This window comes from Nonomuraea sp. NPDC049378 (assembly GCF_055586745.1).
In genome coordinates, this window is record NZ_JBVJHP010000013.1 from 165,713 (window position 1) to 222,344 (window position 56,632).

General features: G+C 72.6%; 51 protein-coding genes (2 of these 51 cut by a window edge). 25 read left to right on the top strand and 26 right to left on the bottom strand.

Annotated features, from left to right (window positions below):
- Together ACZ6SA_RS27975 and ACZ6SA_RS27980 are read right to left on the bottom strand one after the other, a co-directional pair.
- A protein-coding gene (locus ACZ6SA_RS27975; protein ID WP_465831389.1) for a glycoside hydrolase family 15 protein crosses the window boundary here: on the bottom strand, nucleotides 1-1,659 show its 5' portion. The gene continues 171 nt to the left of window position 1, outside the view; 1,659 of the gene's 1,830 nt are visible here — the first part of the coding sequence; it begins with the start codon at nucleotides 1,657-1,659; its stop codon lies beyond the left edge, outside the window.
- A 102-nt stretch (nucleotides 1,660-1,761) separates the two neighbouring features.
- Nucleotides 1,762-2,799 (bottom strand): NAD(P)-dependent alcohol dehydrogenase, encoded by a 1,038-nt coding sequence (locus ACZ6SA_RS27980; RefSeq protein ID WP_347645173.1) that lies wholly within the window; start codon nucleotides 2,797-2,799, stop codon nucleotides 1,762-1,764.
- A gap of 203 nt (nucleotides 2,800-3,002) precedes the next feature.
- Between ACZ6SA_RS27980 and ACZ6SA_RS27985 the strand changes: the two genes are divergently transcribed.
- Nucleotides 3,003-3,842: a universal stress protein gene (locus ACZ6SA_RS27985; protein WP_465831391.1), complete on the top strand. Its 840-nt coding sequence runs from the start codon at nucleotides 3,003-3,005 to the stop codon at nucleotides 3,840-3,842.
- An 80-nt stretch (nucleotides 3,843-3,922) separates the two neighbouring features.
- Here the strand turns inward: ACZ6SA_RS27985 and ACZ6SA_RS27990 are convergent, their stop codons facing one another.
- Nucleotides 3,923-4,534 (bottom strand): TetR/AcrR family transcriptional regulator, encoded by a 612-nt coding sequence (locus ACZ6SA_RS27990; protein WP_347645030.1) that lies wholly within the window; start codon nucleotides 4,532-4,534, stop codon nucleotides 3,923-3,925.
- A 95-nt stretch (nucleotides 4,535-4,629) separates the two neighbouring features.
- Between ACZ6SA_RS27990 and ACZ6SA_RS27995 the strand changes: the two genes are divergently transcribed.
- Nucleotides 4,630-6,135, top strand: coding sequence for a carboxylesterase/lipase family protein (locus ACZ6SA_RS27995; protein ID WP_465831394.1), 1,506 nt, complete (start codon nucleotides 4,630-4,632; stop codon nucleotides 6,133-6,135).
- Between the two features lie 52 nt (nucleotides 6,136-6,187).
- Here ACZ6SA_RS27995 and ACZ6SA_RS28000 read toward each other — a convergent pair whose 3' ends face one another.
- Together ACZ6SA_RS28000 and ACZ6SA_RS28005 are read right to left on the bottom strand one after the other, a co-directional pair.
- Nucleotides 6,188-7,345 carry an amidohydrolase family protein gene (locus ACZ6SA_RS28000; protein ID WP_465831396.1) on the bottom strand — a complete coding sequence of 386 codons (1,158 nt, stop codon included), beginning with the start codon at nucleotides 7,343-7,345 and terminating at the stop codon, nucleotides 6,188-6,190.
- Nucleotides 7,346-7,386: 41 nt separating this feature from the next.
- Nucleotides 7,387-9,525 carry an anthranilate synthase component I gene (locus ACZ6SA_RS28005; protein ID WP_443152590.1) on the bottom strand — a complete coding sequence of 713 codons (2,139 nt, stop codon included), beginning with the start codon at nucleotides 9,523-9,525 and terminating at the stop codon, nucleotides 7,387-7,389.
- A gap of 267 nt (nucleotides 9,526-9,792) precedes the next feature.
- Between ACZ6SA_RS28005 and ACZ6SA_RS28010 the strand changes: the two genes are divergently transcribed.
- From ACZ6SA_RS28010 to ACZ6SA_RS28030, 5 genes are all read left to right on the top strand, one after another.
- On the top strand, nucleotides 9,793-10,986 hold the full coding sequence (locus ACZ6SA_RS28010) for a cytochrome P450 (protein ID WP_347645025.1): 1,194 nt from the start codon (nucleotides 9,793-9,795) through the stop codon (nucleotides 10,984-10,986).
- Between the two features lie 120 nt (nucleotides 10,987-11,106).
- Complete coding sequence (locus tag ACZ6SA_RS28015; RefSeq protein ID WP_465831398.1) at nucleotides 11,107-11,715, top strand: TetR/AcrR family transcriptional regulator; 609 nt, start codon at nucleotides 11,107-11,109, stop codon at nucleotides 11,713-11,715.
- Between the two features lie 209 nt (nucleotides 11,716-11,924).
- Nucleotides 11,925-15,410, top strand: a complete 3,486-nt coding sequence (locus tag ACZ6SA_RS28020; protein ID WP_347645023.1) for a S8 family serine peptidase — start codon at nucleotides 11,925-11,927, stop codon at nucleotides 15,408-15,410.
- 97 nt (nucleotides 15,411-15,507) lie between these two features.
- Entirely contained in the window at nucleotides 15,508-17,106 is a 1,599-nt protein-coding gene (locus ACZ6SA_RS28025; protein ID WP_465831400.1) for a CocE/NonD family hydrolase, read from the top strand.
- On the top strand, nucleotides 17,088-18,032 hold the full coding sequence (locus tag ACZ6SA_RS28030; protein WP_347645021.1) for a helix-turn-helix transcriptional regulator: 945 nt from the start codon (nucleotides 17,088-17,090) through the stop codon (nucleotides 18,030-18,032). The genes ACZ6SA_RS28025 and ACZ6SA_RS28030 overlap by 19 nt, the downstream gene beginning before the upstream one ends.
- 3 nt (nucleotides 18,033-18,035) lie before the next feature.
- Here the strand turns inward: ACZ6SA_RS28030 and ACZ6SA_RS28035 are convergent, their stop codons facing one another.
- The gene (locus ACZ6SA_RS28035) at nucleotides 18,036-18,938 is read right to left on the bottom strand and encodes an SDR family oxidoreductase (RefSeq protein ID WP_465831403.1); all 903 of its coding nucleotides are present in this window, start codon (nucleotides 18,936-18,938) and stop codon (nucleotides 18,036-18,038) included.
- A gap of 307 nt (nucleotides 18,939-19,245) precedes the next feature.
- Here ACZ6SA_RS28035 and ACZ6SA_RS28040 point away from each other — a divergent pair, with 307 nt between their 5' ends.
- Nucleotides 19,246-19,455, top strand: a complete 210-nt coding sequence (locus tag ACZ6SA_RS28040) for a DUF3311 domain-containing protein (RefSeq protein ID WP_347645019.1) — start codon at nucleotides 19,246-19,248, stop codon at nucleotides 19,453-19,455.
- Nucleotides 19,452-21,062, top strand: a complete 1,611-nt coding sequence (gene mctP / locus ACZ6SA_RS28045) for a monocarboxylate uptake permease MctP (protein ID WP_465831405.1) — start codon at nucleotides 19,452-19,454, stop codon at nucleotides 21,060-21,062. Before ACZ6SA_RS28040 ends, mctP begins: the two co-directional genes overlap by 4 nt.
- An 87-nt stretch (nucleotides 21,063-21,149) precedes the next feature.
- Here mctP and ACZ6SA_RS28050 read toward each other — a convergent pair whose 3' ends face one another.
- Nucleotides 21,150-21,500, bottom strand: a complete 351-nt coding sequence (locus tag ACZ6SA_RS28050) for a DUF6285 domain-containing protein (RefSeq protein ID WP_347645017.1) — start codon at nucleotides 21,498-21,500, stop codon at nucleotides 21,150-21,152.
- Nucleotides 21,501-21,616: 116 nt separating this feature from the next.
- Here ACZ6SA_RS28050 and ACZ6SA_RS28055 point away from each other — a divergent pair, with 116 nt between their 5' ends.
- From ACZ6SA_RS28055 to ACZ6SA_RS28065, 3 genes are read left to right on the top strand one after another with little or no spacing between them, the layout of a single operon-like run.
- Complete coding sequence (locus tag ACZ6SA_RS28055; RefSeq protein ID WP_347778150.1) at nucleotides 21,617-22,399, top strand: CPBP family intramembrane glutamic endopeptidase; 783 nt, start codon at nucleotides 21,617-21,619, stop codon at nucleotides 22,397-22,399.
- Between the two features lie 42 nt (nucleotides 22,400-22,441).
- The gene (locus ACZ6SA_RS28060) at nucleotides 22,442-23,632 is read left to right on the top strand and encodes an acyl-CoA dehydrogenase family protein (RefSeq protein WP_347645015.1); all 1,191 of its coding nucleotides are present in this window, start codon (nucleotides 22,442-22,444) and stop codon (nucleotides 23,630-23,632) included.
- Nucleotides 23,629-24,588, top strand: coding sequence for a phosphotransferase family protein (locus ACZ6SA_RS28065; protein WP_465831408.1), 960 nt, complete (start codon nucleotides 23,629-23,631; stop codon nucleotides 24,586-24,588). The genes ACZ6SA_RS28060 and ACZ6SA_RS28065 overlap by 4 nt, the downstream gene beginning before the upstream one ends.
- Nucleotides 24,589-24,598: 10 nt before the next feature.
- Here ACZ6SA_RS28065 and ACZ6SA_RS28070 read toward each other — a convergent pair whose 3' ends face one another.
- From ACZ6SA_RS28070 to ACZ6SA_RS28080, 3 genes are all read right to left on the bottom strand, one after another.
- Nucleotides 24,599-25,213 carry a TetR/AcrR family transcriptional regulator gene (locus ACZ6SA_RS28070; RefSeq protein WP_347645013.1) on the bottom strand — a complete coding sequence of 205 codons (615 nt, stop codon included), beginning with the start codon at nucleotides 25,211-25,213 and terminating at the stop codon, nucleotides 24,599-24,601.
- Nucleotides 25,210-25,668 carry a hypothetical protein gene (locus tag ACZ6SA_RS28075; protein ID WP_347645012.1) on the bottom strand — a complete coding sequence of 153 codons (459 nt, stop codon included), beginning with the start codon at nucleotides 25,666-25,668 and terminating at the stop codon, nucleotides 25,210-25,212. The genes ACZ6SA_RS28070 and ACZ6SA_RS28075 overlap by 4 nt, the downstream gene beginning before the upstream one ends.
- Before the next feature lie 126 nt (nucleotides 25,669-25,794).
- Entirely contained in the window at nucleotides 25,795-26,325 is a 531-nt protein-coding gene (locus ACZ6SA_RS28080; RefSeq protein ID WP_465831411.1) for a DUF6609 family protein, read from the bottom strand.
- Between the two features lie 155 nt (nucleotides 26,326-26,480).
- Here ACZ6SA_RS28080 and ACZ6SA_RS28085 point away from each other — a divergent pair, with 155 nt between their 5' ends.
- The 5 genes from ACZ6SA_RS28085 (at nucleotide 26,481) to ACZ6SA_RS28105 (ending at nucleotide 31,977) form a co-directional block, all read left to right on the top strand.
- Entirely contained in the window at nucleotides 26,481-27,161 is a 681-nt protein-coding gene (locus ACZ6SA_RS28085; protein WP_347645010.1) for a class I SAM-dependent methyltransferase, read from the top strand.
- A 102-nt stretch (nucleotides 27,162-27,263) separates the two neighbouring features.
- Complete coding sequence (locus ACZ6SA_RS28090; protein ID WP_347645009.1) at nucleotides 27,264-28,031, top strand: hypothetical protein; 768 nt, start codon at nucleotides 27,264-27,266, stop codon at nucleotides 28,029-28,031.
- A 115-nt stretch (nucleotides 28,032-28,146) separates the two neighbouring features.
- Complete coding sequence (locus tag ACZ6SA_RS28095; RefSeq protein WP_347645008.1) at nucleotides 28,147-29,256, top strand: hypothetical protein; 1,110 nt, start codon at nucleotides 28,147-28,149, stop codon at nucleotides 29,254-29,256.
- Nucleotides 29,257-29,275: 19 nt separating this feature from the next.
- Nucleotides 29,276-30,703, top strand: a complete 1,428-nt coding sequence (locus tag ACZ6SA_RS28100) for a hypothetical protein (protein ID WP_465831414.1) — start codon at nucleotides 29,276-29,278, stop codon at nucleotides 30,701-30,703.
- The gene (locus ACZ6SA_RS28105) at nucleotides 30,700-31,977 is read left to right on the top strand and encodes an AAA family ATPase (RefSeq protein WP_347645006.1); all 1,278 of its coding nucleotides are present in this window, start codon (nucleotides 30,700-30,702) and stop codon (nucleotides 31,975-31,977) included. The genes ACZ6SA_RS28100 and ACZ6SA_RS28105 overlap by 4 nt, the downstream gene beginning before the upstream one ends.
- On the opposite strand, the gene ACZ6SA_RS28110 is transcribed toward ACZ6SA_RS28105, so the two are convergent.
- On the bottom strand, nucleotides 31,942-32,922 hold the full coding sequence (locus ACZ6SA_RS28110; RefSeq protein WP_347645005.1) for a GNAT family N-acetyltransferase: 981 nt from the start codon (nucleotides 32,920-32,922) through the stop codon (nucleotides 31,942-31,944). The two genes, ACZ6SA_RS28105 and ACZ6SA_RS28110, sit on opposite strands and share 36 nt — an antisense overlap.
- 64 nt (nucleotides 32,923-32,986) lie before the next feature.
- Nucleotides 32,987-34,567, bottom strand: coding sequence for an MDR family MFS transporter (locus ACZ6SA_RS28115; RefSeq protein WP_465831417.1), 1,581 nt, complete (start codon nucleotides 34,565-34,567; stop codon nucleotides 32,987-32,989).
- A gap of 99 nt (nucleotides 34,568-34,666) precedes the next feature.
- On the opposite strand from ACZ6SA_RS28115, the gene ACZ6SA_RS28120 reads away from it, so the two are divergent.
- Complete coding sequence (locus tag ACZ6SA_RS28120) at nucleotides 34,667-35,212, top strand: TetR/AcrR family transcriptional regulator (protein WP_465831419.1); 546 nt, start codon at nucleotides 34,667-34,669, stop codon at nucleotides 35,210-35,212.
- A gap of 88 nt (nucleotides 35,213-35,300) precedes the next feature.
- Nucleotides 35,301-35,732, top strand: coding sequence for an ATP-binding protein (locus ACZ6SA_RS28125; protein ID WP_347645002.1), 432 nt, complete (start codon nucleotides 35,301-35,303; stop codon nucleotides 35,730-35,732).
- On the opposite strand, the gene ACZ6SA_RS28130 is transcribed toward ACZ6SA_RS28125, so the two are convergent.
- Together ACZ6SA_RS28130 and ACZ6SA_RS28135 are read right to left on the bottom strand one after the other, a co-directional pair.
- Complete coding sequence (locus tag ACZ6SA_RS28130) at nucleotides 35,729-36,085, bottom strand: hypothetical protein (RefSeq protein ID WP_347645001.1); 357 nt, start codon at nucleotides 36,083-36,085, stop codon at nucleotides 35,729-35,731. The genes ACZ6SA_RS28125 and ACZ6SA_RS28130 overlap by 4 nt on opposite strands.
- Nucleotides 36,086-36,143: 58 nt before the next feature.
- Entirely contained in the window at nucleotides 36,144-37,103 is a 960-nt protein-coding gene (locus ACZ6SA_RS28135) for a Ppx/GppA family phosphatase (RefSeq protein WP_347645000.1), read from the bottom strand.
- 254 nt (nucleotides 37,104-37,357) lie between these two features.
- Between ACZ6SA_RS28135 and ACZ6SA_RS28140 the strand changes: the two genes are divergently transcribed.
- Nucleotides 37,358-38,173: a formylglycine-generating enzyme family protein gene (locus tag ACZ6SA_RS28140; RefSeq protein ID WP_465831575.1), complete on the top strand. Its 816-nt coding sequence runs from the start codon at nucleotides 37,358-37,360 to the stop codon at nucleotides 38,171-38,173.
- A 4-nt stretch (nucleotides 38,174-38,177) separates the two neighbouring features.
- The gene (locus ACZ6SA_RS28145) at nucleotides 38,178-39,314 is read left to right on the top strand and encodes a UDP-N-acetylglucosamine--N-acetylmuramyl-(pentapeptide) pyrophosphoryl-undecaprenol N-acetylglucosamine transferase (RefSeq protein ID WP_347644998.1); all 1,137 of its coding nucleotides are present in this window, start codon (nucleotides 38,178-38,180) and stop codon (nucleotides 39,312-39,314) included.
- Here ACZ6SA_RS28145 and ACZ6SA_RS28150 read toward each other — a convergent pair.
- From ACZ6SA_RS28150 to ACZ6SA_RS28185, 8 genes are all read right to left on the bottom strand, one after another.
- Nucleotides 39,299-40,183 (bottom strand): hypothetical protein, encoded by an 885-nt coding sequence (locus ACZ6SA_RS28150; protein WP_347644997.1) that lies wholly within the window; start codon nucleotides 40,181-40,183, stop codon nucleotides 39,299-39,301. The two genes, ACZ6SA_RS28145 and ACZ6SA_RS28150, sit on opposite strands and share 16 nt — an antisense overlap.
- 21 nt (nucleotides 40,184-40,204) lie before the next feature.
- On the bottom strand, nucleotides 40,205-41,113 hold the full coding sequence (locus tag ACZ6SA_RS28155) for a hypothetical protein (protein WP_465831423.1): 909 nt from the start codon (nucleotides 41,111-41,113) through the stop codon (nucleotides 40,205-40,207).
- 33 nt (nucleotides 41,114-41,146) lie between these two features.
- Nucleotides 41,147-42,034, bottom strand: a complete 888-nt coding sequence (locus ACZ6SA_RS28160; protein WP_347644995.1) for a hypothetical protein — start codon at nucleotides 42,032-42,034, stop codon at nucleotides 41,147-41,149.
- Nucleotides 42,035-42,082: 48 nt separating this feature from the next.
- Nucleotides 42,083-44,071: an MMPL family transporter gene (locus tag ACZ6SA_RS28165; protein WP_465831425.1), complete on the bottom strand. Its 1,989-nt coding sequence runs from the start codon at nucleotides 44,069-44,071 to the stop codon at nucleotides 42,083-42,085.
- Nucleotides 44,072-44,304: 233 nt separating this feature from the next.
- Nucleotides 44,305-44,958: a response regulator gene (locus tag ACZ6SA_RS28170; RefSeq protein ID WP_465831427.1), complete on the bottom strand. Its 654-nt coding sequence runs from the start codon at nucleotides 44,956-44,958 to the stop codon at nucleotides 44,305-44,307.
- Nucleotides 44,955-46,145 (bottom strand): sensor histidine kinase, encoded by a 1,191-nt coding sequence (locus ACZ6SA_RS28175; RefSeq protein ID WP_465831429.1) that lies wholly within the window; start codon nucleotides 46,143-46,145, stop codon nucleotides 44,955-44,957. The genes ACZ6SA_RS28170 and ACZ6SA_RS28175 overlap by 4 nt, the downstream gene beginning before the upstream one ends.
- Nucleotides 46,146-46,270: 125 nt before the next feature.
- The gene (locus tag ACZ6SA_RS28180) at nucleotides 46,271-49,201 is read right to left on the bottom strand and encodes an NACHT domain-containing protein (protein WP_465831431.1); all 2,931 of its coding nucleotides are present in this window, start codon (nucleotides 49,199-49,201) and stop codon (nucleotides 46,271-46,273) included.
- A gap of 108 nt (nucleotides 49,202-49,309) precedes the next feature.
- Nucleotides 49,310-51,178, bottom strand: a complete 1,869-nt coding sequence (locus tag ACZ6SA_RS28185) for a propionyl-CoA synthetase (RefSeq protein ID WP_465831434.1) — start codon at nucleotides 51,176-51,178, stop codon at nucleotides 49,310-49,312.
- Between the two features lie 45 nt (nucleotides 51,179-51,223).
- On the opposite strand from ACZ6SA_RS28185, the gene ACZ6SA_RS28190 reads away from it, so the two are divergent.
- Both ACZ6SA_RS28190 and ACZ6SA_RS28195 read left to right on the top strand, forming a co-directional pair.
- On the top strand, nucleotides 51,224-51,862 hold the full coding sequence (locus ACZ6SA_RS28190) for a nucleotidyltransferase domain-containing protein (protein WP_465831436.1): 639 nt from the start codon (nucleotides 51,224-51,226) through the stop codon (nucleotides 51,860-51,862).
- Nucleotides 51,859-52,641, top strand: a complete 783-nt coding sequence (locus ACZ6SA_RS28195) for a nucleotidyltransferase domain-containing protein (protein WP_465831438.1) — start codon at nucleotides 51,859-51,861, stop codon at nucleotides 52,639-52,641. The genes ACZ6SA_RS28190 and ACZ6SA_RS28195 overlap by 4 nt, the downstream gene beginning before the upstream one ends.
- Nucleotides 52,642-52,655: 14 nt before the next feature.
- Here the strand turns inward: ACZ6SA_RS28195 and ACZ6SA_RS28200 are convergent, their stop codons facing one another.
- Nucleotides 52,656-53,600, bottom strand: a complete 945-nt coding sequence (locus ACZ6SA_RS28200) for a GNAT family N-acetyltransferase (RefSeq protein WP_465831439.1) — start codon at nucleotides 53,598-53,600, stop codon at nucleotides 52,656-52,658.
- A gap of 130 nt (nucleotides 53,601-53,730) precedes the next feature.
- Here ACZ6SA_RS28200 and ACZ6SA_RS28205 point away from each other — a divergent pair, with 130 nt between their 5' ends.
- Nucleotides 53,731-54,660, top strand: coding sequence for a hypothetical protein (locus ACZ6SA_RS28205; RefSeq protein ID WP_443152565.1), 930 nt, complete (start codon nucleotides 53,731-53,733; stop codon nucleotides 54,658-54,660).
- A 34-nt stretch (nucleotides 54,661-54,694) separates the two neighbouring features.
- On the opposite strand, the gene ACZ6SA_RS28210 is transcribed toward ACZ6SA_RS28205, so the two are convergent.
- Nucleotides 54,695-55,048, bottom strand: coding sequence for an MmcQ/YjbR family DNA-binding protein (locus ACZ6SA_RS28210; RefSeq protein WP_465831442.1), 354 nt, complete (start codon nucleotides 55,046-55,048; stop codon nucleotides 54,695-54,697).
- Nucleotides 55,049-55,058: 10 nt separating this feature from the next.
- The gene (locus ACZ6SA_RS28215; RefSeq protein ID WP_347644984.1) at nucleotides 55,059-55,475 is read right to left on the bottom strand and encodes a CBS domain-containing protein; all 417 of its coding nucleotides are present in this window, start codon (nucleotides 55,473-55,475) and stop codon (nucleotides 55,059-55,061) included.
- Nucleotides 55,476-55,642: 167 nt separating this feature from the next.
- On the opposite strand from ACZ6SA_RS28215, the gene ACZ6SA_RS28220 reads away from it, so the two are divergent.
- Nucleotides 55,643-56,437, top strand: a complete 795-nt coding sequence (locus ACZ6SA_RS28220) for a class I SAM-dependent methyltransferase (RefSeq protein ID WP_465831444.1) — start codon at nucleotides 55,643-55,645, stop codon at nucleotides 56,435-56,437.
- Nucleotides 56,438-56,465: 28 nt separating this feature from the next.
- Here ACZ6SA_RS28220 and ACZ6SA_RS28225 read toward each other — a convergent pair whose 3' ends face one another.
- A protein-coding gene (locus ACZ6SA_RS28225) for a hypothetical protein (protein WP_347644982.1) crosses the window boundary here: on the bottom strand, nucleotides 56,466-56,632 show its end. 349 nt of this gene lie beyond the right edge of the window; only the last 167 of its 516 coding nucleotides appear in the window; the start codon falls outside the window, past its right edge — the gene reads right to left on this strand; its stop codon occupies nucleotides 56,466-56,468.

Below are 56,632 nucleotides of genomic sequence, written 5' to 3' on the forward strand. Positions count from 1 at the left end.
CGCGGCCCGGTCCCGGTGGCCCTGCAGGATCAGGTTGTCGACCAGCCAGAAACTGCACAACACGAAGGCGCCCTCGTCGCCGGCCAATCCGTCGGGCGAGTCCCCGTGCAGGTAGCGGTAGAGCAGGCCGTCACCGGCCGACAGGCGTTCGGCGACGGCCGCGGTCGTGGCCGCCATGCGCGGGTGGTCGGCGGGGACGACCTTGCGCAGCGGCAGCGCGAGCAGGCTGGCGTCCAGGCCGCCGCTGCCGTCGAGGTGCTCGCTCAGGCACTGCTTGTCCTCGTTCCAGGCCTGGTCCAGGATGAGCCGGCGGAGTTTCTCCGCGGTGGCGCGCCAGGTGTCGATCGGCCCGGACAGGCCGAGCCGCTCGCCGATGGCCGCGGCCCGGGTCAGTGCCACCTGGCACATGCCGACCGAGTAGGTGAAGATCCGGCCTTCGCTGCGTACCTCCCAGATGCCCTGATCCGGCTGCTGCCACGTGTGCGCGGCGGCCTCGGCCAGCTCCGCCAGACCGGACCACAGCGCCGGCTGGAGCTCGCGGCCCGGAAGCAGCCACTGGTCGGCGCAGTCGAGCACCTCGCCGTAGACGTCGTGCTGGCGCTGGTCGGCGGCGCCGTTGCCCCAGCGCACCGGAGCCGAGCGCCGGTAACCCTCCAGGCCGGCGTCGTGGACCTCTTCCGGTACGGGGCGGCCGTCAAGGGTGTACATGATGCGCGGACGTCGGCTCTGCTCGAAGGCGTCGAGGACCCAGCCGAGGAAGGCGTCGGCCTCCTCCTCGAAGCCGACGCGGCGCAGCGCGAACACGGAGTAGGCGGCGTCACGGATCCAGGTGTAGCGGTAGTCCCAGTTGCGCACCCCGCCGATCGGTGCGGGCAAGGAGGACGTGGGCGCCGCGACGAGTGAACCGTTGCCCCAGTCGTCGCACAGCTTCAGCGTGATCACCGAACGCCGGACCAGCGCTTCCTGCGGGCCTCGGTAGCTGCACTTGCGCATCCAGCGTCGCCAGGCCTCGATGGTCTGCCGCACCATCGCCTCGGGGTCGAAACGGTGATGGCGGTGGATGCGTCCCCACGACAACACCAGATCGAGGCGGTCGCCCTCCTGAAGGTCGTGCTCGGTGCGCAGGCCGGTCAACGGACGGTTGGAACGCAGATGCAGCCGCAGGTCAGGCCGCCGGGAGGCGCTCACCTCCAAGCCGCCGTAAAGGGCCCGCGCCCGCCCGCCGCCGCGCGGCTCCAGCTCCGCCCGCAGCCGCACGGTCCCGGCCCGCACGACCGCGGACCGGACCAGCTCGCCCCGGCCGCCTCCCGCGTCGTCGCTGAGGTCGGCGCCGGCGCGCAGGGCCAGCGCGTCGGTGATCCGGACCAGGCCGGTCGGGCCGCGCAACTCGGTCACCAGCACCGCGGTGTCCGGCTCGTAGAACTGCCGGGCCTCGCGCAGGTCGTCCACGGTCAACGTGAAGTGGCCGCCGTGCTCACGATCAAGCAGCCCGCACAGCAGCGGCTCGCTGTCGAAGCGGGGCAGGCACAGCCACGGGATCGAACCGTCGACGCCGGCCAGCGCCGCCGTCGTGCCGTCGCCGATGAGGCCCAGGTCCTCCAGCGCCGGATAGCCCTCCTGGCGGCGCACCGGGCGGAAAGGTGGATCGAGATCGAGCATGTCTGCGTTTCTCCTCCGTACCGACGTGCCACCGCCGGAGAGGGGGATGCTCCTGGTGAGCGGACGTTGCCGCTGTCCGTTACCGACAATGACCAGCTTCCGTCACGAGAACGTGATCAGCACTTTCACCATGTCGTCGAGCTTCTTGTCCGAGACCTCGAAGGCGCGCTCCATCTCGTCGAAGCGGAACGTGTGGGTGGTCATGCGCGTGGGATCGAGCCGCTTGCTCTCCAGTACGCGCAGCAGCCGTTCCATGCGCAGCCTGCCGCCGGGGCACAGGCCGCTCGTGATCGTCTTGTCGGCCATCCCGACGCCCCACTCGACGCGGGGGATGCGTACGAACTCGCCTTCTCCGTAATAGCCGGTGTTGGACACCGTCCCACCTGGTTTGGTGATCTTTATGGCGGTCTGGAAGGTGGCGTCCGCGCCGAGGGCTTCGATGGCGGTGTCCACGCCCTGCCCCCGGGTCAGGTCGAGGATGCGCTCGACGACGTCCTCGGTGGTGAAGTCGACGATCTCGTCGGCGCCGTAGTCGCGGGCGAGCCGCTGCCGGCCGGCCACCGATTCGACCCCGATGACCAGGCCGGCGCCGCGCAGCTTGGCGCCCGCGGTGGCCATGAGGCCCACCGGGCCCTGGGCGAGCACGGCCACCGTCCCGCCGATGGGGATGTTGCCGTTCTCCGCGCCCATGAACCCGGTCGAGAGCATGTCGGCGCAGTAGACCGCCATCTCGTCGGGGACGCCGTCGGGGATCTTCGCCAGGTTGGCGTCGGCATCGTTGACGTGGAAATACTCGGCGAAGACCCCGTCCTTGGAATTGGCGAACTTGAACCCTCCGAGTGGTCCGCCGGACTGCGACGGATGACCGTTCTGGGAGGCGAGATCGCCCCAGTCGGGGGTGATGGCGCCCACCAGGACGCGGTCGCCCGGCCGGAAAGCCGTCACCTCGCCACCCACCTCGTGCACCACGCCGACGCCCTCGTGGCCGAGCGTCAGGTTCTCCCGCGGCCCGATGCCGCCCTTGACGGTGTGGGAGTCCGACGTGCAGATCAGGGCGGTGGTGGTTCGCACGACGGCGTCCAGGGGCCCGGGCCGCGGGACGGGCTTGTCCATCAAGCCGACCTGTCCGATCTGCTTCATCACGAACGCTTGCATCGTGCCCCCGAATGTTCCCCGTGTCCGGCGTCGCCGAGAACGCCGCAAACACGCCCAGCTCTACCCTGTCGATCTCGGCGTCTAACGTGAGCCCTTTCGTCGCGGACTGTCCGCGGATGGCCGTCGACGTGCACGGATGCCCGATCCGGGAAGCATGGCGTGAGGGGAGAACTCATGGGGAGGCCGATATGGCTCGACCGATCGTGGCCGCCGCGGACGGCTCCAAGGCAGCGAACGCGGCGGTGCAGTGGGCGGCGGGCGACGCCCGGCGGCGGCGACTGCCGCTGAGGGTCGTGCACGTGTGCGAAGGGGCGCTTGCCGGCGTCGACACCAGGACGTACTGCGAGGGGATGGTGGCCGCCGCCGCCGACCGCGCCCGCGCCGCGGGGGCGGTCGGCGAGGTGAGCACCGAGTTGCTCAGCGGGAATGTCGTCGACGCGCTGATCGGCCAGTCGGTGTCCGCCGACTCCCTGGTGCTGGGCAACAGGGGCAGGGGAGGATTCGCCGGATTGCTTCTCGGCTCGGTCAGCATGGCGGTCGCAGGACATGCCGCCGGGCGCGTCGTCATCGTGCGTGAATCCGTCGCCGGGGAACATGGCCGGATCGTGGTGGGCGACGACGGCTCGGACTGCGCGGCGCAGGCGGTGGCCTACGCCGTCGAGCAGGCTCGCGCCCGGCGTGCGTCGCTGGCCGTCATCTACGCGTGGAACATGCCGATGGTCTCCGCCTACGCATCCGGGTACAGCGACCTTCTCGAGAACGCGAGCCGGGAGGACTCGCGTGCGGCTCGGGAGCGGGTGGTCCGCTGGCGGAAGGACCATCCCGACATCGAGATCGACGACCGGCAGGTGTGCGAGCACCCGGTCCTCGCCCTCGTCGACGCCTCCGCCGCGGCGGACCTGGTCGTGGTCGGCTCCCGCGGGCTGGGTGGTTTCACCTCCGCCATGCTCGGGTCGGTCGGGCACGGCGTGCTGCACCGTGCCGCGTGCCCGGTCGCGATAGTGCGGCCACGCGGAGAGACGTCATGAGCGTTCGCGCGTGCCGCGCAGGCGTACGGCGCTGACCTCGCGCTCGGGGCCTGAAGTCGCGGTGCCGGCTTGGCTGGAGGTCACGCGCTCCGGCCGTTCCCGCTGAACAGCCTGTCCAGATGCAGATCGATCGCGGCAAGGGCGTCCCCGGGCCCGATCACGCCCAGTTCGATCAGCGGGGTGAAGCCGGTGAGGGCGAGAAGCAGGTTGGTCTCGGTCGCCGGGTCGCGGCCGGGGTCGATGTGCCCGTCGGCGACCGCCTGGCGGACCAGCTGCTCGACCTGGGCCCGTCCGTGGGCGAGACCCCGGCGCGCCTGCTCGTGGACGGCCTCGTCGTGCAGCGCCTCCAGGACGTAGGCGGCGCTCATCCGGCTGGTCGCGCGGGCGTCGGCATGCAGGGGGAGCATTTCCGCGAGCGTCAGTCGCAGCACGTCACGGGGGTGCGGACGGTCACCGAGCTTCTCGAGTCCGTGGCCGACGCGTAGCGAGGTCTGCTCGGACGCGAAATCCATGGCGAAGGAGAGCATGGCGGCCCGGGAGGCGAAATAGTGCTGCAGCTGCCCGAGGGAGATGCCCGCCTCCCGCGCCACCACGCGCATCGTCAGATGCGCGACGCCGCGCTGCTCCACCACCCGCCACAGCGCGCGGGCGATCGTTTCGCGGCGTCCTCGGTGATCCACCTGTTTGGGCATTGCCGGCCTCTCTCTCGCACCCCGAACCTTTCTCATACAGTTGACATAATACAGTTGACTTATAACCTTGGACTCCACTCGAGGAAGGAAGCGCCATGCCTGAACGACTGCCGGAACAGCCAAGGGTGCGGACCACGGAAGGCGTGGTGCAGGGGCGCCGACGGCAGGGGCACGCGGTGTTCCGCGCCATCCCGTACGCCCAGCCCCCGGTGGGAGCGCTCCGCTTCGCCGCGCCCGCGCCGCCGCACCGCTGGGAGGGGACCAGGCAGGCGACGGAGTTCGGCCCCGTCGTGCCGCTGTCCCTGCCGATCGACACGGGTCCGCCGCAGGGCACGGACTGGCTGACGCTCAACGTCGGCACTCCGGATCCGGGCGCGGCAGGACTGCCGGTGCTGGTGTGGATCCCCGTGGGCGGTTACCTCTCGGCGGCGTCGAGCGACCCGATGTTCGACCCGGCGGCGCTGGCCGAGGCGGGACTCGTCGTGGTGAGCATCAACTGCCGCGTGGGCGCGGAAGGTTTCGCGTTCCTCGACGACGCGCCGCCCAACCGCGGATTCCTCGACCAGATCGCGGCGCTGGAGTGGGTGCAGCGCAACATCGCCGCCTTCGGAGGCGACCCCGGCCGGGTCACCGTGGCCGGGGTGTCCGCCGGAGCGGGGTCGGTCGCCGCCCTGCTGACGATGAAGCCGGCGCGCGGCCTCTTCCGGCGGGCCATGGCCCACTCGGTGCCGGGCCTGCACAGCACCCCCGCGCTGGCACGGCAGGTCACCGCCGCGCTCGCGGACCGGCTCGGCGCGGCGGCCCCCACCGCTGCGGCCCTGCGCGACATCGACCCCTGGCACCTGGCCGCGGAGCTCACCTCCTTCAACGCCGGCCTCCACGCACACCGGGAGAGCTGGGGACGGCTCACGGAGACCGGCACCGCCCTGTGCCCCGTCGTCGACGGTGAGGTCCTCCCCGAAACGCCCTGGCCCGCGCTGACCGGCGGGCGCGCGAGCGGGACCGAGCTGCTCGTCGGCCACACCCGGGACGAGTTCCGCTTCTTCAGCGTCATGAGCGGACGACAGGGCACCTACACCGAGCAGGACGCCCAGGCCGCCCTGGAACTGCTCGCCCCGCAGCCGCACGGCCCCGAGGCGTACCGCGCCGCGTTCCCGCAGGCCGGCCCGGAGGAGCTGGTGGAGACGGTGTACTCCGACGCCCTCTTCCGCATGCCGTCACAGAAGCTGGCCGAGGCCAACGCCGCAGCCGGCGGCACGTCGTACCTGTTCGAACTGCGCTGGACCGCCCCGGTCCTCGGCGGCGCCCTGGGCGCCTGCCACAGCCTCGACATCCCCCTGGCGTTCGGCACGCTGGGCAGCCCCGTCGGCACGCAGCTCATCGGCGACGAGCCCACCCCCGAGGCCGTCGCGCTCTCCCGCGAGCTCAAGGAGGCATGGGTCCGCTTCGTCACCACCGGGGACGCGGGATGGGCCGCCCACCGGCCCGATCAGCGGCTCACCCGCGTCCTGGACGCCGAGTCGCAGACCCGGCCCTACCCAGAACAGGCCTCCCGCCGGATCTGGGAAGGCCACTTCCCCGCCCCCTTCGACCTCTCGTAAGTGCGGGGACACCGCAGGTCAGGACGTCTCGACGCGCCCCTCGAAGCCCGCGTCACAGCCGGTAGATCCGGCGGGCGTTCCCCGAGCCGATCATGTGGGCGACCCTGGCCGCGTCCGCGGCGCTCCACTCCCCCGAGCCGAGCCTGGCGCGCAGCGCCGCGCCCATCGCCCGCCGGTAGGAGAGCGCGCCCAGGTAGCCGGTCTCGGCCACGGAGTGGCAGCCGGAGCCGAACAGCTGCTTGTGGAAGGGCGCCAGCTCCAGCAGCTCCTCCACGACCCTCGCCGAGGCGGCGGCGGTGTGCGGGAGCGCGAGCCCGACGTCCACGTAGACGTGCGGGTAGAGGCCGGCCAGGTAGGCGGCCTGACGGTGGAACGGGTAGCAGTGCAGCAGGATGACCGGCACGGCGGCCGGCTGCAGCGCCCTGACCAGGGCGCCCAGCCTGGCCGGATCGCTGCGGTGCAGGTCGGGCCCGGAACCGCTGAAGCCCGTGTGGAACTGCACGGGCAGCCCCCGCTCCCTGGCCACGTCGATCGCGATCCACAGCAGGTGGCGCAGCAGGAAGGGGTCCGTCAGCGGCTCCTTGGGGTCGGACAGCCGCCGGTTGACCGCCGCGATCACCGAGCCCCTGCTGGGCCGGGACGGGTCGAAGTCGAGGCCGTAGAGCGACCCGATGACCGTCGTGAGCCCGACCGCCCTGGCGGCCCTCGCGGTCAGCTTCTCGCCGAGGTCGTCGAGGTAGTCGACGGAGATCTGCGCCGTCTCGGCCACGTCGCGCTCGACGGCCTCGATCCGTACGAGCTCGTCGGCGGCGGCGCCGCCGTGCCGGCCCATCTCGGTGGCCGACAGCAGCTCGCCGTCCTCCCAGGCGCCGGCCGGTTCGGTGTCCACCAGGAAGGCCACCACGCCGGCCGCCGCCAGGAGCCGCCGGTTGACCTCGCCCGCGCCCAGCTCGGCGCGGCGGGCGAGGTAGACGGCGGGCGGCGCGTGCGGTTCGAGGTCGAGCAGCGGCGCGCACCAGCGGCGCACCGCCGCGCCGAACGGCGTGTCGAAGTGGGTGGTGCCGGGCGGCGCCGGGCTGCCGCCCTCGTTGATGAGCAGCTCGAACTCGGCTCTGGTCAGGTCGTCCCGCCGCACCCCGTGACAGTGGTGGTCGACGAGCGGGGCGAGCAGCGCGTCGCGTACCGTGCCGGGCAGGTCTGCGGGGAGCATGCGGGAACTCTAGGCGAGCCCCGCACGCGCCCGCGGGCGTTTTACCTACGGCAGAGACGCAGCACGTTGGCGATGACCTTCGCGCCCGCGCCGCCCTCCTGCGTCAGGATCGACTCGGGGTGGAACTGCACGGCGAAGCGCCGCCGCTCGGCGTCCTCGATGGCCATGACGTTGCCGTCGGGCGTGAGCGCGGTCGGCGTGAAGCCGACGACGCCGGGCCGCTTGGCGTGCAGCGAGTGGTAGCGGGCCGCGGTGAACTCCGCGGGCAGCCCCTCCAGCAGCGCGCCGTCGCCTAGCCGCGCGACCTGGCCGCGCTTGCCGTGCTCGGGGTAGTCGAGCAGTTCCAGGGTGCCGCCGGCGTGCTCGACCATGGCCTGCAGGCCGAGGCAGACGCCGAAGACCGGCAGGTCGCGGGCGTAGATCTGGTCGAGCAGCGCCGACATGCCGAAGTCGGTCGGCCAGCCGGGGCCGGGCGAGAGCACCACCAGGTCGGGGGCGATCTCGTCGAGCATGCGGGGCGGGAAGCCGTGGCGCAGCGTCGTCACCGCGGCGCCCTCCTGGCGGAAATAGTCGGCCAGGGTGTTGACGAAGGAGTCCTCGTGGTCGACGAGCAGCACCTTCATGCCGTGGCCCGGCTGCTCCCTGGTCTCGGCGACGGCCTCCGCGCCGGTCCGCCCGACCGCCGCCAGGGCGCCGAGCAGGGCGCTGGCCTTCAGCTCGGTCTCGCGCTCCTCGGCCTCGGGGTCGGAGTCGAACAGCAGCGTGGCGCCGGCCCGCACGGTGGCCACGCCGTTCTTGATCTGGGCGGTACGCAGGGTCAGGCCGGTGTTCATGGAGCCGTCGAAGCCGATGACGCCGATGGCGCCGCCGTACCACCGGCGGGTGGTGGCCTCGTGGTCCTCGATGAACTGCATGGCCCACGTCTTGGGGGCGCCGGTGACCGTGACGGCCCACATGTGGGTCAGGAAGGCGTCTAGCGCGTCGAACTCGGGGCGCAGGCGGCCTTCGATGTGGTCGACGGTGTGGATCAGGCGGGAGTAGAGCTCGATCTGGCGGCGGCCGATGACCTTGACCGTGCCGGGCACGCAGATGCGCGACTTGTCGTTGCGGTCGACGTCGGTGCACATGGTCAGCTCCGACTCCTCCTTGACGCTGGACAGGAGGGTGCGGATGGCCTCGGCGTCCTCGACCGGGTTGCTGCCGCGGGCGATGGTGCCGGAGATGGGGCAGGTCTCGACGCGGTCGCCGCTCACCCTGACGTACATCTCGGGCGAGGCGCCGACGAGGTGCTCGCCCTCGCCGAGGCTGATGATGAACTCGTACGGGGCCGGGTTGCTCTGGCGCAGGCCGCGGTAGAAGGCGGACGGGTCGGCGCAGGTGGCGTGGAAGACCTGGCCGGGCACGACCTCGAACAGGTCACCGCGCTTGAACTTCTCCTTGGCGGCGGCGACGACCTTGGCGTATTCGCCCTTCTCCGGGTCGGGCGGCACCTGGGCGGGGGCGACCGGGGCCTCGGTGGCGCCCGCCCTGTCGAGGCCGCGGGTGGTGGCGCCGTCGACGGTGAACTCGTAGCGGAACTCGAGGCTGGTCTCGCGCTGCCGGTCGATCACGACGAGCCGGTCGGGCAGGTGCAGCACGAGGTCGCGCTGGTCGTCGGGGCGGACGAGCTCCTGCCGGATCGGCTCGAACTGGAAGGCCAGGTCGTAGCCGAAGGCGCCGTAGAGGCCGAGGTGGGGGTCGTCGCCCTTGAAGGCGGCGATGACCTCGCGGATCGCGGTGAACACGGTGGGCCGGCGGCTGCGCATCTCCTCCGGCAGGAGGTCTCCGGGATCGCTGCCGGGCTCGGCCACGTGCACCTCGACGCGGTCGGCCGTGGGCTCGCTGACGGGCTTGCCCGCCGCCAGCAGGCAGGAGGCGACGGCGGGCAGCACGACCCTGCCGCGCTCGTTGAGCGCGACGGCCGCGATGGTGCGGCCCTTGGCGACCAGTTCCAGGCAGGGATCGACGTAGCCGAACGCCCAGCGGCTGTAGCGGCCCGGATAGTCCATGCCCGAGGAGAAGGCTCCCCCGCGTCTCTCTCCGAGGGCCGTCACGATCTCTTCGAGCGCCGCCTCGTCCACCTCGCGCGTCTCGCGCTCGACGACGATGCCCCCCGCGGTGGTATATCCGCTCGTCTCCACTTGCTGCCCCTTATCACGTCAACATGATGAGCCCCGGGGGCGGACACGAGAAAGGCCGCCATCCGGGGCGGCCGTCCTTTGAGGAATGCGAAACACGCGCCGCCTAGAAGCGGCGCCACCACTGGAGCTGAGCGTGATTTCGCATGGGGACAGGTTAGCTCCCGCACCATGATCGCGCAACGCGACCCGCTCGCCGCCCCCGGAGTCGCCCCTTTGAATACAGAGCAGTACTGTATTCAAATCTGACCGGTCGAGAGGAGACCCAGGATGACCGAGACCGGAGCGATCACGCTCCCCACCGCGCGGCCCACGCCCTTCGACCCGCCCGGCGACCTGGCCGAGCTGCGCCGGGCCCGGCCCATCACCCCGCTCGCCTACCCCGACGGCCACCGCGGCTGGCTGGTGACCTCCCACGCGCTGGCGCGGGACGTGCTGGCCGACAAGCGCTTCAGCGCCAGGTCCGAGCTACGGCACCACCCCGTCGAGGAGCCCGGTCAGGGGCCCGCCCAGGCCGCGCCTCCCGGGATGTTCGTCTCGACCGATCCGCCCGTCCACACGCGTTACCGCCACCTGCTGGCCGGCGAGTTCACCGTGCGCAGGATGCGCCGGCTCACCGAGCGCATCGAGGAACTCACCACGGCGCGGCTGGACACCATGGAGCGGCAGGGGCCGCCCGCCGACCTGGTGGAGACGTTCGCGATGCCGATCCCCGCGCTCGTGATCGGCGAGCTGCTCGGCGTGCCGGAGGAGGAGAGCGAGCGCTTCCAGGCCCAGGGCGGCAGGATGACGCGGATGGACCTCCCGCGCGAGGAACGGATCGCCACCTTCCTCGCCTTGCGGGCGCACATGGAGGAGCTTGTCCTGGCCAGGCGGGCCACGCCCACCGACGACCTGCTCAGCGGCCTGACCAGGAGCGACCTCACCGACGAAGAGCTGACCAACATCGGCTTCATGCTGCTGGGCGCCGGGCTCGACACCACCGCCAACATGATCGCCCTGGGCGCCTTCGCGCTGATGCGCCACCCCGGGCAGCTCGCCGTGCTGCGCGGGGAGCCGGACCGGATCGACCAGGTCGTGGAGGAGCTGCTGCGCTACCTCAGCATCATCCCCTTCCTCGTACGCACCGCGCTGGAGGACGTCGAGCTCGGCGGCGAGCTGGTACGGGCCGGGCAGTCGGTCACCATCTCGATCCCGGCCGCCAACCGCGACCCCGAGCGCTTCCCCGACCCCGACACCCTCGACCTGCACCGGCCGGGCGGCGGGCACGTCGCCTTCGGTCACGGCGTGCACCAGTGCCTCGGCCAGCAGCTGGCGCGGGTGGAGATGAGGGCGGCCTACCCGGCGTTGTTCGCGCGGTTCCCGTCGCTGCGGCTCGCCGTCGGGCCGGACGAGGTGCCGCTCCGCACCGACATGCTCATCTACGGCGTCCACCACCTCCCGGTCACCTGGGACGCGAGCTGAACGACCGGCGCGGCACGGCTCACTAGACTCCTGCGGGCCGCCCTTCCCGCGGGTTTCCTTGACCAGGGCCGCCGTCCCCGCGGGCCGGCGACCCGCAACGAATGACGAGGAGCGACCGACATGACCGACCGCACGACGTCCCCGCGGCCGGCCGGCCGGCCGCGCAGCCAGGAGGCGGACCTGGCCATCCTCACCGCCGCGCTCGACGTGCTCATCGAGCAGGGCGCCAGGCACACCAGCATCGAGCAGGTCGCCCGGCGGGCGGGGGTCACCAGGGCGACGGTCTACCGCCGCTTCGCCGACAAGACCGCGCTGCTGGTGCGGGCCCTGGAGTGGGCCAACCACGACCACGACCCGGCGTTCACCGGCTGGCGGGACATCGACCACATGCTCGACGAGTGGGCCGCCCATCTGGCGGTGCCGCGCAACCGCCGCCTGCTGCGCCGGGTCTACGGCGCCCGTGACGACTACCCGGAGCTGACCACGACGTACCGCCAGGTCAACAGCGGGCGGCGGGCCGCGGTGGTGCGCGAGCTGCTGCTCCGCACGCGCGAGAGCGGGTGCTTCCCGGCCGGCGTCGACCTGGACACCGTGCAGGAGGCGCTCAGCGGCGCCGTGCTCCACCACCTGGGCACCCACCCCGACGACGAGAGCGCCGCGGAGATCAAGGCCTACTTCCTGCGCGTCGCGTGGCAGCTCGGCTGGCGCCCGGTGGGAGCGGAGGGCTAGGCCGGCCGTCCCGGGGAGCTGCTCCACCTGGGCGAAGGGCGGAACGAACCCGGTCGGCGACGTGGCCTCTATGACGACATTTCAGCTGACCAGATTACATTTTTCCCCGCAAAGTAACATTTCATGACAAGTCTTGCTTTCCGGACAGGAGCTCTTCACCCTTCTCCACAGAGGCGTAAAGATCACCTCTTCTGTCCTAAGGAGAGCGCGTGCCCCACACCCCCCGCTGGCGTGCGATCCTCACCGGGATCGTCACCGCCGCCGGCCTCCTCGTCCCGCAGGCGGCCCAGGCGGCGCCCGACCCGGGCAAGATCGACAGTGTCGTCCAGGCGCAGCTGGCGCAGGACGACAAGGCCACCTTCTGGGTCCGGATGAAGGGATCCGCCGACCTGAGCGGCGCCCGCCGGGCCGAAACCAAGGACGCGAAGGCCGAGCAGGTCTTCAAGGCCAAGACCGAACGGGCCACGAGCTCCCAGGCGGGCCTACGCGAACTGCTGGACTCCCAGCACGCCGCGTACACCCCGTACTGGATCGTCAACGCGGTGCAGGTCACCGCGGACGAGAAGCTGGCGGCCGAGATCGCCAAATTACCTGACGTCGACCGCATCGACCCGATCCGCACCGTCGCGATCCCCAAGCCCGCGCCCGGCAAGGCCGAGGCCAGGGTGAACGCGGTCGAGTGGAACATCGACCGGGTCAACGCCCCGCGCGTCTGGAACGAGCTGGGCAACCGGGGCGAGGGCATCGTCATCGCCCACATCGACTCCGGCGCCCAGTTCGACCACCCCGAGCTGGTCGCCGGCTACCGGGGCAGGAACGCGGACGGCACGTTCAGTCACGACTACAACTGGTTCGACCCGGCCGGCGTCTGCCCGTCGCCCGCGCCGTGCGACAACAACGGCCACGGCACGCACACCATGGGCACCATGGTCGGCGCGAACGGCATCGGCGTCGCGCCGGGCGCCCGGTGGATCGCGGCCAAGGGCTGCGAGTCCAACTTCTGCAGCGACGCGTCGCTGATCGCCGCCGGCCAGTGGATGCTCGCCCCGACCGACGTGAACGGCGAGAACCCGCGCCCAGACCTGGCGCCCGACATCGTCAACAACTCGTGGGGCGGCGACGGGTTCGACCCGTGGTACAAGCCGGTCGTCGAGGCGTGGATCGCCGCGGGCATCTTCCCGGCCTTCGCCAACGGCAACGAAGGGCCCGCCTGCCAGACCTCCGGCTCCCCCGGCCAGTACGTCATGAGCTACAGCGCGGGCGGCTTCGACATCGACAACGCGCTCTACCGCAATTCGAGCAAGGGCGCGGGCGAGGACGGGGAGATCAAGCCGAACATCGCCGCGCCCGCCGTCAACGTGCGCTCCTCGACGCCCGGCGGCACCTACGACACCTACACCGGCACGTCGATGGCCTCCCCGCACGTGGCGGCCACGGTGGCGCTGATCTGGTCGGCCTCGCCCGCCCTCGCGGGTGACGTGGAGGGCACCCGGCCGCTGCTGGACACCACCGCCGTGGACGTCGAGGACACCAGCTGCGGCGGCACGGCCGCCGACAACAACGTGTGGGGCGAGGGCAGGCTCGACACCTTCGCCGCCGTACAGGCCGCTCCGGCCGGGGAGACCGGCGCTCTCGAGGGCGCCGTCACCGCGGGCGGCGAGCCCGTGGCCGGCGCGACGATCACGGTGACCGGGCCGCTCACCCGGAGCGTGACCACCGGCGAGGACGGCGCGTACGCCATCCCCCGCCTGCTGCCGGGCGAGTACGAGCTCAGCGCCGGGAAGTTCGGCTACGACACCGCCACCACCTCCGTGACGGTCGCCGCCGGGGAGACGGCGACCGCGGACGTGACCATGACCAGGAAGGCGTCGGGCGTGGTGTCCGGGACGGTCACCACGGCGGGCACGCCGGAGGCCGGCGCGACGGTGGCGGCCACCGGCACGCCGGTGAGCGCGGTGACCGACGCGTCGGGCCGCTACAGCCTGACGCTGCCGCACGGCGAGCACGAGCTGGTCGTCACCCCCGTCTCCCGCTGCTCCAGCGGCGCGACGGCCGAGGTGACGGTGGCCGGCGACGTGGTCAAGGACGTGGAGCTGCCGCTGCGCGGCGACAACTTCGGCTACACGTGCGCGATCGGCGACCAGGCGTACGTGGCGGGCACCGAGAAGCTGGCGCTGACCGGCGACGACGAGGCCCAGCAGGTGACGCTGCCGTTCGCGGTCCCGTTCTACGGCACCGGCCACACGAAGGCCTGGATCGCCACGAACGGGTTCGCCACCTTCGCCGCCGACCGGGTGACCGCCGCCGGCAACGGCACGCTCCCGTCCTCGGGCACCCCGAACAACGCGGTCTACCCGTACTGGGACGACCTCAGGGTGGACGACCAGGGCGGGGTCTACACGGCGGTGACGGGCACGGCGCCGAACCGCACGTTCGTCATCGAGTGGCGCAACGTCACCTTCTACAACGACACGGCCCAGCGGCTGTCGTTCGCGGCGCTGCTGGGCGAGAACGGCTCGATCGGCTTCCGGTACAAGGACGTGGACAGCGAGCGCGAGCAGGGCACCAGCGCCACCATCGGCGTGGAGAACGCCGCGGGCGACGACGGGCTCCTCTACGCCTACCAGGAGGCGGTGCTGTCCACCGGGCAGGCCCTGACGTTCACGGCCGGCAGGCACGGCCTGGTCACCGGGGCGGTCACCGACGCCAACGACGGCGAGCCGCTGGCCGGGGCGACGGTGAAGGTGGGCGACGTGGCCACGTTCACCACCGGCGAGGACGGCCGCTTCTACGGCCAGGTGCTGGCGGGCGACTACGAGGTCGAGGTGTCCAAGGAGCACTACGGCACGTTCACGCAGCCGGTGACGGTCGCGCCCACGGTCGTGACGTCGATCGACACGGCGCTGGTCACGGGACGGGTGAGCGCGTCGGCCGCCGAGCTGACCGTGGTGCTGCCGTCCGATGCCACGCGCACCCGGACGCTGGAGCTGACGAACCTGGGCTCGACCACGCCGTACACGGTGACGGGCGGCGAGTGGTTCACCGTGACGCCGGCGGAGGGCGAGCTGGCCAAGGGCGGGTCGGTGGAGCTGGAGGTGACGGTCTCCAGCGACGGCGTCGCCCCCGGCGCCGTACGCGAGGGGACGCTGCTGGTGAAGTCGGCCAGCGGCCGGCAGCCGACGATCGAGATCGCGGTGACGGTCGTGGTGCCCGAGCACCAGGTGGCCGTCGACGTGGGCGGCTCCAGGAGCGTGACCGACGGCGCCGGTGACGTCTGGACGCGGGACAGGAAGTACACCCCGGGCGGCCACGGCTACGTCGCCGACCGCAGCCGGACGCGCAGCACGTCCAGGACCATCCGCGGCACCGGCGACCAGTCGTTGTTCAGGACGGCCAGGGAGGACATGCTGGAGTACCGCTTCGACGGCGTCCCCGCGGGGACGTACACCGTCGAGCTGGACTTCGCCGAGATCCGCAACATGCAGATGGGCCGGCGGGTCTTCGACGTGCTGGTCGAGGGCCAGCTCGCGATCCCGGCGCTCGACCTGGCCCTGGAGGCGGGCACGTACACGGCCGTGTCCAGGCAGTACACGGTGAAGGTCACCGACGGCCAGCTCAACGTGCGCTTCGCGACGCGGGAGGGGTCGACGCTCGTCAACGCCGTGCGCATCTCGGAGCGCCCGGACAAGGAGTAGCGCTCCGGTGACGATCGCGCCCGCCCCGCGCCGCGCGGGGCGGGCGCTGCCACCCCCGGGTGCCACCTGCGCGGGCGCGTCTGTTACTGGTAAGTACATGAGACGTGTGCGGGTCCGGCGTGATCTTCCCGTCCCGATGCCGGACGGCGTGACGCTGCTGGCCGACCACTACGCTCCCGCCTCGGGCGAGCCGGCCCCCGTCATCCTGATGCGCTCGCCGTACGGCCGGCGCGGCTGGCTCGGCCTGGTCTACGGCCGTGGTTTCGCCCGGCAGGGCTTCCACGTCGTCATCCAGAGCTGCCGCGGCGGCTTCGGCTCCGGCGGCCTGCTCGATCCGCTCGGCGACGAGCACGAGGACGGCCTGGCCACCGTGGCGTGGCTGCGCGAGCAGCCGTGGTACGGCGGCTCGTTCGCCATGTTCGGCCCCTCCTACCTGGGATACACCCAGTGGGCGATCGCCCCCTACGCCGGGCCCGAGCTGAAGGCCATGGCCCTGCAGATCACCGCCTCCCAGTTCCGGGACGCCGCCTACGTGGGCGGCGCGTTCGCGCTGGAGTCGGCGCTGAGCTGGACGACGCTCACCGACGGCCTGTCGCGGCGGTTCGGCGGCGCCTCGGTGCTGGCCGCGCCCCGGCTCACCCGCAGGGCGGTCCTGTCGGGCCGCCCGGTGGCCGAGCTGGACGTGGTCTCGGCCGGCCGGCCGCTCCGCTTCTACCAGGACCTGATCGCGCACCACGAGGACCCGCACGTCCCCTACTGGGACAAGCGTGACTTCTCCCCTAAGGTGGGCGAGGTGGACGCGGCGGTCACGATGCTGGGCGGCTGGTACGACGTCTTCCTCCCCTGGCAGCTCAAGGACTACGCGGCCCTGCGGGCGGCGGGACGGCGGCCCTACCTGACGATCGGGCCGTGGTACCACATCGACGCCCGGCACGGGCGTCCCACGCTGGCCGAGGCGACGGCCTGGTTCCGCGCGCACCTCCTCGGCGACCACTCACGGCTGCGGCCCGACCCGGTGCGGATCTACGTGACGGGCGCCGGGCAGTGGCGCGACCACTCCGACTGGCCCGTGCCCGGGACGCGGGAGCAGCGCTGGCACCTGCAGCACGGGTTCGGCCTCGGGGTGGAGGGCCCGCGCGAGGCCGAGCCCGACCGTTTCCGCTACCACCCCGCCCACCCGACGCCGGTGATCGGCGGGCCCGTGCTGCTCGGCGACTCCAGGCCGCGCGACCAGCGGCGGCTGGAACAGCGCCGCGACGTGCTGGTCTACAGCTCCCCGGCGTTGAGGGAGGCGGTCGAGATGATCGGCCCGGTCCGCGCGGAGCTGTTCGTGCGGTCGAGCACCCCGTACGTGGACGTCGTCGTGCGGGTGTGCGACGTGCGCCCGGACGGGCGCTCGATCAACGTGTGCGAGGGCGTGCGCCGCCTGGGGCCGGGCGACGGGCACGGCGTGCGCAGGGTGGAGGTGGACCTGTGGCCGATGGCGCATCGGTTCGGGCGCGAGCACCGGATCAGGCTGCACGTGGCGGCCGGGGCGTACCCGACGATCGCCCGCAACACCGGCACGGGCCACCCGCTCGCGGCGGACGGCTCGGGCGGCTGGGACGGCGAGCTGGTGCCCGCCGACGTCGAGGTGTTCCACTCCCCCGAGCGTCCCTCCGCCGTGGTGTTGCCGCTGTGCGCGCCTCGCGGTTGATGTCGCTGGTCCTGCTGCTGCAGGGCCGGGGCGGGATGACGGCGGCCGAGCTGGCCGCCGAACTGGAGGTCTCGGAGCGGACCGTGCACCGCGACGTGCTCGCGCTGTCGGAGGCGGGCGTGCCCGTCTACGCCGACCGGGGGCGGGGCGGCGGCTACCGGCTGCTCGACGGTTACCGTACGCGGCTGACCGGGCTGGACAGGGCGGAGGCGGAGGCGCTGTTCCTGTCGGGGGTGCCGGGGGCGCTGCGGGAGATGGGGCTGGCGGAGGTCGCGGCCACGGCCCGGCTGAAGGCCGCCGCCGCCCTCTCCCCCGCCCTGCGCGACGCTCCGGTGGTCGCCGCGCAACGTTTCCACCTGGACGCGCCCGGCTGGTTCGCCGGCGACGACCCGCCCCCGGCGGCGCTGGGGCCGCTGGCCAGGGCCGTGTGGAGCGACCGCCGCGTCCGCGCCGTCTACAAGGGCGCCGCCCGCACGCTGGAGCCGTACGGGCTGGTGCTCAAGGCGGGGACCTGGTACCTGGCCGCCCGGCGCGCGGCCCGGTTCCTCATCTTCCGGGTGCACCGGTTCGGCGAGGTCACCGAGCTGGCCGAACCCTTCGACCGCGACCCCGGCTTCGATCTGGCCGCCTTCTGGGCCGGGCGGTCGGCGGAGTTCAGCCGCTCGCTGCTCAGGGACACGATCACGCTGCGGCTCACCGAGCGCGGGGTGCGGATGTTGCGGCACGTCGCCGACCCGGCCGCGGTCGACGACGCGCTCGCCTCGCTCCAGCCCGACGGCACCGTGCGGCTGGCGGTGGAGTCGGCGCAGGTGGCGTACTCGCAGGTGCTGCGGTTCGGGCCGGAGGCGGAGGTGCTCGAACCGCAGGAGCTGCGCGCGATGCTCGCCGACGCCGCCGCCCGCATGGCCGCGCTCTATGGCCGCTGAGCGTCAGCGGTAGGCCTCCCAGCCGGCGTCGCCGCCCTTGTCGAGGACCTCGGTGATGTAGCGCCACACCTGGGGGCGGCTGCCGTCGACGTCGGTGACGCCGTACGCGTCGGCCAGTTCGCCGCTGTCCACCGATCGGCCCGACCAGCGCGCCTTGTCCGGGTCCTGGGCGAGCGCGGCCACGCCTCTGCCGATGTAGGCGGGCGTCTCGGAGACCATCCAGGCGCGGAGGTGGTCGCTCTCCATCGTCGCCTCCCGCCAGGTGTCCTCGGTGACGCCGTAGTGCTCGAGCATCGCCTCCGAGCGCAGGAATCCCGGCGTGACCACCACGGCCGTGCCGCCGTGCGGGCGCAGTTCGGTGGACCAGGCGAACGCCAGCCGGTTCACCGACCACTTGGCCAGGTCGTAGTAGACGTTCTCCCGGTAGTGGGTCTCGTTGTAGGCCCTGGTGCCGTCGGTGACCTCCACCACGAGCCCGCCCTCGTTCCTGACGAGCAGCGGGAACAGGTGCCTGGCGCTGATGATGTGGGTGTCGATGGCCAGCCTCAGCAGGCGCAGCCCGTTGTCCAGGTCGTGCTTCCAGACGGGGGTGTCCCACTCCCACAGGTGGTCGCCGCCCCACGCGTCGTTGACCAGCACGTCGAGCCGGCCGTGGTCGCTTTCGACCCGCGCGGCCAGCGCCGCCACCTGCTCCGGCACCAGGAAGTCGGTCCGGACCGGGATGCCCGTGCCGCCGGCCGCGGTCACCAGCTCGGCCGTCTCCTCGATGGTCTCCGGGCGGTCCATCTCCGAGCGCCCCGCGCGGGTGCTCCTGCCCGTGCAGTACACCGTCGCCCCGGCCGCGCCCAGCTCGACCGCCATGCCTCGTCCTGTTCCGCGGGTCGCGCCCGCCACTACGACAATCATGTGGCCGATCGTCGCGCCAAAAGAGGACACCTCATGTCATGTTTTCCGGCGGACCGTTCGGCGCACCCGACCGACCGCTCAGCGATCGGGTCTCACGCTCGTGGCCCGCCTGTCACTAGCGTCTGTACGGGCGACGTGACCTTGCCGGGGCCGAGGCGTCTCGGATGCCGGAATCCCCACCGACATTTAGGCCAAACCGTAATATGCCGGACATTGGGTTACATATCCCCGCGAAGTTACTCTCCCTCTGCTGACTAATCGTCAGGAGCCGGTGACAAGCGGCTCTGATCCATTCATCGGAGGGTCGATGACTACCGGCGAACCCGGGCAGCCACGCACCGACCGCAGCCCATGGAACTGGCTGCTCGTCGTGCCGATCGTGCTGCCGCTGCTGACGTTCCTGTTCAACGCCGACGAGCCGCGCCTGCTGGGCTTCCCGCTCTTCTACTGGCTCCAGCTGGCCTTCATCGTGGTGGGCGTCTCGTGCACCACCATCGTCTACAGGATGACCAAATGAGCGGGCACGTGACCGAGCTGGTCGTCTTCACCCTGCTGTTCGTCCTCGTCAGCGGGATGGGCTTCGTCGCCTCGCGCTGGCGGCGGCCCGACGACCTGGCCAGCCTCAAGGAATGGGGCCTCGGCGGGCGCAACTTCGGCTCGTGGATCACCTGGTTCCTGGTCGGCGGCGACCTCTACACCGCCTACACCTTCGTGGCGGTGCCCGCGCTGGTGTTCAGCGCCGGCGCCCTGGGCTTCTACGCGCTGCCGTACACCGTGGTCGTCTATCCGCTGGTGTTCCTGGTGCTGGCGCGGATGTGGTCGGTCTCGCACGTGCACGGGTTCGTCACGCCCGCCGACTTCGTGCGCGCCAGGTTCGGCTCCCCGACGCTGGCGCTGGCCATCGCGATCACCGGTCTCGTGGCCACGATGCCCTACATCGCGCTGCAGCTCGTGGGCATCGAGGCGGTGCTCAAGGCCATGGGCATCACGGGCCACCTGCCGATCATCATCGCGTTCGCGATCCTGGCGGCGTACACGTACCAGTCAGGGCTGCGCGCGCCCGCGCTCATCGCGTTCGTGAAGGACGCGCTCATCTACATCGTGATCCTGGCGGCGGTCATCTACATCCCGTCGCGCCTGGGCGGCTGGGACTCCATCTTCGACGCGGCCAAGGCCAAGTTCGAGGCCACGCCCGCGCAGGGTGACGGCTACATCCTCAACGCCGGCAACCAGCTCCAGTACGTGACGCTGGCCTTCGGCTCGGCGCTGGCGCTGTTCCTCTACCCGCACAGCCTCACGGGCGTCCTGGCCTCGAAGAACCGCAACGTCATCAAGCGGAACATGTCGGCGCTGCCCGCCTACAGCTTCGTGCTGGGCCTGATCGCGCTGCTCGGCTTCATGGCGATCGCGGCGGGCACCAAGCCGATCGTGGGCGAGAACGGCAAGGCCGACGCGAACACCATCGTGCCGGTGCTGTTCGACCAGATGTTCCCCGACTGGTTCGCGGGCGTCGCGTACGCCGCCATCGGCATCGGCGCGCTCGTCCCCGCGGCGATCATGTCGATCGCGGCGGCGAACCTGTTCACCCGCAACATCTACCGCGAATACGTGAACAAGAACGCCACCGACTCCCAGGAGGCCAAGGTCTCCAAGATCGTGTCGCTGGTGGTCAAGGTGGGCGCGGTGCTGTGCATCCTGCTGCTCGACCCGCAGTTCTCGATCGACCTGCAGCTCATCGGCGGCGTGATCATCCTCCAGACGCTGCCGTCGGTGGCGCTGGGGCTCTACACGCGCTGGTTCCACAAGGGCGGCCTGATCGCGGGCTGGGCGGCCGGCCTGGCGGCGGGCATGTGGATGCTCTACCTGATCCCCAACCCGGCCAGCGGCAAGGCGCACTTCGGCGGCTCGGCGTTCGGGCTGTCCAACCTGGGCTTCGACACCAAGATGACGGTCTACGCCGGGTTCCTGGCGCTGATCGTCAACCTCGTGGTGGCGGTGCTCGGCACGCTGCTGTTCCGTGCCACGAAGGTGGCCGACGGCGACGACGCGACCGCGCGCGACGACTACTTCGCCGACGAGGGCGAGCCGAAGGTCAAGGACCTGGACCTGACCGGTTCCCACTGACGCGACGGCGTCCCGGCCCGCACCCCACCGCCCGGGGGGCGGGCCGGCCCGCCTCCGGGCCGGTGGCCGGGGGCGGGCGGGGAGCCGTCAGCCGGTCGCCGGGTAGTCCGGGTCGGCCACCGCCAGCTTCGCCAGCACGGCCTGCTCCAGCGCGGACATGAGCGCCTCACCGTCCTCGACGCGGCCCTCGCGGATGGCGGCGGCCAGCTCGGCGTCGTCGTCCACGCCGAGGGCGGCCAGCCGGGCGGCGTGCTCGCCGGCCTGGCCGGGGCCGAGCTCTATTTCCCTCTCCACCATGCCGAGCACGTTGATCGCCACGCGGGTGTGGTAGCGCGTCCTGCCGTCCACGGCGGGGAGCACGTCGGTCCGCAGGAAGTCGCGGACCGCGGCGACGAGCTGCGCCGCCGTGGGCACGTCGTGCGGGCTGGAAGGGCTCACCCGTCCAGGGTAGGTCCGGCGGGACGCCGAACGAAGGTGCCGGGACACTTCCGATGGCATGGCGAAGGTGTGGGGCCTTTATTCGCATCCGATCATGGAGAGGCTAATCTGCGGCCATGACCACACAGTCTCCGCTCGCGCCCGCCCCGGTGCTCGGGCCCCGCCTCATCCGGGCCGAGGTCATCGTCGTGCTGTCGGTCTCGCTCGGCGCCAGCGCCCTGGTGGCGATCGTGCGGCTGATCGGGGCGCTCACCGCGCCGAAGGAGCTGAAGGGCCAGCAGGCCGTGCTCGTCGGGTCGATGGCGCCGGACCGGCCCTGGCTGGACCTGGCCCTGCAGCTCGTCCAGATCGCGATCGCGGTGGCGCCGGTCGGGCTGGTGGCGTACCTGCTGGTGCGGTCGGGCGAGTCGCTGCGCACGATCGGCGCCGACTTCCGCCGGCCCGGGGGCGACCTGCTGCGCGGGGCGGCGCTGGCGGCCGCGATCGGCGGCTCGGGGCTGGCGTTCTACCTCGCGGTGTGGGCGGCCGGGGTGAACCTGACCGTCGTGCCCGGCGCGCTGCCCGAGGTGTGGTGGCAGGTGCCGGTGCTGCTGCTCGCCGCCGCGCAGAACGGCGTGCTGGAGGAGGTGCTGGTCGCCGGATATCTGCTGCACCGGCTGGGGCAGGCCGGCTGGTCCCCGTGGAAGGCCGTCGCGGTGTCGTCGGTGTTGCGGGGGTCGTACCACCTGTATCAGGGGTTCGGGGGCTTCGTCGGCAACGTGGTGATGGGCGTGGTGTTCGGGCGGCTGTACCAGCGCTGGGGCCGGGCGATGCCGCTGATCGTGGCGCACACGCTGATCGACGCCGTGGCCTTCGTCGGGTACGCCTTCCTGCGCGGCAAGGTGAGCTGGCTGCCCTGAGGGGTGGTTGACTGGGCAACGATTTGGCGTTGAGATCCTTGCATGAGCTTCGCCGTACCTGACCACATCCGCCCTGTTCGCGACGCCGTGCACGCGTTCATGACCGAACGGGTGGAGCCGGCGGAGCCGGTGCTGCACGCGGGCGGGCCGCCGGCCGCGCAGACCCTGGACGAGCTGCGGGCCGAGGCGAAGAAGGAGGGCCTGTGGGCGCTCGGCCATCCGCGCGAGCTGGGCGGCGGCGGGCTGCCGTTCCTCGACTACGTCTACGTCAACGAGGTGCAGGGGCGCAGCGAGTACGGCCAGCTCGCGCTCGGCACGTTCACCCTCCAGGACTCGCTGATGTTGCACGAGCACGCCTCGCCCCAGCAGCGGGAACGCTATCTCGAGCCGCTGGTGCGCGGCGACATCTGGCCCAGCTTCGCGATGACCGAACCGGCGGTGTCGAGCAGCGACCCCACGCAGATCGCGACCTCCGCCGTGCTGGACGGCGACGAATGGGTGATCAACGGGCACAAGTGGTTCACCACGGGAGCGTCGCGGGCGGCGTACACGACCGTGATGTGCAGGACCGAGCAGGACGCCCCGCCGCACCTGGCGTTCTCCATGATCCTGGTGCCGACCGGCACGCCCGGTTACACGATCGTGCGCGAGACGCCCGTGCTCGGGCTCGACGGGGCGCACTGCGAAGTGCGCTACGACGACGTCCGCGTGCCCTCAGGCAACCTGCTCGGGCCGCGCGGGCGGGGGTTCGTCATCGCGCAGAAGCGGCTCGGGCCGGGCCGGATCTTCCACTGCATGCGCTGGCTGGGGCAGGCCCAGCGGGCGTTCGACCTGATGTGCCGCAGGATGCACGAGCGCACCGCGTTCGGCGAGCCGCTGGCCGCCAAGCAGCTCATGCGGCAGCACGTGTTCGACTCCTACGCCGAGATCCAGGCCGCCAGGCTGCTCACGCTCGACGCCGCCGAGGCCATCGACGCGGGGTCGCAGGCGCGGGTGGAGATCGGGGCGATCAAGGTGGTGGGGGCACGCATGCTGCACAACGTGATCGACCGGGCCATCCAGGTGTACGGCGCCGCCGGGCTGACCCCCGACACGCCGCTGGATCGGATGTACCGGCACGCGCGGGCCGGGCGGATCTACGACGGGCCCGACGAGGTGCACATCGACGCGGTGGGGCGGCGCGTCCTGGGCACCTACGCGGCGGGCGGCACCTGGGCGTTCGGCCTGCGGTGAACGATCCGCACGCCATCGCCGCCGAGGCGTTCGGACCGGGCACGCGCGTCACGTCGAGCGTCAGGCTTCCGGGCGGAGCGTCACGGGAGACCTGGGCCCTCGACGTCGCCGGCCCGGACGGGAACCGGCACGAGCTGGTCCTGCGGCTCGACTCGCCCGGAGCGGCCCCGCAGGCCGAGGCCGGCGGAGGCCTGGCCGCCGAGGCGAGGCTGATGCGGGCCGCGGCGGACGCGGGTGTGCCGGTGCCCGGGATCGTCGCCTCCGGCGCTTCGTACCTCCTCATGACCCGGGTCCCCGGGGAGACGATCCCGCGCAGGATCCTGCGCGACGACGCCTACGCCGCGGCCAGGCCCCTGCTGGCCGCCCAGTGCGGGCGGGCGCTCGCGGCCGTCCACCGGATGCCGCTGTCCTGCGCGCCGCGGGACGAGCAGGAGGATCCCCTGCTGCGCTGGCGCGACCTGCTCGACCAGCTCGGCGAGCCGCATCCGGTGTTCGAGCTGGCCCTGCGCCGGCTCGCCGCCGACCGGCCGCCCGGCTCGCGGACGACCGTCGTGCACGGCGACTTCCGCAACGGCAACCTGATCGTCGGCCCCGAGGGGATCAGGGCGGTGCTCGACTGGGAGCTCGCCCACGCCGGCGACCCGCTGGAGGACCTCGGGTGGTTGTGCGTGAAGGCGTGGCGGTTCGGCTCGCCGCTGCCGGTCGGCGGCTTCGGGCACTACGACGACCTGATCGACGCGTACGAGCGGGCGGGCGGCGCTCCGGTGGACCGGGAGGCGCTGCGCTGGTGGGAGACGTTCGGCGTGCTCAAGTGGGGCGTCATCTGCGTCATGCAGACCATGCGGCACCTGCGCGGCGGCGCGCGGTCGGTCGAGCTGGCCGCGATCGGGCGGCGGGTGTGCCAGAACGAGTGGGACCTGCTCCAGATGGTGCGCGATCGCGCGGCCCGCGGGTGAAGGGCGTCCCTCAGCCCTTCCCCGCGGCGTGCGGGGCCCCGGCGCCGGAGATCGCGCCGGAGACAGCGGCGGCGATCACGTCCACCAGCCCCTCCACCACCTGCGTGCGGTCCACCTCCGGATGCTCCAGCCACCAGTCGCCGGTCGTCTGCACCATGCCGACGAAGGCGTGCCCGAGCACCTGCGCCCGCACCGGATCGGCCACCGCGCCCTCGGCGGCCAGCACCGCGCCCAGCTCCTCCCCCAGGCCGCGCACCAGGGAGGTCATGCGGGAGCGGATCGCGGTGTCCTCGGCCCCGGCCCGGAGGAACAGGAACCGGTAGAGGTTGAGATTGGCGGAGATCAGGTCGAGGTAGACGCTGATGGCGGCTCGCGCCCGGCCGCGCGGGTCCATGCCCGGCGCGGCGAGCCAGGGCCGCAGCCGGCCGATGACCGTGCGCACGTGCCGGTCGGCCAGCGCCTGGTAGAGGCCGCTCTTGTCGCCGAAGTGGCGGTAGAGGACAGGTTTGGTGACGCCCGCCGCGGCGGCGATGGCCGCCATCGACGCCTCGGGGCCGTCGTCGGTGATGACCCGGTCTGCCGCGTCGAGCAGCGACCTGCGCCGATCCGGATCCCGCCCGCTCACCTTCCCAGGATAGATCGCAACCGGACGGGCAGCAGCGCCGAGAGCACCAGCAGCGCTCCGATGAGCAGGTAGAGGCCCGTCATCCCGGCCAGCGTGCCGGGCGGCTCGCCCGGCTGCGCCCACGGCACGCCGTCCGGTCCCGGCCACGGCAGCCCGCCCGCCGCGGCCCAGGGCAGGCGGCCGGCGGCGCCGAGCGCGGCGTCCACGTCGAGGGCGAACAGGAGACCGGCCGACGCCAGCGGCACGCCGCAGCACAGCGCCGCCGCTGGCCAGGCGGTGAGGACGGTGACGATGACGGCCACCGCCCCCAGGCAGGCCAGGCCGGCCGGCGCCGGGCCGAACGTGGCGACGCCCGTGCGCAGGGCCCTGGCGGCTGCCTCGGTCAGGTAGTAGACGGGGATGAGCGCGGCCAGTCCGGCGACGGCGCCCATCACCTGCCGGGTCCCGTGGTTCACGTGCCGCCCCGCCCTCCCGCCGTCCGCCGCCCTGTGTCCGCCGGAAACCTTATCGGGCCAGCTCAGCGGCGTGCGGGGATTCGCGGATGTACGCGGGCGGCCGGGCGCGTCGAGCTCCGTACGGGCTCAGGTGAAGGTCAGCGCCGGGTACCCGAGGAGCATCACCGCGCCGAAGCCGAGCTTGAGCAGCGCGTCGGTCACGCCGAACACCGGCAGCGGGGCCTTGATCCGGAGTCCGGCGGCCGCGTTGGCCATGGTGAGCACGCCGAGGAGGGTGATCAGCGGGCCGTGGGCCATGCCCATCGGGAGGAAGTGCACGCCCACCACGAACAGGATCCACAACAGGACCGTGCGGTCGTCGGCGCCCTTGGTCCCGGAGAGCACGAGGTAGATCAGCCCGGCTTCGAGCACGAACGACCCGACGAGCCCCGCGATGTGGGCGAACGACGGCGAGCCGAGGCTGGGCAGCAGCGCGCTCAGGCCGCTGCCGACGAACCCGGCGGCGAAGCCGCCGATCAGGAACTGCAGCCAGTACGTACGGAAGATCCAGCTCAGGAGGAAGCCGGCGCCCACGCCGATCAGGAACAGCCCGCCCCCTCGGATCAGCGGATAGGGGTGATCCCCCGCGGCGGACAAGACCATATGAACGTGCGACATTCCGACTACTTTCGCAAAGGGGGAAGCCACCCTAGCGGATCGACGGCACGCCGCGGATCACCACCCGGCGAAGGCGGGCGAGCGCAGGGGATCCGCAGAGGGACGGGACGACTTCCGATCACGCGCCCGTCTTCCCGGAGGGATAGTTTCGAGGCATGCGCAACTCTGGCACGGGCCCCGGCCCCATCACCCCGGACGGATCCCCTGTCGACTTCTACAGCCTGCTCGAGCCGGGCGTCGAGCCGGAGATCGTCGCCCAGGTCACCCCGCCCGGCGGCAGCGTCCTGGAGCTGGGGGCGGGTGTCGGCCGCGTCACGCACCCGCTCATCGAGCGCGGCTTCGAGGTGGTGGCCGTCGACGAGTCAGCCGAGATGCTGGCCCGCGTGCGCGGCACGCACACGGTGCTGGGCCGGGTGGAGGACCTCCGGCTCGACCGGCGCTTCGACACGGTCATGCTGGCCTCCCAGCTGGTGAACACCGTGGACCCCGCGGTGAGGCGCGCTTTCCTGGCCACCTGCGCGCGGCACGTCAAGCCCGGGGGCGCGGTGCTCATCCAGTGGAAGCCGGCCCACGTGCACGACCGGTGGCACGCCGGCCAGAGCCGCCGGGACGGCGACGTCACGATCACCCTGGCGGCCGTCGAGGAGGTCTCCCCCGGGATCTTCCAGGCGACCATGCGCTACACCCACGGCGAGGACAAGGTGTGGACGCAGTCGTTCTCGTCCAGGCGGCTCACCGACGAGGAGCTGTCGGCCGACCTGGCCGCCGAGGGCCTGCGGCTCGATCGTTTCCTCACCGACGACCGCACCTGGGTCGTGGCGTCCCCGGCCTCCTGATCGGATTCGTTCGCGGCAGGCGCCTTTACGATGTAGATCATTAGACTGCCTCGAAATCATGAAATTACTGGAAAATACTGGGATGGTTGATACAGTCGCGCCATGAGTGACCGGCTGGACGACCTCGAGCGGCGCATCGACGAGCTGCGAGCGGGCGTCCGCAAGGCGATGCGGGCCAGGGACGGCGCCAAGGCCCGCGTCCTGCGGGCCGAGCTGCGCAGCGCCGAGCACGCCTGGGACGCCCTGGTGAGCGGCGAGCGGCCCGCCAAGGAGGAGCCGCCGCGCCTGGTCACCGTGCGCGAGCAGGTGCACCAGGGGCTGCGGCTGCTGGGGGCGGCCGCCCAGCCGAGACTGATCGTGGCCGTCAGCGCCGCGTTCTTCGGCGGCACGATCAGCAGCAGCCGGCTCACCAGCCTGCGCAGGGACGAGGAGCGCTCGTTCAGGTCGTCGCCGTTCGGGCGGCCGTACTATCTGTGCGCCGCGCTCACCGACCGCCTCTCCCCCGCCCGCGGCCTCCTGACGCTCAGCGCCTGGCCGCTGGAACGGCGCGTGGTCGGCCCGCTCAGCCCTCGTGTCGACTTCCTGACCTGCGCCATCGCGGTGGCCGAGCAGGAGGCCGGCGACGAGCGGGCGGACAGGTTACTCGTCAGGATGGCCAGGAACATCCCCGGCGCGGCCGGCGGAACGCTGGGCCCGCCGCACCGCGGCAAGGTGATCGACGCGGCCAGGGCCGAGCTGCGCGTGCACGCCGAGCGCGACACGCGGGACCGCGCCGAGCTGGCGCAACGCGCCGTGACACAGCTCGATGACGCGGGCCGCCTGTTCGGCGCCGCTACGCTGGGCACGATCAAGAAGGAGAACGCGAAGTGAGCGGCTTGAAGCCCGCCGTGCGGAGCGGGCCCGTGAACCCGCCAGGCAGCGCGGCGACAACAGCGGAGGAAGGCGGCGGCACCGGGCGGCCGAGCGCGCGGGACGGAGCGCGGCCGTGACCCCACGACCCCGGCTCGACGCGCTGCGGGGCGTCACGCCGCCGCGGCCGCACGACGCCCGAGCGATCGCCGCCCTGGCCGCCAACCCCGGCTGTGCCCGCCGCGCCCTCATGGACGGCGCCGGCGTCGACAAGGACGCCGCCGCCCGGCACCTCGGATTCCCCGCGCCGTTCGGCCAGTCGCCGTTCGCGATCACGCGCGGCAACGTGTTCGAGGCGCTGGTCAAGGCCGACGGATGCGCGGAGCTGCTGCGGATGCTGCGCGAGCTGCTCGGCCTGCCCGTCGCCGAGGTCGCCTACCACGACGTGGAGAACGTCGGCGCCCACCTGCGCCACGCCCACACCAGGACGCTGATCGACCGGGCCGCCCGCGACGAGCACGACGCGGGCACGCTGTACGACCACCCGCTGCTCAGCCTGGAGATCGCCGGTCACACCGCCTACCTGGAACCGGACGTGGTGGCGTTCCAGCTCGGCGGCCGCTTCCACATCGTGGAGATCAAGTCGTTCGCGGTGATCGACGGGCAGGCCGACCCCTCGGCGGTGGCGGCGGCCGCCCGCCAGGCCGCCGTCTACGTGCTGGCGCTGCGCACGCTGCTGGAGGAGCTGGGCCACGACCCGCTGAAGGTCTCGCACGACGTGGTGCTGGTCTGCCCGGAGAACTTCGCCAACCGCCCCGTCGCCTCGCTGGTCGACGTGCGCAGGCAGCTGGCCGTGCTGCGCCGCCAGCTCACCAGGATGACCGCCCTCGACCGGCTGCTCGAAGGGCTGCCCGGCGATCTGACGTTCGACCTGCGGCCGGACGACGACGGCCGGCCCACCAGGCCGGTCGCCGAGCTGGCCGACGCGCTGCGCAGGACGACCGCCCGCTACGCCCCCGACTGCCTGTCCACGTGCGACATGTGCTTCTTCTGCCGCGACGAGGCCCGGCAGGAGGGCGCCTCCGACCTGCTCGGCCGGCAGGTGCGCGACGAGCTGGGCGGGGTGGCCTCGGTGGCGGAGGCGCTCGGCCTGGCCGACGGCGCCCGCGACCCCGCCGCGGGCCAGGAGGAGATCGCGCGGCTGCTCCGCAACGCCGAACGCCTGCGCAAGGAGTGCCTGACGTGAGCCCGCGAGGGAGACCCACGTGAGCCTGCTGACCTCGCTCGCCCGGCTGCGGGCCCTGGACGAGGGCATCGCGCAGCCCATCGCGACCGTCAGGCACTGCCACCTGGCGGACCGGCCGATGGTGTTCATCCCGCTCAAGCTGTCGGGCGAGGCCGCCGCGCCGCTCGCGGCCATGCTCGGCACCGACCGCGACCGGCCGCGCCTGCTGGTCGTGACCCAGCCGCGCAACCGCGACCTGCGCTTCGCGTGGGCGGCCGAGCTGGCGGGGGTGCTGCTGCCGTACGTCGAGGGGTTCCTGCACGACACCGAGACGGTGGAGCGCAGGAACGCCGACCCGTACGAGCGGGCGATCGACGCGCCGCAGATCCTCGTCCCCAACCCGGCGGGCGTGGCCTTCGTCCGGCTGCTGGGCCGCTCGATGCGCTTCCGCCGGGCCGACGGGCCCTACCCGGTGCCGGAGTCGGTGCCGCTGCTGGGGCGCTGGCTGACCTATTTCGCGGAGCGGGCGGCGTACCCCGGCTCGTCGCTGATGCCGGCCATGACGGAGGAGCTGGGGCGGCACTGGGCCAGCGGGCAGAGCGGCCTGGAGGACGCCAACCTGGCCGCGCTGCTGGCCTGGATCACCACCGGGCCGAGCGACGACGCCGAGGACCCGCTGATCTGGCCGCCCGCCGGGCCGGCGACCGACCCGGGGTTCGACGCGGAGGTGCTCGCGCCGGCGATGGACAGCGGCTCGGCTGAACGCGTCACGGAGGCGCTGCGCACCCAGCTGGAGCCCGGGTGGCGGCTCATGTGGCAGGCGATCGACCTGCTCGCCGGGCTGGAGGCGGGCGCCGGCGTGGCGTCGCGGTGGGAGCAGGACCGCGGCTCGTTCAGCGGCATGGCCGCGCACATCGCCGAGGGCGCGCCGCCGCAGCCCCGGCGCGACGGCGCGGTCGCCGCCGCCGCCAAGCTCGCCCGCATGGAACGCGCCCAGGCCGCCTACGACGCGCAGCGCGCCTACGACGACCCGCTCGTGATGGCCGAATACCGGCTGACCGGGGAGGCGTTCGCGGGCGAGGTCCTCGACACCGACCCGGACAACACCGAGGGCGAGGGCCGCTCGCGCAAGCTCCGGCCGCTCGTGGTGGTCAAGACCGACGATCCCGTACGCCTCGCGCCCGGCACGTCCCTCGGCACCCCGCAGCGGCGCGCTCAGGGCGCGGAGCTGGTGTCGGCCGGTGAGGGCCTGGTCACCCTGAAGATCACCAAGGGCATGGGCCGCGGCAGGACGGCGGCGCCGGGCGCCGTGCCCGAGATCGGCGAGCGGGTCTGCTACACCTCGCTGACGGACGACTTCCAGGGCTCGCCCGCGCTGCCGGACGCCGAGGCGACCCCGTGGACGCACGGCGGGCCACCGCAGGAGTACGTGCCCGACGACGAGGACGCCCAGGAGGAGTGGTCGTGACCGCCGGCCCCGAGCAGGTCATCAGGAACGTCCTCGCCGACCTGCCCCGCCACCGGGGCGTGGTGGTCGACTCCCCGCCGGGTGCGGGCAAGTCCACGCTGGTCGTACGCGCCGCCGCGCACATCGCCGCCACCGGCGAGCCCCTGATGATCGTCGCCCAGACGAACGAGCAGGTCGACGACCTGGTGACGCGGATCTCCGACAAACATCCGCGCCTGACCGTGGGGCGGCTGTCGGCGAGCGGATACGTGCCGCCGCCGCGGATGCTGGAGCTGCCCGGCGTGCGGGTCGGCACGAGGATCCAGGATCTGGGCGACCCCGACATCGTCATCGCCACGGCGGACAAGTGGGCGTGGATCGGCGGCCGGGTGTGGCCGTGGGCGATCGTGGACGAGGCGTACCAGATGCGCTCGGACAAGCTGCTGCGGATCGCGGGGCTGTTCGAGCGGGCGTTGTTCGTGGGCGACCCCGGGCAGCTCGACCCGTTCTCGATCGTCGACGGCGACCGCTGGTCGGGGTTGTCGTGGGATCCGCTGCAGAGCGCGGTGTCGGTGCTGCTGCGGCACAACCCCGACCTGCCCGTGCACCGGCTGCCGGTGTCGTGGCGGCTGCCCGCGTCGGCCGCGCCGGTGGTGTCGCGGGCGTTCTACCCGTTCACCGGGTTCCGGTCGGGCACGTCCGACGGGGACCGGCGGCTGGAACTGGCCACCGGAGGCATGGGCACGCCGCACGACCGGGCGCTGGAGGAGGCGGCCAGATCGGGGTGGGCGCTGCTGGAGCTGCCCAACCGGCACACCGTGCGCACCGACGCGGAGGCCGTGCAGGCGGTGGCGTCGCTGGCCGGGCGGCTGCTGCAGCGGGGTGCGGTGGCGAGCTCCGAGCAGGGCGAGCGGCCGGTGACGGCGGACCGCGTCGCGGTCGGCGCGGCGCACCGCGACCAGGTGGCCGCCATCCGCGCCGCCGGCGTGCCGCCGCAGATCACCGTGGACACCGCCAACCGGCTGCAGGGCCGCGAGTACGACGTGACGATCGTGCTGCACCCGCTGTCGGGGCGCAGGGACGCGACGGCCTTCCACCTGGAGTCGGGCCGGCTGTGCGTGCTGGCGTCGCGGCACCGGCACGCGTGCGTGGTGGTGGCCAGGGCGGGCATCGCCGAACTCCTGGACGCGCACCCGTCCGCGGAGCCGGTGCAGCTGGGGGTGCCGGTGAAGTTCCCCGACGGGTGGGAGGCGAACCAGTCAGTGCTGGAGCACCTCTCCCGCCACCGCGTCTGACCCGCCCGCGGTCCGGAGGCGGCGGCGCCAGACGTCGATGACCATGACCTGGCGCATGCCCGCGGATTCGTACAGCCCCAGCGCGGGCGTGGTGTTGTTGCTGTCGACGTGCAGGATCGTGCCCACGCGCCCGCGGGCGGCGTCGGCGGCGAACGCGTGGCGCAGCAGGAGGCGGCCGAGGCCCTTCCCCCGGTAGGCGGGCAGCACCGCCAGCGTGGCCACGTAGCCGCAGTTCTCGTCGGCCACGAACTGGTCGTTGCCCATCACCATCCCGGCCGGACGCCCGTCGACGCGGGCGAGCGTGAGCAGGCTCCAGTCGTTGACGCTCCGCGCCTGCCTGCGTTCGTGCCACAGGTCGTAGCCGACCGGGACGAACCCGAAGTGCTCGGCGAACGCCTCCTGCTGCACCGCGTGGGCCACCCGCCGCACCTGCTCGCTCTCCCCCGTGTGCAGGGTGATCCCGGCGGGCACCTCGACGGGCGCTTCTCCCGGGCCGTCGTGGTCGATGCGCATGCGGTGGAAGCATGTGCCCGGCTCGAAGCCGAGGGCCTCGACCGTGGCCTGCTTGCCGCGGTCGGCGCGGTAGACGCCGACGTGCAGGGTGACGCCGTCGTGGCCGCGCTCGGCCGCCATCTCGCGCGCGCGGTCGCGGACGAGCGGCCACAACCGTCCGGCCAGCGGCTCGGCGCCTGGCCGGACGATCACGTCGACGTCCACCAGGTCGCCGTCGCCGGGGCGGTACGCCCAGGCCCAGCCGTCGAGCCGGCCGCCGTCGTCGAACGCCAGCCAGCCGTCCCTGCCGCGGTCGAAGCCGGGGTCCGCGAGTTCGTCGGTCACGTCGTCGAGGGTCATGTCGGGTGCGCCGAGCACGGCGAGGTCGCGGGCACTGATGACCTCGTGAATGGCCGCCGCGTCGTCGGCCCGGGGACGCCTGATGCGATGCATAGGGGAATTGTCCATGTCCGCACCGCCCGCGCGCCTTCCCTTTTCCTGGCGGCGCACGGCGGCTTCAGCCCGCCGCGGGCGTGACGGCCTGCTCGTCGGAGGCGGCGGCCTGCGCAGGGGCGGCGCCGCGCAGCGGGATCTCCTGGATGAACGCCGCCAGCACCGGCACGGCCACCGCGAACGCGATGGCCCACCAGAAGACACCGGAGATCGACGCCGCCAGCGACTCCAGCAGCCCGGTGCGGACCTGGGCGGGCATGGCGGCGACCGCGGCCGGGTCCATCCTGGCGCCGGTCCTCGCCATGCGCTCGGCCGCCTGCGCGCCGAACCTGCCGGTCAGCTCGGACAGCAGCGCGCCGTTGAAGATCGCGCCGAACATCGAGACGCCGAAGGAGCCGCCGATCGACCGGAAGAAGGTGGTCGCGCTGCTGGAGACGCCGAGATCCTTCTGCTCGACGCTGTTCTGGGCGATGAGCATCGTGGTCTGCATCAGGAAGCCCATGCCGAGGCCGAGCACCGCGATGTAGACGCCGGTCAGCCAGGCCGGCGTGGTGACGTCCATGGTGGACAGCAGCCACATGCCGGCGGCCATGCCGGCGCCGCCGATCACCGGGTAGATCTTGTACTTGCCCGTGGCGGTGATGGCCTTGCCCACGAACAGCGACACCACCATGGAGGCGCCCATCATCGGCAGCAGCAGCAGGCCGGAGTTGGTGGCGGTGGCGCCCTGCACCATCTGCTGGAAGAGCGGCAGGAAGTTGATCGCGCCGAACATGGCGAAGCCGAGCAGGAAGCCGATGGCCGAGATCAGGGTGAAGTTGCGGATCCTGAAGAGCTGCAGCGGCATGATCGGCTCGGCCGCCCGCCGTTCCACCAGGACGAACACGGCCAGCGTGACCACGGCGAGCGCGGCCAGGGCGAGGATCTGCCAGGAGCCCCACGCGTACTCGTTGCCTCCCCAGGTGGTGATGAGCACCATCGCGGTGATGCTGACCGACAGCAGGATCGCGCCCGCCCAGTCGATGCGCACCCGCGTCTTCTCCACCTTGGGCAGGTGCAGCCTGAGCACCAGCAGGACCAGCGCGATCGCGCCGATCGGCAGGTTGACGTAGAAGGCCCAGCGCCAGTCGAGGTTGTCGGTGATGAAGCCGCCGACCAGCGGGCCCGCGATCATGGCCAGCGACATGACGCCGGCCATGATGCCCTGGTACTGGCCGCGTTCGCGGGGCGGCACGAGGTCGCCGATGATCGCCATGACGTTCACGATCAGGCCGCCCGCGCCCAGCCCCTGCACCGCGCGGAACGCGATCAGCTCGGTCATGCCGTCGTCCGGCCCGCCGAGCAGGTCGGAGCCGGCCATTCCGCAGAGCGCCGAACCGATCATGAAGATGACGATCGAGATGATGAAGATGGCCTTGCGCCCGTACAGGTCGCCGATCTTGCCCCAGATCGGCGTCGACACGGTCGTGCCCAGCACGTACGCCGTGACCACCCAGGACAGGTGTGCCAGGCCGCCGAGCTCTCCCACGATGCGCGGCATGGCCGTGCCCACGATCATGTTGTCGAGCATCGCCAGCATCATCGCGAGCATCAGCCCCGGCAGGACGACCATGACCTCGCGGCGCCGTCCGATTGCCTCAGCCACCACTTACCCCCCAGCGCGCACGCTCCTTACCTGCCGACCGGCAAGCGTAGAATAAGGTAGATACTTACTTGTCGGCCGTCAAGTCGAAATAGGTGCGAAGTGCGGGAAGACACGCGAACCCGGATCCAGGAGATCGCGCTCAGGCTCTTCACCGAGCAGGGCTACGAGGCGACCTCCCTGCGGGAGATCGCCGAGGAGCTCGGGGTGACGAAGGCCGCGCTCTACTACCACTTCAAGACCAAGGACGACATCGTCGCGAGCCTGGTCGATCTCCGGCTGACCGACATCGAGGAGCTGCTCGCGTGGGCGCGCAGCCGGCCCAAGACTCCGGAGATGCGCCGGGAGCTGATCGAGCGTTACGCCGCCTACCTGCGGCGCACCCGGCACCTCGGCGTGGCGAGGTTCCTCGAGCGTAACCAGACGGCGCTGCGCGACCACCCGACGCTCATCAAGATCCGCGAGCGGATGAAGGAGGTGACGCACGAGATGAGCGGGCCCGAGGCGACGCCCGTCGAGCGCATCAGCCGCTCGCTGGCGCTGTTCGGGCTGCACGCGGGCAAGTGGCTGGCCCTGGAGGGCGAGCTGTCGGAGGAGGAGATCCACAAGGCCACGATCGAGGTGGCCATGCGGCTCATCGAGCCCTGATCATCCGGACTTGTAACGCCTGAAGGGACGATTGGGGCGCGAGATCAGGGGAAGTGGGATGACACGCATCGACAAGGGAGGAGGCGCGGTGGAGACCACGATAGCGCTTCGGTTGCCCCGCGATGCGGCGAGCGTCCCGCTGATCAGAGAGATGCTGGACGGCACGCTGCGCTCGCTCGGCGTCGATCCGCAGGTCCGCGACGACATCGAGCTCATGCTCACCGAGGCGTGCTCCAACGTGATCAAACACGCGGCGCCCAGCGACGACTACCGCGTCTGCGCCATCGTCGACGACGAGCGGTGTGTCATCCAGGTGGTGGACCACGGCGGCGGTTTCGACCCGCGCGAGATCGTCGACCACGGCCCGGGCTCCGAGCACGGACGCGGGCTGCAGATCATGCGGGCCCTCGCCGACGACATCCGCTTCGCCAACAAGCACGAGGACGGGGCCATGGTGTGCCTGGAGAAGCGCCTGCGGTACGCGCCCGGCGCGGCCGGCACGCACCTCATGACCACCTAGAGCTTGCTGGACCGCTCCGCCGGCCTGTGGTCGCGCAGCCGTACGCGGTGCGGGTGGCCGCCGGCGGACCCGCGCTCCGCGGGACGGCCGCCGAGGCGCAGCCGCCGGCGTACGCGGGGCGTGTTACCGCTCAGCTCGGCCCGCCGCCGCGCCGGCACGGTGCCGCCGCTCAGCTTGAGCTCCAGCCGGCGCTCCCGGCGGCTCAGCCGCCTCCACGCCGCACGCCAGTTGATCATCACGGCGGCCATCGTCACGAAGGTGACCATGGCGGCCACCGCGATGAGCAGCACGGCCATGACGACGAGGAGGACGACGACCGCCAGGGCACCGATCGCGCCGAGCACTTCCACCATTCGGCAGAAGATGCCCGCCGCCCAGCGGTCTATGCCTGATCTTGGGGATATAACGGGCTTACTCGGCCACACCGTTCGCCTGGTCGAGGCGGCCGGGCAGGAGGTCGAGGCGGCGCAGGATGACGCCCTCGCGCAGCGCCCACGGGCACACGTCGAGCCGCTCCACCTCGAACAGGTCCATGATCGCGTCGGCGACCAGCGCGCCCGCCGCCAGCTGCGCCGCCCGGCCCTCGGACACGCCGGACAGCTGGGCCCGCTCGGCGGCCTCCATGGTGGTCAGCTTGGCCGCCCAGTCGGCCATGTCCGCACGCGACAGCGTGCGCGCGACGTAGGGGCCCTCGCTGGAGGGCGCCGCGCCGGCGATCCTGGCCAGCTGCTTGAAGGTCTTGGACGTGGCCACCGCGCGGTCGGCCCCGCCGTATCTGACGATGTCGCCGACGGTGCGGGCGATCTCGGCGCGTACGTGCTTGCGCAGCTTGCGCACCTCGTCGGCGGAGGGCGGGTCGCCGGTGAGCCAGTCGCGCGTCAGCCGCCCGGCGCCCAGCGGCAGCGACACGGCCACGTCGGGCTCCTCGTCGACCCCGGCGGCGATCTCCAGCGAACCGCCCCCTATGTCGAAGGCCAGCAGCCGCCCCGACGACCATCCGAACCACCGCCGTACGGCCAGGAAGGTCAGCCTGGCCTCGTCGCGACCGGACAGCACGGTGATGTCCACCCCGCAGCGCTGGTCGATCTCGGCGAGCACCTGCTCGCCGTTGGAGGCCTCGCGCACGGCGGAGGTGGCGAAGGCCACGAGGTCCTCCACCCCCTTGTCCTCGGCGAGGGCGACGGCCTCCTCCACGAAGGCACCGAGCCGCTCGATGCCCTTGCCGGCCAGCCGGTTGTCGTCGCCGAGATGCTCCGACAGGCGCAGCTCGACCTTGTGGGAGTAGGCGGGCATGGGCCGGGCGCCGCGGTGGGCGTCGACGACCAGTAAGTGCACGGTGTTCGAGCCGATGTCCAGCACGCCGAGTCGCATGGTGAAACGCTACAGTCCTGCGGCTTCGACGACGACAGGGAGCCCGGCGCCCCCGGGCGCGCGGGGAGGGCGGCCGGCGCCGTGGCGTGGGGCGTCCGCGTCGTGACGGGCCTGCCGCAGGCATTACCCTTCCTTGGTGTCACGACACGTTGGGGGGATCTGTGAACGCTTGCTGCGGCCCGAGCAGAAACGCCACCTCCGGGCCCGTCCAGGAGGCCGTGAAGATCGCTGTGCGGCGGACGGCGCCGCGCGGCATGGTGCGCATCCCCGGCGGGACGTTCCTGATGGGCGGGGACGACCCCGACGGACGGCCCGACGACGGTGAGGGGCCGGTCCGCGAGGTGCGGCTCGACCCGTTCCTGATCGATCCGGCATGCGTGACGAACGCGCAGTTCGCCACGTTCGTCAAGGAGACCGGCTACGTCACGGAGGCCGAGCGGATCGGCTGGTCGTTCGTGTTCCACCAGTTCGCCACGGGTGGGGTGATGGACGCCTCCGTGCCGGGCGCGCCCTGGTGGGCCGGGGTGGAGGGAGCCACGTGGCGCTCGCCCGAGGGTCCCGGCTCCTCGATCGGCGACCGGCAGAACCATCCCGTGGTGCACGTGTCGTGGAACGACGCCGGCGCCTACGCCACGTGGGCGGGCAAGCGGCTGCCCACCGAGGCGGAGTGGGAGATGGCGGCCCGCGGCGGGCTGGAGCGCAAGAAGTACCCGTGGGGCGACGAGCTGGCGCCCAAGGGCCGGCAGCGGTGCAACATCTGGCAGGGCCGGTTCCCGACCGCGCCGAGCAAGGGGACGGTGCCCGTCAAGTCGTTCCAGCCCAACGGCTACGGCCTCTACAACGTCTCGGGCAACGTGTGGGAGTGGACGGCCGACTGGTGGGGCACGACGTGGGAGGCCTTCGCCGACAACCCCACGGGGCCGGCCGAGGGCGGCGCCAAGGTGATCCGCGGCGGGTCGTACATGTGCCACGACTCCTACTGCAACCGCTATCGTGTCGCCGCCCGCACCTCCAACACTCCTGACTCCGCCTCCGGGCACACGGGTTTCCGCTGTGCGGCTCTAATCTGATCGCATGTCACGAACCCTGCGACTGTTGATCACCGGCGGCGGCACCGGTGGTCACACCTATCCGGCCCTGACGACCCTGTCGGCCGTTCAGCGACGTCAGGTGCCGCACGACGTGCTCTGGGTGGGCACGGCCAACGGTCTCGAGGCCAGGATCACCGCCGAGCACGGCATCCCGTTCAAGGCGATCACGACGGGCAAGCTGCGCCGCCGCCCCAACCTCAAGGAGCTGGGCACCAACGTCGCCGACGTGTTCCGCATCCCGGTCGGGGTGTTGCAGGCGGTGGGGCACGCGGCCCGCTACCTGCCCGACGTGGTGCTGTCGACCGGGGGTTACGTCGCGGTCCCCATCGGCGTGGCGGCCAAGCTGATCCGCCGCCCGCTGGTGATGCACGAGCAGACGACCGTGGTCGGGCTGGCGAACCGGATCCTGTCCAGGCTGGCGACCAGGATCGCGCTGTCGCACGAGTCGTCGCTGGAATATCTGCCCCCGGCGGCCAGGAAGAAGGCCGTGGTGACGGGCAATCCGATCCGGCCGGAGCTGCTGCAGGGCAAGAGGGCGGCGGCCTACGACCTGTTCGGGCTGACGTTCGAGGTGCCGCTGATCTACGTGACGGGCGGGGCGCAGGGCAGCAAGCAGATCAACACCCTCATCGCCGAGGTGCTGCCCCGGCTGCTGCCGCACGCGCAGATCGTGCACCAGTGCGGGCCCGCCTGGATCGACCAGATGCGGGCCGTCGCGCTGCCCGGCGAGCTGGCCGAGCGCTACCACCCGGTGCCCTACGTGGGAGCGGAGCTGGCCGACCTGTTCGCCGCCGCCGACGTGGTGATCTCGCGCAGCGGCGCGGGCACGGTCTCGGAGCTGACGGCCATCGGCAAGCCGTCCGTGCTGATCCCGCTGATCCCGACCGGCGGTGACGAGCAGCGCAAGAACGCCGGCTACCTGGCCTCGGCCGGCGCGGCCAGGGCGCTGCTGGAGCCGCGTCCGGCGGCCGACCAGTTGCTGGCCGAGCTGATGCCGCTGCTGGCCGACCCCGAGCTGCGGCACGCGATGGGGCAGGCGGCGGCCGCGCTCGGCCGCCTGGACGCGGCCGACACCCTGTGCGACGTGCTGCTGGAGGCCGCGGGTCAGGGTTCGAGGTAGCGGAAGGCCTCGTGGGCGGAGCTCACGCTCCGCCGCAGCGCCTGCTCCAGCCGGTCGGCGTCGCGTGCCAGCCGGTCGAGCTCGGGAACGGCGAACCCGTCGGCCCCGGTCTCGGCCACGAGCTCCTCATACTGGTGCATCCGGCCGCGCAGTTCCTCGATCTGCTCGTGGGCCACGAACGCGCGCTCGGCCTCGGTGACGTTGGCGGCGTACCGTTCCAGAGCCTCCACGCGGGCCAGCACCGCCGCCTCGCTGCTGTCGAGCGCCCCGGCCAGCGGCCTGGCCACGGCCTCCACCTCCGGCGTGAGCCCCTGCGAGACGGTCTCCCTGTGCTTGGTGCGCAGCGCTGACAGCTTGGCCAGCAGCCGGGCGATCTCCCACTCCTGCGCCGGCAACATCACGGCGTTGCGCACGTCGTCGAGCATGCCCTCGGCGTTGACCCGGGAGCCGGTCACGGTGGCGATGGCCCGCTGGGCGCGGGCGAGCAACCGCCTGGACGACTCGTCGAGGTCGTCGGTCAGCACGTAGCGGCCTTCGTACCAGCGCAGCTGCTCGTACGTCTGCCGCTCGTACTCGTCCTCGTCCTCTTCGCCCAGATCGTTCCTGACGAACAGGACGACCATGACGGGGATGAGCATCAGCAGGAGCATGAGGATGCCGAGTCCCCTGCCGAGGCCGCCGACACCCATGATCAGTCCGAAGAACGCCACCGTGCCGAAGCCGGCGGCCATGCGATAGCGCGCGCTCGACGCGGCCCGCCGCTTGTCGGGCACCCAGCCCTGGCGCAGTTTCATCAGCACCAGCCGGCTCTGCCTGAGCAGCTGAGCGTCATCGGGCGGCACCCCGGGGTCTACCACCACATCCGCCACAAAACCGGATCCTAAGGGAAATCAACCCTTGAGGTGGCGAAATGCCTCGTGCGCGGAGCTCACGCTGTTGCGTAACGCCTGCTCAAGGCGGTCGGCGTCGTCCGACAATCGGCTCAGCTCCGGCACGGCCGACCCGTCGGCGCCCGACTCGGCGAGCAACTCCTCGTAGCGGGGCAGCCGGGCGCTGAGCCGCTCGATCTGATACCTGGCGCGGTAGGCGCGCTCGGCGTCGGCCACGTGGCCGGCGTACCGCTCCAGGGCCTCGACGCGGGCCAGCACCGCCCGCTGGCTGCTGTCGAGAGCCTCGGCGAGCGGCCCCGCAACGGCGGCCACCTCGGGGGTGACGCCCTCCGCGACGACCTCCTGGTGCTCGGCGCGCAGCGCCGACAGCTTGGCCAGCAGCCGGGCGATCTCCCACTCCTGCGCCGGCAGCATCACGCCGTTGCGCACGTCGTCGAGCAGCCCTTCGGCATTGACGCTGGAGCTCATGACCTGGTCGATCGCCGCCTGGGCGCGGCCCAGGAGCGGTCGCGCGGCGTCGTCGAGGTGCTCGCGGAGCACGAAGCGGCCGTCGTACCCGCCGGCGTGGTCGTAGACGACGCGCTCCAAGGCGTGCCGGCGCTCCACCTCGGCGTCGGGCCTGGGCCTGAGCAGGACGCTGACGATCAGCAGCGCCGCCCCCGTCATGATCACCACGAAGGCCGTGTACTGCTCGGCGACGAACAACGTCAGCCCGTACACCGCGGCCGCAACGGCCGTCACGGTGGCCGCCAGCCTGGCCACGGTGCCCGCCATGGGCCGGTGACCCCTGTGCGCGGGCGCCCAGCCCGCGTGGATGCGGACGAGCAGCTTGCGGTTGTCGCGTAAGAGGGCCGCGACGTCGTCAGGCACCGCCGGATCGATGATCACCTTCGCATGACGTCCGGCCACGTTACTGATCCTATGTCCCGGTCTGTCCGACTGTCAGCTCTCCAGGTAGCGGAAGGCTTCGTGCGCCGAGCGCACGCTGCGCCGGAGCGTGCGCTCCAGAACGTCGGCGTCCTCGGCCAGCCGCTCGATCTCGGGTACGGCCAGCGCGTCCGCACCCGACTCCGCCAGCAGCTCCTCGTACTTCGGCAGCCGGGCGCGCAGCTCCTCGATCTGGCCGCGGGCGTGGTAGGCGCGCTCTGCGTCGGCGACGTGGGCGGCGTAGCGCTCCAGCGCCTCCACGCGGGCGACCACGGCCGCCTCGCTGCCGGCCAGCGCCCGTTCGAGCGGCTCGATCACCGCGGCGACCTCGGGCGCGATGCCCCTGGACACCAGCTCCCTGTGCTCCAGGCGCAGCGCCGACAGCTTGGCCAGCAGCCGGGCGATCTCCCACTCCTGCGCGGGCAACATCACGGCATTGCGCGCGTCGTCGAGGAGGCCTTCGGCGTTGACATGGGAGCGCAGCACGGACCCGATCGCCCGCTGCGCCCTGGCCAGCACCTGCCCGGCCTCCTCGTCGAAGTCCTCGGGCAGCAGGTAGCGGCCGTCGTGCCAGCGGGCCTGCTCGTACACGCCGCGCTCGTGCGGCCGGTCCTCCTCCACCACCTCGCCCATCGAGGCGATCTTGATGAGGACGATGAAAACGTACGTGCCCAGGAGCATGAACCCGGCGGGCGCGAGCGGCGAGGCCATCAGGACGGCCATGAACGCGATCACGGCGGGGGTGGCGGCCAGCAGCAGCGCGCTGGAGGCGCTCGGGTGGCGCGCCGGGGCCCGGGTGGCCGGGGGCACCCAGCCCGCCTTGATCCTGGACAGCAGGGGGGCGTTCGCGCGCAACAATCCGGCGACCTCCGGGGATACTCCCGGATCGACGACCACACCCACGTTCTGTCCTGGCACCCTGGCGCCCCCAACGCTCGTGATGTGTGGATATTACGTAACTTTTTCCCCGGATGTCAGCCTCCGAAAGGTCAGGTTGGGGAACCACCAATTGCGCGCACCGAGCACCTCCATGGCGGCGGGCACCAGAACCAGGCGGACCACCGTGGCGTCGACCAGCACCGCAGCGGCCAGCCCCACACCCATCACGCGCAGCGCACGATCATCGAACGCGCCGAAGGCGGCGAACACGCAGAACATGATCGTGGCGGCCGCGGTGATGACCCTGGCGGTCGCGGCCAGCCCGCCGGCGACCGCGCGGCTGTTGTCGCCGTGCGTCAGATACTCCTCCCTGATCCTGGACAGCAGGAACACCTCATAGTCCATGGACAGCCCGAAGGTGATGACGAACAACATCGTCGGCACCCACGCGTCGATCGGCCCCGCGGTTCCCTGCCCGAGCACGTCCTGCTGGAAGACGGCCACGACGACGCCGTAGGCGGCTCCGATGGACAGCAGGTTCACCGCGATCGCCTTCACCGGCAGCACCACGCTCCTGAACACCCCGGCGAGCAGCACGAACGACGCCAGCAGGACCGCCCCGACCATCCACGGCATGCGGCCGGACGCATGCCGGGCGTAGTCGATGGCCGCGGCGGTGGACCCGGTGACGAGCACCGGGTCCGGCAGGCCGGCGCGCAGGCGGTGGATGAGGACGGTGGTCCGCTCGTCCTGCGGGCCGGTGGCGGGCACCACCATCGCCGAGTGCTTCCCCACGGGGAACGCCTGCGCAACGCCGGGTGTGGCGGCCGCCCGGCGCACCACGTCGCCCAGCGGAGCCCGTCCCGTGTCGCGTACGGCCAGGATCAGCGGCGCCTCCATGCCCGGCCCGAACCCCCGGGCGAGCAGGTCGTGGGCACGGCGCGTGGTGTCGCTCACCGGCCGGTTGCCCGCGTCGGACCAGCCGACCCGCAACTGCGTTCCGGGCAGGGCGAGAGCGGCCAGCGCCAGGAGTGCCACCGTTCCCATCAGCCACGGCCTGCGCTGCACGACCCGGCTCCACCGGTACGCCAGGGGCCGGGCCGCGGAACGGCGGGACAGCGCGAACCGGTCGATCCGCGTGCCGGCCAAGGCCAGCAGAGCGGGCAGCAGGGTGAGCGAGGCCAGCATCACCATGAGCACGCCGCACCCGGCGGACAGCGCGATCCCGCCGCCGATCGACGGGCCGAGGAACAGGATGCCGGACCCGGTCACGATGACGATCAGCCCGGCGAGCAGCACGGACCTGCCCGCCGTGCGCATGGCCCGCGTGACGGCCTCCGCCACGCCGAGCCCTTCGTCCAGGCCCGCGCGGAACCTGGTGACGATCAGCAGCGCGTAGTCGATGCCCACGCCGAGCCCCAGCATGATCGTGAGGTAGACGGCGAAGCCGGGCATGTCGACGAGGTGGCCGAGCACCGTGAGCAGCGCGACGCCGCACGCCACCCCGACCACGCCGATGACCAGCGGAAGCACGGTCGCGATCAGCGAGCGGAACGCGACCAGCAGCACGATCGCGGCGGCGAGCAGCCCGATGCCCTCCGTCAGGCCGCCGGGGGTGAAGTCAGCGAAGTCGTCGCCCGCCAGTTCCACGGTGACGCCGGAAGCCTGGAAGCCGTCGCGGAGCCTTTTCAGCTCCGGGGCGGCGGCGGGGTCCGGGTAGTCGATGGGGATGGAGGCGAGCGTCCCGTCCGGTGACACCCGCTGGGCGTCCAGGGAGACGCGTACGCCGGGGACGGCGTTCATGCGGCCGGCCAGCGCGGCCACGGCCCCGCGCGGCCCGGGCTCCCTGACCCCGCTCGGGGCGGAGACGACCAGGGTGCCCGGCGGTTCCTCAGCGGCGGGGCCGAGCAGTTCGGCGGCCTGCCGGCTCTCCGAGCCCGGCAAGGTGAAGTCGTCGTCGGACGGGGCCGGCCAGGTGGCGGCGGCCGCGATGAGGGCGGCGGCCAGGACCGGCCAGAGCACGACGACGAGCCATCGGTGACGGATGCAGAAACGGATCATGCGGCGACGGTAGGAAGCACGCGCGCCGCCCGGCGTCCCCCGTGCGCGGTCAGCCGGCTACTGCACCCGTGGTACTCCCGAACGGACGGGCTGACGGGGTGACGGGGCCACCCGGGATTCCGGCGGGCGCCCGGTGCGCCGGCAGCGGCCCGCTCGGAGCCTCAGGTCCTGGGGGCAGAGGCTCGGTCCGCGAGCAGGGGCCCGCTCGGGTCGTCAGGTCCTGGGGTGGGCTGTCAGCCGGCGTCTCCGGGATGGACGAGGCCGCTCTCGTAACCGATGACGACGAGCTGCGCCCTGTCGTGCACCGCCAGCTTGGTCATCATGCGGTTGACGTGCGTCTTGACGGTCAGCGGGCTCATGGAGAGCTGCTCGGCGATCTGGACGTTGGACAATCCTCTGGCGACCCTGGCGAGCACCTCTCGCTCGCGGCCGGTCAGCGGCGCCAGCCGGCCGTCGTCCAGGCCGGTGAGCCGCCGCGCGGTGAACTGTCCGATCAGCCTGCGCGTGACCCCCGGTGACAGCAGGGCATCGCCCCGGGCGGCCACCCTGACGGCGTGCCGGATCTCGCCCGGCTCGGCGTCCTTGACCAGGAAGCCGCTGGCTCCGGACCTGAGCGCCTCGTACACGTACTCGTCGAGGTCGAACGTGGTGACCACGACGACGCGCACGCCCGTGGCGGTCAGGGCGCGGGTGGCCTGGAGCCCGTCGAACTCCGGCATCCGGACGTCCATCAGCACCACGTCGGGCCGGAGCCGGCCCGAGAGCCGCACCGCCTCGGCGCCGTCGGCGGCCTCCCCGACCACGATCATGTCGTCCTCCGTGTCGAGCAGCGCCCGCAGACCGGCTCGGACGAGCGGCTGGTCGTCGGCGATCAGGACCTCGATCACGCCGGCAACCATGCGGTGACGCGGAACCCGCCGGCGGGGCCGTCGCCGGTGGTGAGCAGGCCGCCCACGGCGGCGACCCGCTCGGCCATGCCAGTGAGGCCGTGACCGCGCGGTGCCCTGCTCCCGTCGCCGTCGTCGTCCACCCGAACGGTCACCGCTCCCCTTTCGTAGCGCAGCGTCACGGTCGCCGTGGTGGCGTTCGCGTGCCGCATGGTGTTCGTCAGCGCCTCCTGGACGACACGGTAGACCGTCAGGTCGGCGGCCGGCGGCAACGGGCGGCGCTCACCCTCGACGTCGAGGGTCACCGGCAGGCCCGCCGTGCGCAGCAACCGCGGCAGCTCCGCCGAACCCGGCAGCGGCTCCCTCGGGCCACGGGCCTCGACCGGCCCCGGGCCCGGCCTCATGTGAGCGCCGAGGCCGAGGGCCGCTCCGGAGCCGGCAGGGTCCGGGGTACGGGAGCCGGCCGGGCCGGGGCGCAGGACGCCGAGAACGGCCTTCATCTCGCCGAGTGCCTGGCGGCTGGAGGTCCGGATGACCTGGAGGGCGGCGGCGGCCTCGGCCGGGCCCCCGGCGCGTTCCACGGCCTCGGCGGCGACGGAGGCGTGCAGCGCGATCACCGCCACCGTGTGCGAGGTGACATCGTGCAGTTCCCTGGCCACCCGAAGCCGCTCCTCCTGGGCCCGCCGCAGCGCCTCCTCCTCCCGGGTCCGCTCGGCGTCGGCGGCCCGCCGTTCGACCTCCGCGGTGTGGTCGCGCCGCGCCCGCGACACCTCCGCGGGCTGGGCGACGAGCAGCACGAGGGCGGCCCAGACGACGACCGCGATGGTGACGTCCGCCTCGGCGCGCAGCACGGCCGGCACCGCGGGCACAGCCACCAGGAACGCCGCGCCCGCCCAGCCGGCGGCCCGCCGCCCGGCCGCGATGGCCGAGAAGAGCGCGATCAGGGCCGGGACCGTCCACAGCGAGAGCGCGTACCCGAGGCCGAAGATGCCGGCCGCCGACCCGGCGCACACGGCCAGCGCGACGTCGGGCCGCGTCCGCCACCAGACCAGCCCGAGCGCCGTCGCGACCAGCAGCGTGTAGCCGAGCAGGTCCAGCGGTCGGGCCTCCGGCTGGTTCTCGTAGGCCATGGCCGTCGAGAACATCACGACCCCCGCCATACCGCACACCAGGACAATCGTCCGCATTCCCGTACGCTAGTGCGCTGCTCCCGGGCCGCGCGATACCGCCGCCGCGGTTCCCGCGTACGCCGCGCGCGGTACGCATCGCGTCCGGCCGGCGCGGCACGGCCGGCGGGCGGAGGCGCCGGAGCTCAGCGGCCGGGCCCGAGGTCCTCCGCCCCTGACGGCGGGTGCTGCTGGATCTCCCAGAGAGCCATCTCGGGCACGCCGGCCTTGACCAGCGCGTTCCAGGCGCCCATCCGGTCCACCGGGTCGGCCAGCACGGCACGCAGCAACGGGCGCAGCTCGGCGTGGCCGTCGCCGTCCTCCGCCCACATCGCCCCCAGCGCCTGGTGCAGCGCCGGCGACCTGACCGCCACCGTACGGACCAGCTCGTCGAGGATGCGGACCCGCTCCCGGTAGGGCAGGCCGCGCCCCTCCCCCAGGGCTCGCAGCAGCAGGTCGAGCAGGCGGCGGTGCCGGGGCGTGTGGCCGGTGGCGACCGCGACGACGACGTCGCCCATGCCGTCGCTCATCCCGGCGCTCATCCCGGCGCTCATCCCGGCGCTCATCCCGGCACTCGTACTGTCGCTCCTCCCGGCTGCGCTCCTGGCGCCCTCCTCGCCCTCGAGCACGACGTCCTCCGTGCCGCCGTCGATCACCCGGTGCGCCGACAGCGCGGTGAGCAGGCCGTTCCAGCCCTCGTGCCCGAGGTTGCCCTTCCACAGGTGGGTGAGCGCGGACCAGCGGTCCAGGGGGTCGGGCCCCGCCAGGAGCGAGGAGACGCTGACGGGCTGGTCGGAGGCGGCGACGATGAGCAGGGTGAGGTTCGCGGAGTAGGCGGCCAGACGGCGGGGCACCGTGTGACGTACCGGAAGGAAACCGGTGAAGTGGCGGCGGGGGCGCTCGTGCAGCGAGCGCCGCAGCGTCCCGGCCAGGAGCGTGACGCACCGCTCCCGCACCGCGGCGGGCACCTCGGCCAGCAGCTCCAGGATGAAACCGACGGTGGGCCCGCGCTCGGCCAGGCACGAGTGGGACGTGACGGCGTACAGCAGGTCGTCGTCCACGGCCTGGACGAGCGCGAGGGGCTCGTCGCCGGCCAGCCGGCACCTGCGGTCGAGGTCGCGCAGCGCGTAGACGGTCAGCCAGGCCACCAGGAACTCGCCGAACGTGGAGTGCAGGAACGCGTGGCCGTTCCTGCGGACGAAGAAGAACCGTTCCGTGGCCTTGCGCACCCAGTCGATCCGCTCGCCCTCGTCGCCGGGGTCCTCCTCGCCGCCGTGGCACAGGGCGGGCAGGTCGCGCTCGAGCGCCTCGTCGGTGAGGACCTGGCGGCCCCTGGCCAGCATGGACAGCGCCGCCGTGCCGAGCAACACCAGCTCCTGGTCGATCGCCACCCGCCGCGCCCCGCCGGTCTCCCGTTCGGTGTAGTCCCTGAGCAGCACCTCGTACAGGCGGGCGCGCCCGAGCGGGCCGTGGTCGCGCTGCAGCGCGTTGCCGCCGGCGTCGTAGAGGGCCAGCAGCAGCAGGAGCAGCGGCTGCCTGGCCATGTCGCCGTGCACGAGCGCCGCCCGCGCGGGCAGCGGCTTCAGGTCACGCCTGGCCAGCAGGGACCGGTTGGCCTGGTCCCAGATGTCCAGCCACTGCCGCACCTGGCCGTCGTCGAACGGCTGCAGCTGCAGCGCGAGCAGCCCCTCCGGAAACCTGATCCGGTCCGCCACCACCGTACGGCTGGTGACGATCACCGCGACGGGCCGCCCGAGCCCGGCCTCCCTGGCCTGGAACTCCTGGACGTGTTCGAGGTAGTCGAACCGGTTGACGCCGCCCTGCAGCAGCTCGTCCAGCCCGTCGAGCAGGACCACCGGCATCGCCCCGTCGCCGGCCGCCACCAGGTCGGCGTAGCCCACCTGCTCGTCCAGCACCCCCTTGAGGGCCTGCTCGATCTGCTCGGTGACGTCCGCGCGCGCGGCCACCGCGCCCAGCTCCACCCTGATCGGCAGGAACTCCGACCTGGCCAGCCGGGCCGCGAGCACCTCGGTCAGCTTCGTCTTGCCCGCACCCGGCTCGCCCAGCACCAGCAGCGGCGCCCGGGTGGCCCGCAGCGAGGTGAGGTGTCCCACGAGGAACGCCTCGGGGTCGGGCAACAGGCGCCGGTCGTCCCACCAGGCCCGCTCGGCGGGCGCGGCGTAGCGGGTCAGCTCCGCGACCCGACAGCGGGGGGTGAGGTAGCCCTCGCCGAGCAGCGGGAGCGTGACGTCCTCGGGATGTTTGCCGGCGACCAGGAGCGGCTGGTCGAGCGCGTTGGCGGCCATCCTGGCCAGGTGGATCACGGGGCGGTCGCCGACCCTGGGCGGGGCCAGCTCGGCCAGCAACCACGCCACCCGCGACAGCGCGGTGCCGGGCGGCGGCCGCTCCGTGACGAGGCTGCGCACCCCGAACTCGTGGCTGTCGAGCGCCAGCGACCGGTAGTCCTCGTCGTAGATGCGCAGCGCGTGCGCGGGCGGGCCCTCGGCCAGCATGCGGGGCAGCAGGAGCTGGTCGTCGACGCTGAGCTCGTCCCAGACCGACAGGCCGCCCACGTATCCGGCCAGGGCCTCGGACATGTGCAGGAAGGCACGTTCCACGGCGCGCCGCGTCTCGGCGTACGGCAGGTGCGGCTCGGGCGTGGGCAGCCGCTCCAGCAGCAGCTCGGCCACCAGCCTGGCGAACCGCTCGGGCGTCGGCACGCCGTGGGAGATCTTCTCGCCGCGGTCGAGCCGGTCCAGCGTGAACGGCAGCTTCGCCTCGCCGAGCGCCTCGAAGTACGCCGACACGACGATCGCGGCGTGCGCCGCGGCCAGCCGCTCGGTGCGGGTGTGCCGGTCGACGCCGCCTTTGAGCTCGGGCATGCGGCGCACGACGTCCTTGCCGTAACGGACGATGCCGTCGCGCATGTCGTTCAGTCCGGCCGCCAGCCGCCCGCCGCCGGCCAGCGCCCAGCCGGTGCGCTCGGCGGCCGAGGCGAACCCGACGACCTTGACCAGCCTGCCGTCCTTGCAGCCGAGAATCCTCAGGGCGTCGGCGTAGCTCGGGGTATCGATCATGGCCTTCTCCCGGGGACAGGGGGTGTCCCATCATGCGCTCCACGCCCGCGATCGCGCAGGCTTCCACACCGTGCAGGTCTGCCGCCAGGTCTGTTGCCGGCCCGAACGTTATGTACCCTTCAGGGCGCGCGCGATCTCCGGCAGCGCCGCCGGATCCTCGATCGTGGACGGCGTGGTGTACGGGCGGCCGTCGGCGATGTCGCGCATCGTGGCGCGCAGGATCTTGCCCGAGCGGGTCTTCGGCAGCCGGGCGACCACCAGGGCGCGGCGGAAGGCGGCGACGGGCCCGACGCGCTCGCGTACGAGTGCGGCCACCTCGCGCTCCACCTCGGCGGGGTCGCGCTCCGCACCGGCCTTCAGCACCACGAACCCCATCGGCAGCTGCCCCTTCAGCTCGTCGGCCACGCCGATCACGGCGCACTCGGCCACGTCGGGGTGGGCGGCGATGACCTCCTCCATCGAGCCGGTGGACAGGCGGTGGCCGGCGACGTTGATCACGTCGTCGATGCGGCCCATGACGTAGAGGTAGCCGTCGGCGTCGAGGTGGCCGCCGTCGCCCGACAGGTAGTGGCCGGGGTAGCGCTCCAGGTAGGAGCGGGCGAAGCGGGCGTCGTCGCGGTAGAGGGTGGGCAGCGCGCCGGGCGGGAGCGGCAGCTTGACGGTGACCGCGCCGTCGACCCCCGGCGGGCAGTCGTTGCCGTCGGCGTCGAGGATGTGCACGTCCCAGCCGGGCACCGGCTTGGTGGGCGAGCCGGGTTTGATCGGCAGCCGTTCGATGCCGGCGCAGTTGGCGGCCACCGGCCAGCCGGTCTCGGTCTGCCACCAGTGGTCGATGACGGGGATGCCGAGCAGGTCCGACGCCCAGTGGTAGGTGTCGGGGTCGAGCCGCTCGCCGGCCAGGAAGAGGTACCGCAGCCCCGACAGATCCCACTTTTTCGCGAAATTTCCGGATGGATCCTCTTTCTTGATGGCCCTGATCGCGGTCGGCGCGGTGAACAGCGTACGCACCCCGTGCGTGGCCACCACCCGCCAGAACGCTCCCGGGTCCGGCGTGCCGACCGGCTTGCCTTCGTACAGCACGGTCGTGCAGCCCGCCAGCAGCGGCGCGTACACGATGTAGGAGTGGCCGACCACCCAGCCCACGTCGGAGGCCGCCCAGTAGACCTCGCCCGGAGCGGCGCCGAACACGTTGGCCATGCTCCAGTGCAGCGCCACCGCGTGCCCGCCGTTGTCGCGCACGACGCCCTTGGGCGAGCCGGTCGTGCCGGAGGTGTAGAGGATGTAGAGGGGGTCGGTGGCGGCCACGCTCACGCAGCCGGCCGGCTCGGCCTCGCGCACGGCCCGCTCCCAGTCGAGGTCGCGGCCCTGCGCGAGCTCGGCCACCGACTGCGGCCGCTGGAGGATCACGCAGTGGTCCGGCCGGTGCGCGGCCTGCTCAAGCGCCGCGTCCAGCAGCGGTTTGTACGCCACCACCCGCGCCGGCTCGATGCCGCACGACGCCGAGAGCACCACCTTGGGCCTGGCGTGGTCGATCCGCATCGCCAGCTCCCTGGCCGCGAACCCGCCGAACACCACCGAGTGCACCGCGCCCAGCCGCGCGCAGGCCAGCATCGCGACGACCGCCTCCGGCACCATCGGCATGTAGACGACCACGGTGTCGCCGGCCCGCACGCCCAGATCGCGCAGCATGCCCGCGGTCCTGGCCACCTGGTCGAGCAGGTCGGCGTAGGTGAGGACGCGGACCGTGCCGGTGACCGGGCTGTCGTGGATCAGCGCCGCCTGCTCGCCGCGCCCGGCCGCGACATGCCGGTCGACCGCGTTGTGGCAGGTGTTGAGCCGCCCGTCGGGAAACCAGCGGCCGCCGTCGCCGAGCGCGGTGGCCGGCGCCACGTCCCAGTCGATGCCGCGCGCCGCCTCGGCCCAGAACGCGCCAGGCTGTTCGATGCTCTGCCGGTAAGCCTCGTCGTAACCGCCCACTGATCGATCAGATCAGCCCGCGCCCCCATGGCGCAAGATACATGGGTGAGCGATGACTTGATCCTTTCCGTCGTCATGGGATCGCGGGCGTACGGGCTGGAAACCGAAAATTCCGACACCGACCGGCGGGGCGTGTTCGTGGCGCCGACCGCGGCGTTCTGGCGGCTGGAGAAACCCCCCACGCACCGCGACGGGCCGCTGCCCGAGCAGTTCTCGTGGGAGGTCGAGCGTTTCTGCGGCCTCGCCCTCGAGGCCAACCCGACCGTCCTCGAGTGCCTGTGGTCGCCTGTCGTGGAGGTGATCACCCCCGCCGGCCGGCGGCTGCGCGAGTTGCGGACGGCGTTCCATTCGCGGCGGGCGCAGCGCTCGTTCGCCGGCTACGCCGAGGACCAGTTCCGCCGCATCGACCCGGTCGCGCCCAGGTGGAAGCAGGCCATGCACATGGTGCGGCTGCTGCTCAGCGGCCTGCACCTGGTCCGGCACGGCGAGCCGCTGGTCCGGGTGGGGCCGCACCGCGAGCGGCTGCTCGCGATCCGGCGCGGAGCCCTGCCGTGGGCGGAGGTGGACGCCTGGCGCGCCGCCCTGGCCGCCGAGCTGGCCGCGACGCCGAGCGTGCTGCCCGCCCGGCCGGACCGGGAGGGGGTGGAGGACTTCCTGATCGGCGTACGGAAGGAGAACCTGTGAACGACCTGCCCGGATGGCTGGCGGAGATCCCCGGCGAGCAGCCGTACCCGCCGGTGTTCGCGACGGTGAGCGGGGCGCACCTGTACGGGTTCCCCTCGGCCGACTCCGACGTGGACCTGCGGGGCGCCCACCTGCTGCCGGTGGAGGAGGTGGCCGGGCTGCGGCACGGCCCGGAGACGCTGGAGCGGACGTGGACGCGCGACGGCGTCGAGGTGGACCTCGTGACGCACGACCTGGCCAAGTTCGGGCGGCTGCTGCTCGGCCGCAACGGCTACGTGCTGGAGCAGCTGCTCTCGCCGCTGGTCGTGGCGTCCTCGGCGGCGCACGAGGAACTGGTCGCCCTGGCCCCTGGCTGCCTGACGCGCCACCACGCGCACCACTACCTGGGGTTCGCGCGCACGCAGTGGCGGTTGTTCGGCAGGAGCGGCGAGCTGAAGCCGCTGCTCTACACCTTCCGCGTGCTGGCGACGGGGACGCACCTCATGCGCACCGGCGAGCTGGAGGCCGACCTGACCCGCCTGTACGCGTACGGGCCGGCGTACCTGCCCGAGCTCGTCGCCGCGAAGCGGGAGGCCGAGCACGGGCAGGCGCCGTCCGTGCCGGGAGTCCAGGAGGACGTGGCGCGGATGACGGCGGCGCTGGAGGAGGCCCGGGAGTCGTCGGCGCTCCCCGAGCGGGCCTCCGCCGGGGAGGCGCTGCACGATGTGGTGGTCAGGGCCCGGCTGCGCGGGCCCTCGCCGGGCATGGCGGAGCCCGGGGACCGGGCGGCCAGGGTCTGACGGGGAATCCGCCGTTACGGAGCCGCGGGATCGGCCGACAGGACGAGCCTGACGGCGAAGTTGCGGTAGCCGCCCCGCTCGAACGCCCTGGCCATCGGCACGTTGCCGGAGTCGGTGTCGGCCACGATCCGCTGGACGCCCCGCTCCGCGTGGAAGCGGGTGATCTCGGCGAGGAGGTCGTCGACGTACCCGTGGCCGCGCCGCTCGGGCACCACACCGAGATAGCCGACCACGGGCCCGGCGTCGTTGGCGGAGGGCAGGGCGACACCGACGAGGTCGCCGCCCTTGTCGTAGGCCAGCCGCCACCAGGACCGTTCGCCCCGCATGGACGCGCAGTCGCGGACGTCCTCGCGGGCCTGCTCCACCGGGTCCATGGTGCGCAGGGCCTGGCGGGTGGCGAAGTCGAGGGAGCCGGCGGCCACCCGCCGGAACGCCTCCACGAAGACCTCGTCGTCCTCCTCGCCGCGGAAGACGAGCCGGTCCGGCGGCTCGGGCACGGGCGCGTCGCCCGCCGTCCACGCGTAGCGCAGGCGTTCGAGCTCCTCGGTCAGCCCGGCGCGGCCGGCGGCCTCCCAGCGCCAGCCGACGGCCGCCGTGGCCGCGGGGTCGCCGCGCCAGCCGTTGGGCACGAAGACGTGGTACTCGGGCGCCCGCCCGAAGGCGGCATGGGCGTGGCGCAGCAGGTCGGCGGCCACGCCCACGCGGTCGCCGACCGAGGGGTGCACGTAGAGACAGTCCAGCGCGAGCGGCCTGGCGCCGTCGGGGAAGCTCCACCAGACGGCGCGGGCGAGGATGTCGTCGGTGTCGTCATCGGTGGCCAGCCAGATGCGGTCGTAGCCGTAGTTGCGGCTCTCCACGTACGACAGCAGCCGCTCAGGGTGGGCCCAGCTGATGGGCTCGTCGACGACGCAGCCGAGCAGGCGGTCTAGGTCGTCCTTGACCGCGGGACGGAAACGCATGGTTCCTCCGAGAAGTGGAAGCGGGCGCGAGGAGCGCCCGTGGTGATGCCGGACATCTCAGCGCCTCCTTTCTTCCGACTTTTCGGTGTCGGCTGGCACTTTAACAGAAATATCGCGACAGGATGGGCTGGTGAGCTCCTACCACGACGACACGCTGCCCCTGCAACCACCGATCCGGCTGCCCGGCGAGGCCACGCTCGCGGCGGCGGTGCGCGCCGCCCCGCTGGCCGGGGAACTGAAGCCGGAGGGCGACGACTCCGAGGTGCTGGCCGCCTGGGCGGGACACTGCCGCGACCTGTTGGCCGCGGACGGCGCCCTGCTGCTCGAGCTGATCAGGATGTTCCTGACGCGCGAGCCGCACCAGGGCGAGGTGCCGGAGACGCTGACAGGGCTCGGGCTGGTCCGCCAGGAGGAGCCGTACACGCTGAGCTGGCTCGGCCTGTGGGCGGCGCGGCTGATCGTCGCGGCGACCACCGGGCAGGAGGTCCCGGTCATGGGCTCGCTCGCGGACGGCGACGCCGCGGCGCTGCTGCACGGCCTGCGGTCCTACCCCGAGGCGGAACGCGACGAGGAGCTGGCCGGATGGCTGAAGGGCCGGGAGCGCGACGAGGCGGTGGCCGAGATCGCCGCGGCGCTGGCCACGGTCAGCCCGCTGAGCCGGGCGATCGGCGTGGAGTTGTTGTCGACCCGGTTCGGCGACGAGGGCCGGCTGGCGCTCTCCCGGCACCTGGAGAAGCGCAAGCTCGGCGCGGTGATCGCGGCCAGGACCGGCCGCACCGAGCGGCAGCCCGCGCCGGACGAGATCGCGTGGGTGCTGGTGGACATGGCGGCGGCGCTGCTGGAGTTCGGGGACGAGCCCGGCCAGGTGATCGAGTCGATCGCCCTGGGCATGGACGTGGAGGAGCAGGCGGGCACGATCCCGATCCTGGCCTTCGGCGACCATCCGTGGACAGGCCAGGTGCTGCGGTTGTTCATCGACCACCACCCGGACCAGCGGGTCTCGGCGGCCGCCCGCAAGGCGCTGCGCCGGCTGCGCGGGCTGGCCGACGTCCGCGGCTGACGTGTGGTCCGGCGCCGGCCGAGGCCCTGGCTGCTCAGGGCGTGCCGGCCTGCCGCTGCTGTTCCAGGCGCACCTTCTTCGGTACGCACATCCGCCAGGCCTCCAGCACCAGTTCGCGCATCTCGGCGGCGTCGATGGCGGCGAGCCGTACCTCGACCCAGTTGAAGCGCAGGTCCGACTCCCCCGGCATGAGGAACTTGTCCGGCTCGGCCGCCACCAGCGCCGCCCGCTCCTCCTTCGGGAACGCGAAGCCCATCTGCGTCTCGTCGCGCGAGAACGCCACGTAGACGATCTGCCCTATCCGGAACTTGACGCGGTCCCTGATGAGGTGCTCAGTGGAGCGCGGGAGCGTGCGCGCGAACCGCCGCACGTCGTCGACTGTGACCACGCGGGCAACGTTACCGATTTCCCTCGGCGGCCGAAATGTCGGCGAGCGCCGAATCCGGGTCGCGCTCGACGGCCAGGTCTCCCAGGCTGACGATGCCGACGGCGCGGCCGTCCTCGACCACGGGAAGGCGGCGGACGGCGTGCGAGCGCATCATCCGCACGGCCTGCTCGATGCCGGTGTCGGGGTCGACGGCCTCGACGGCCGGACTGCACGCCTCGCGTACCGGCGTGTCCGGGCCGCGCTCGGCGGCGACCACGCGCACGGCGATGTCACGGTCGGTGACGATGCCCTGCATGCGGCCGTTGTCGTTGACGATGATCGCCCCGGTGTCGTGCTCGCGCATGAGCGCCGCGGCGGCGGAAACCGGCTGGTCGCCCTCGATCGTGGCCGGGTGGGCTGTCATGACGTCTGCCACGGTCTTCGCCATGGGTCCTCCTGTGGGTCGGTGCCCGCCCCCTACCCGGGCGCTCGCCCGATTCACCGGAGGCCGCGCCCACGCCGCGCCTGTCTCGTACAGCAAGACACTTTCTCTTGAATGGTGAGATTGGCGTAGGCTCGCCGGCAACGGTCCGGCGAAGACGAAGGAGTTCGGCGATGGAAGCCGTCTACACGCATGGCCACCACGAGTCGGTGCTGCGCTCGCACCGCCGGCGCACCGCCGGGAACTCGGCCGCGTACCTGCTGCCGCACCTGAAGCCCCACATGAAGGTGCTCGACGTGGGCAGCGGCCCCGGCACCATCACCGCGGACCTCGCGGCCAGGGTGGGGCACGTGACGGCGTCCGAGGTGAGCGCGGAGGCGCTCGACCTGGCCAGGGCCGAGGTGCGCGCCCGCGGCCTGGGCAACGTGGACTTCGCCGTCGCCGACGTGCACGCGCTCGGCTTCGACGACCACACGTTCTGCGTGGTCCACGCCCACCAGGTGCTGCAGCACGTGGGCGACCCGGTGCGCGCGCTGCGGGAGATGCGCAGGGTCACCAGGCCGGGCGGGTTCGTGGCCGCCCGCGACAGCGACTACACGGCGTTCGCCTGGCACCCGCGGCTGCCGGTGCTGGACGAGTGGATGGAGCTGTACCAGAAGATCGCGCGAGGCAACGGCGGCGAGCCGGACGCGGGGCGGCGGCTGCTGTCGTGGGCGCGGGCCGCAGGGTTCGAGGACGTCACCGCCACGTCGTCGACCTGGTGCTTCGCCACGCCCGAAGACCGGGCCTGGTGGGGCGGGATGTGGTCCGAGCGGATCCTGCACTCCGCGATGGCCCGGCAGGCCCTGGCCACCGGCGCCGCCACGGAGGCGGACCTGCGGCGGATCTCGGAGGGGTGGCTGGCGTGGGCGGCCGACGGTGACGGCTGGATGTCGCTCCTGCACGGCGAGGTCCTCTGCCGCGCCTGAGCCGCACCGCCCTGAGCCCGGCGCGCTGTCAGATGCCGAGGGTCCTGGCGCGCTGCCACCGGGGGTCGCGGTAGAGGACCATGTCGGAGCCGATGAGCTCGTCCGGCGCCGACAACATGGTGATCTCGCCCGCGGCCTGCAGTTGCAGCAGCAGGTCGCGCACGCGCGGCCCGACGGGCAGCCGCCCGGCGGGCA

Coding starts and splice junctions, on each gene's coding strand:
- ACZ6SA_RS28215 (WP_347644984.1), bottom strand. CDS start 55,475: ATGGCGAAGACCGTGGCAGACGTCATGACAGCCCACCCGGCCACGATC.
- ACZ6SA_RS27985 (WP_465831391.1), top strand. CDS start 3,003: ATGGCTCGACCGATCGTGGCCGCCGCGGACGGCTCCAAGGCAGCGAAC.
- mctP (WP_465831405.1), top strand. CDS start 19,452: ATGAGCGGGCACGTGACCGAGCTGGTCGTCTTCACCCTGCTGTTCGTC.
- ACZ6SA_RS28200 (WP_465831439.1), bottom strand. CDS start 53,600: ATGCGTTTCCGTCCCGCGGTCAAGGACGACCTAGACCGCCTGCTCGGC.
- ACZ6SA_RS28165 (WP_465831425.1), bottom strand. CDS start 44,071: ATGATCCGTTTCTGCATCCGTCACCGATGGCTCGTCGTCGTGCTCTGG.
- ACZ6SA_RS28060 (WP_347645015.1), top strand. CDS start 22,442: ATGAGCTTCGCCGTACCTGACCACATCCGCCCTGTTCGCGACGCCGTG.
- ACZ6SA_RS28040 (WP_347645019.1), top strand. CDS start 19,246: ATGACTACCGGCGAACCCGGGCAGCCACGCACCGACCGCAGCCCATGG.
- ACZ6SA_RS28080 (WP_465831411.1), bottom strand. CDS start 26,325: ATGTCGCACGTTCATATGGTCTTGTCCGCCGCGGGGGATCACCCCTAT.
- ACZ6SA_RS27980 (WP_347645173.1), bottom strand. CDS start 2,799: ATGAAGCAGATCGGACAGGTCGGCTTGATGGACAAGCCCGTCCCGCGG.
- ACZ6SA_RS28035 (WP_465831403.1), bottom strand. CDS start 18,938: ATGATTGTCGTAGTGGCGGGCGCGACCCGCGGAACAGGACGAGGCATG.
- ACZ6SA_RS27995 (WP_465831394.1), top strand. CDS start 4,630: ATGCCTGAACGACTGCCGGAACAGCCAAGGGTGCGGACCACGGAAGGC.
- ACZ6SA_RS28140 (WP_465831575.1), top strand. CDS start 37,358: ATGGTGCGCATCCCCGGCGGGACGTTCCTGATGGGCGGGGACGACCCC.
- ACZ6SA_RS28090 (WP_347645009.1), top strand. CDS start 27,264: ATGAGTGACCGGCTGGACGACCTCGAGCGGCGCATCGACGAGCTGCGA.
- ACZ6SA_RS28110 (WP_347645005.1), bottom strand. CDS start 32,922: ATGCATCGCATCAGGCGTCCCCGGGCCGACGACGCGGCGGCCATTCAC.
- ACZ6SA_RS28220 (WP_465831444.1), top strand. CDS start 55,643: ATGGAAGCCGTCTACACGCATGGCCACCACGAGTCGGTGCTGCGCTCG.
- ACZ6SA_RS28015 (WP_465831398.1), top strand. CDS start 11,107: ATGACCGACCGCACGACGTCCCCGCGGCCGGCCGGCCGGCCGCGCAGC.
- ACZ6SA_RS27990 (WP_347645030.1), bottom strand. CDS start 4,534: ATGCCCAAACAGGTGGATCACCGAGGACGCCGCGAAACGATCGCCCGC.
- ACZ6SA_RS28180 (WP_465831431.1), bottom strand. CDS start 49,201: ATGATCGATACCCCGAGCTACGCCGACGCCCTGAGGATTCTCGGCTGC.
- ACZ6SA_RS28025 (WP_465831400.1), top strand. CDS start 15,508: ATGAGACGTGTGCGGGTCCGGCGTGATCTTCCCGTCCCGATGCCGGAC.
- ACZ6SA_RS28145 (WP_347644998.1), top strand. CDS start 38,178: ATGTCACGAACCCTGCGACTGTTGATCACCGGCGGCGGCACCGGTGGT.
- ACZ6SA_RS28135 (WP_347645000.1), bottom strand. CDS start 37,103: ATGCGACTCGGCGTGCTGGACATCGGCTCGAACACCGTGCACTTACTG.
- ACZ6SA_RS28175 (WP_465831429.1), bottom strand. CDS start 46,145: ATGCGGACGATTGTCCTGGTGTGCGGTATGGCGGGGGTCGTGATGTTC.
- ACZ6SA_RS28000 (WP_465831396.1), bottom strand. CDS start 7,345: ATGCTCCCCGCAGACCTGCCCGGCACGGTACGCGACGCGCTGCTCGCC.
- ACZ6SA_RS28130 (WP_347645001.1), bottom strand. CDS start 36,085: ATGGTGGAAGTGCTCGGCGCGATCGGTGCCCTGGCGGTCGTCGTCCTC.
- ACZ6SA_RS28085 (WP_347645010.1), top strand. CDS start 26,481: ATGCGCAACTCTGGCACGGGCCCCGGCCCCATCACCCCGGACGGATCC.
- ACZ6SA_RS28010 (WP_347645025.1), top strand. CDS start 9,793: ATGACCGAGACCGGAGCGATCACGCTCCCCACCGCGCGGCCCACGCCC.
- ACZ6SA_RS28055 (WP_347778150.1), top strand. CDS start 21,617: ATGACCACACAGTCTCCGCTCGCGCCCGCCCCGGTGCTCGGGCCCCGC.